Here is a 52,912-nt window from a genome sequence, read left to right on the forward strand (position 1 = left end):
GTTTGCGGGAAGCATGCCGTTATCCGCCAGTTCCTGGTTGTATTCCTTAAGCCCAAAGTATACCTGGCCCGCAACAGCCAGCAGGAAGAGCAGGAAAAATGCAAGTGACAGGGCGTTATTGCGCGCGAAGGCCTTCATATTTTTTTTACCATAAAGTTAGCCTCTGTACCTGAAGTTTCCATAGGATTTAGAAAAAAATTAGCTATCATGTACATCAGGTTCTTATAGCCGTACGTCTTTTGCGTGTTTTTTGCAACTTTTTGAACGAAATTGTAAATTTTCAGTTAGGCCCAATAATGTAACTTCACAGCCATAACACCTATAGCCATGAAAAAGTATTCGCTCGATCCTGACGGTATTTCAGCGTTCCACGACATGATAGGCGCCCTGGGGGACGAAGGGCTCGTCCGGCACGCACAGGCTGCCTCCACCGACTTCCTCAGCTGGGCCGCCGGCAACTTTGAACTGGACGTGAGTCTCTTGGAGGAACTTCGCGCGCTACCGGGGCGTTTCCTGCTGCAGGCGGGCTGGTGGGCCGGCGCATGCCTTGTAGGAAGGATGCCGCTGCATTTCCTGTTCAGCTGCCTGGTACGCAGGGCGTTTTAATAAAACTATAACAGTCAAACGCTGCCGTTATCGGGTGAAAAGCCCTATCTTTATCGCCAAAGACCAACGCTATGAGTAAAAGAGGGCCGATAATTGTCATTGATGACGATGAGGATGACAGGGAGATAATGAGGGAGATCTTAGAGAGCCTGGGCCAGGAGAATGCCGTAGTGACATTGCCTGACGGTGATACGGCGCTCGATTACCTCAGAAATACTGCCGTCAAGCCCTTTATGGTCATTTCCGATATCAATATGCCAAAGATGAACGGATATGAGCTTCGCGACCGCATATTGCGCGACGAGCTGCTGAGCCGGAAATGCGTACCCTATATCTTCTTTACGACGTCTGCGGCCGAAGAGACGGTCGAGAAAGCATACCAGCTTTCCGTGCAGGGGTTCTTTCATAAGGTCAATGATTATAACCATTACCGCTCGCTTTTGGAAAAAGTCCTTTCGTATTGGAAAGAGGCAGATATACCAAAATTAGGCATCGCATAAAAAAGAATTTAAAAATCCCTATTCATTTATCGTTGGTAAGGTGTTCAACGACACATGCCAGAGTGCCTGATTCCGTCAGATAACAGTATCCGTTGTCTGCCGGGGCTGAACAGGATAGCTTATGGATTGGAGACCTTGCTGGTTTTGTCGGAGGTAGGAGCAGTCCCGCGCCGCACAGAAACCCGCAAGACAGGGTTCTATGCGGTGTGGCGCGATTTTCAGACGGGCAGGGACGATGCCTTGAACTCCCCAAGGTTCAGGAAGCAGCCCCTATTGGCTGTATAGCCGTTCCGGAATAGCTGCCATAACAGCGAGCAGCCTGCCTGTGCAAGGGTGCTGTTGATGAATAAGTCCTGCCTCTCAAGGGCTTCGGCGAGGGAGCAGCTTGGCGCATTATCCGTGTCGGATTGTCGCAGCAACTCCCCAAATTCTTCCGTAATGAACGGCAGGCATTCCACCGTTTCAAACTTGTCCGAATTCGGCTGCTTTACCTTGCCGATAGTGGACAGGATAACCTGCCCCGTGTCCCTGCTGTTCCCGAAATCCATCCAGTACCTTGGGATATTGGCATAGTGCTTCCTGCCATCGTCCCGCAGCAATGCCTCGGCGATGGCAAAGCGTGCAGCTGCGCTGTCCACGCAGGATATATAAAGGGCAGCCCTTACGTTGGTATCTGCATCAAATCGCCTGTTCACGGCTTTCCACATCGTGCCGAAAAATCGGTTGCAGCGCGTTATCAATGCAGCAGATTTTGAAAGCCCGACCTCACACTCGGCGAACAGCTGCCTGCCACGGTTGGCTTCGGTCACTACATCATCGTCCCACAGGCTCACCTGAAACCCTGCATGCCCGAGGGCTTGCAGGCTATGGCTCATCCGTGCGAGGGCGGTCAGTACCTGTGAGCCTGTGCCGCCCGCCCCGATGAGGCAGACTTCGATGGCGTTGGTCGGGTTGAGCAGTTCGGGGGCTATAAAATGGGCTTTTGGTTTCATCAGAACAGGTCTTTAAGGGTTTTACCATTGGGCAGCGATACATCGACAGGGAAGGGGCTTCCCGTTTCCATAAGTTGTTTATACAGGCTTACGAGGTTGCCGTGGACGGGGGAGTTCCCGCCGATGAAGTGGCTGAAATAACTATCAAAGAAATATCCTTCCCATGCGGCGATGAATTCCTCAAGCGAGGCGGTCTTTGAAATTTTTACACTTACGTTTCCCATACACACGTTCCCGTTTTCATACAGGTTCATAAACGGGGCGTAGCAGAGCGGTGTATTTAGGCTTAACTTTCTCTTGCCTTTGCCTTTCAGGGCATAGAGGAACAGCCTGTTCCTGTCCGCTGCCCACACCAAGGCAGGCAGATGAAGCCGTCCTGACGGCAGCCCGAGGCTATCGGCAAAATGCAGGGTTTTCGCCTGCGGCTTGGTGTACCATACCACGCTCCCTTTTTCGCAGGGGTTGAGATGCAGCACACAGGGAGGCAGTAAACCCTCCGGTCGCAGGAAAGCTTTTTCAGCTTCCTTCCTGACATCGAGTGCCTTGGCAAGCCCACGCGCTTCCCGCAGGGTAAGCGGCCGCGGATTTAGAGGGCATCCGTTGTCGTCCATATCGTAATGCTCAATGTACAGTCTCTGCTCATTGCCGTCGGGCTTGAACAGCACGAGGGCGGCGGCGGGGTGGTACAGCGTTGGGCTATCGGTTTCCATACTCTTTGTTGTTTAGTATATCGCATAAGTCATCCATCAGGCGGAAGAGCCTGCATTCAAAATCAAGGCTATCGTTCTCGTGCGCCCGACCGTCAAAGATGCGGCGCAGTACAGGCTCTTGTATCTGCGTGTATTCGCCGAACTCGGCGTTCACGCATTCGGACAGGGTTTGGTACAGCCACCCTTTCGTATTGGCGCAGAAGCTGATGTATTTGTCCATCGTGATGCAATCCTCATCGCCATAGTCGTCGGGGTCGGGCAGTACGCTCCCGTCTGCATTGCGGTACAGGCTCTCCTGCGGGTAGTCCCGTATCAGTTGCAGGCAGTCGTGCGCCAAGGATAAGCAGTCCCAATCATAGGCATCGCGCGGGACAAGTTTTTCGGCATTGGCTTGCAGGTGCTCAAGGCTGTAGGTGTTCCACAGCCTGCGCTGCATCACCGCGCCGATATGCTGCGCCTCGTGCAGCTGCGAGCGTTGCTGCCAGTAGTGTTCCTGCTCCCATCCCTCGGGGTCGGCTTCGACCCACTCGGCTATCATATCATATTGCCAACAGAGGTAACTGCCCTCATCACGGTAATGCGGCATCCCTGCCCTGTGGAACAGGTAGCCGCACACCCCGAGCAGCAGGGCTGCCCCTTTGCGCCGACTGCGGTCTTTCATCAGGTAATGCAGGGGTACGAGCGGGATGTAATAGAGCGTATTGCCCGTGCAGTACGTTTCTGTGGCGGCAAGGCAGGCCGTATTATCCTGCTGCTGCACTTCAAGGGAGATACTTTCCTCCTTTACCTTTCGCAGCAGCTTATCCGCTTCCCACAGGACTAATGCCCTGCTGTAGGGATAGCCGAGGTGGTGGGTCGGTGTGAGGGAAATGCCGTAATGCGTTGTGAGCAGCCCGAGGGAGCGGAAGAAGGCTTCTTCTTCCTGTGGGGCTGCCACAGTTCCCTGCCCTGCAAGGTGGGGCAGGAAGCGGCATTTCAGAAAACCATAGGCAGCAGCCCCTGTGGGGCGGATTGCAGCCTGTCGCGCTGCACCTCCGCGGCATCCCTTCGGCGGGAGAGTTGCAGGATGAATTCCCCTGCGCCTTGGTGCAGCTGCTTTTGGCTTCTGTCTTGGGGCAGGCGAAGCTGCCCCGCTATAGTGTGTTGCATCGTCCATAATATATAGTTTATCCTTTAGTCCCCATCAGGCTCTCAAAGCGGTATTGCACCGCATCGTTATCAATCACGGGGCCGCTGACTTTAGCGGTCGTGAGCAGGGGGTAGGTGTTGGCATAGAAGTGCAAGACCGCATCCACGCTCCACGCGGGGTCGGGGTCAGCCAAGGTAATCTCTGCCTGCTGTTCCTTCATCGTGAACAGCCTCGGCATCAGGTGTGTTGTCATCATAATCTTGGGTATTAGATTCTACAAGTGTCTCGGGGGCGGCAGCCACGAACAGGTCGGGAGCGAACTGCTTCGACAGGCTTGCCCTGCGCGCGCGCAGCGTATCGGCTCGGTCAGGATAGTCGGAAGGCTGCGGCACTTTGCTCCACGCGTCCTTAAATTTTCCTTCTGCCTCGAGGGCATCCACCTGCGCTATCGCCTCAAGGTATTTCTTCTCCTTAGGATCTTGCGGTACAGCCTTTTCGGCTTTGTCCGCTTTATCGCTTTTCTCCGCCTTTTTCTTTCCCATTGCGGATTGCTTCTTCGCTTCTTCCTGCCCTTTGAGGAACTGCTCCATATTGAGAAGCAGCTGGGGTCCAGTTAGACTTCAAAGACGCAGACGACAAAGGCAACTTTGCGGTGAAGCAGTACCATGAGAATTATGGCTACGACCTTGAGGCCACTTTGGCAAAGCATCCCATTAAGGAACTGGAGAACAACTCCCACAGGGATGATCTTATTAATTCGCTAAAAAAAGGCAACCTGCAATCTGCTACTTTCATAAAGGACGGGCAGGAAGTGAAGCAGTACATCGAGGCTAACCCGCAGTTCAAAAGCCTGAACATTTATGATGACGCCCATAAGCGTGTCGATGTCAATCAGGCCAAAGCCCAAGGTGAATCACAGCATGAAGGCCAGCGCCAGAAGGAATCTCAGAAATCCAAAGCGGAAGAGGGCGACGAGGATGGCCCCGGTGAGCAAAAAGAGAAAAAGCAGCGTCGTAAATCCAGAAGCATATAATCATGAACTTACTTGAGCCCCTTACCGCCTTCTTTGAGCGAACGCGCAGCGACCAGCGTATAGGCAATACGCATATCGGCATTTACGCGGCACTCTTGCAGTACCGGCTGGAAAGGGGCTTTTGTAATCCTGTGGATGCCATCAGCACCGAAATTATGGACATTGCCAAAATTTCCGCGCATAAGACCTACTATCGCTGCCTTAAAGAAATGAATGAATATGGTTATCTGCGTTATGTGCCCTCCAAAAAAAAGAACAGGGCCAGCAAAATTTATTTTCAGGTTTGACGGTAAAACTTTAAAATGGACGAAATGGAAGATGGTGTTACCAAAGAAGATCTACGCCAGTTCGGGATGCTCCTGATCGGCACAATCCGAAAAATGATAGAAGGGTCGAAGCAGGCAGAAACTGGAGAAGTTGAGGTAGAATGGCTAAAAGCACGGGTTGTCAGGAAAATGCTGGATATTTCAGCTGCTTCACTCCAAAATTTAAGGATAACCGGTAAAGTAAGGTTTAAAAAAGTTTTAGGGTCGTACTACTATAATAAAAATGATCTACTACAATTATTCAACAATGAAAGCAAACCGGATCAACATTGAAAAGTTCTATACCAATTTGAAAATATTCGAACTGGATAAACGCTTAAATACATGGCATTTTTCATTGCTTGTAGCTCTTCTCATAATTGCGATAAAGCAGGGAAGGATTGTGAAGCTAAAGGTAAGCAGGCGCAAAATTATGTCCCTCTCTCATATAAAGACTCTACCAACCTATCATAAATACTTGAAAGACTTACAAGATTTTGGGTATTGTAGTTACAGGCCATCATACCATCCCGGGGTGAGGAGTGAAATTGATCTAAACAACCTGTACTTTTAGGTTGTTTTTTTTTATGATCTCATTGTTTGAGACCAGTTTTTAAGTTCGTATTTTCTTTGTAAATTTGTTAAAATCGATTTGGTATGACGCAAAACAAATCAGGGTCTCCTCTTAAAGTTATGGTGGCATCAACCATCTATGGTTTTGAGTATCCAATCAGTCAGGTTTGCACAATTCTTAAGGAATATGGTTACGATGTGCTTAACTCCCATATGAAAACCATTCCGGTTGACCCTCGTCTCTCTAATACAGATAATTGTTTAGCAGCAGTACGTAGTGCTGATATTGTGTTTGGAATTCTGAGGCCCCGCTATGGCGCGGCGCCGGGAGATGAATATTCTATTACCCATCTTGAAATGCTCGAAGCTATCGCTCTGAATAAACCAAAATGGTTTATAGCGCATCGGGACATATCTGTTGCCAGACAATTACTTAAACAGTATATGTATTTAGAAGATGGAAAAACTGCAAACCCCCATTTTAAATTTAATGGTATTCCTATACTTGATGATATTCGGCTCATCCATCAATATAATGATACTATCCGGAATGAAGTGAAACCTGCTGATCGCGTAGGTCATTGGGTGGACGAATTTTATGATGTTCCGGACATCATACAGTGTGTAAAGACTCAGTTCCATGATTTAGAGCGTGTAAGAAATATTGTTGAACAAATGAATCCCCAACCATGAGAGAAGAAGAACTTATTCGCGATTTAATAAATTCAGGTGAAGGGGAGCAGCTTGAATTTAAGCAGTCTGTACATCAGGAATCCATAGGCATGACTCTATGCAGTTTCCTAAATACAAATGGGGGGCGGATTATAATAGGTGTTAATGATGAGGGTGCTATAAAGGATATTCCTGATATTGATGCAGTGGTAGAGAGGCTCAAAAGATACTTGGTAGCTTCTATTGTTCCAGAGGTACCCATCACTATAAGTAAAGATTATTTTGAAGGGCACAGTCTAATCATGGTCAAAGTGTATAAGGGTTCAAATCCCCCCTACATATTTGATGGCAGTATTTATTACCGTAGAAAAGATTTAAGTGTAAAAGCAACTTCGCAAGAGATATCAGAATTAATACACGGAAGGAGACAATCAGATGTTCATTGGGAGAGAAAGCCTTCGTTGCCTGTTGAATTTGAGGATTTGGATGAAAAACTGATTAAGAAGACGATTGAAGAATCGAGAATTAACCATCGGAGTAATTTTAATTCAGAAAGTATTATTGATTTTCTATCTCACTTTGGATTATATCAAAATGGCTATTTTACTAATGCTTGTGTAGTTTTGTTTGCCAAATACCCGGCAAAATTTTTACCACAGGTTAGAGTGAGACTTACAGAATATGGAGACAGTAAAATTGGAGATTCGTTGATTAGGGATGAGGTATTTGAAGGCAATTTATTCGATACCAGGGATAAACTTGAAAATTATATCAACAATCTTGGTATACGTAGTGCCTTTTCAAATAACCAATGGAAGCGCATTGACTTTAAGTTTCCAACCAAAGCCTTGCAAGAAGGAATAATTAATGCCCTCATGCATAGAGATTACAGCAATGTGTCTAGTGGAGTAGCCATAAGTGTTTACCCAGATAAATTAATTATATCAAATAGTGGCCATTTGCCAAATAATATTAAAGTCAGTGAATTGCGAAAGAGCCATATCTCACATCCAGTGAATCCGGATATCGCTCATATTGTTTTCTTAAGAGGTTTAATTGATAAGTTAGGTCGAGGTACACTTAAAGTTATTGACGAATGTCAGAAGGAAGGTCTTAAAGATCCAATCTGGAAAGATGGTAGAGATGGAATCACCCTCACTTTTAATGGTCCTAAACTTGTAACTAAGCGTCCAATAATTAAAAACATTCATTTTAAAGATTCACTTCGTGATTTAAATGATGGTAATAATGATGGTAATAAGGTTATAGATAGTAAGGTATATAAAATTGTTGAAACAATAATTAATGATGCTGTAGATGATGGAGCTATCAGTCAAGTAGGACCGGTAATTATTGAGGAGCTATCTAACATTATACAATTGCTAATAGCACAAGGAGAAGTAACAACGACTGATATAACTAACTATATAGATAAGTCAAAGCCAACGGTCGAGCGTTATATAAGTTTAGCAAAGAAAGTAGGTCTGCTAAATTATAGGGGTACACGTAGACAAGGAATATATTATCTGACTGATAACGTTAAATCTAAATTAGATCAACTTTGATGAAATGATAACTGTGATATCCATCATGATAGTGTAGTACTAGTATAATGATGGTACTAATGACGGTAATGATGATGGTAATGATGAGGGTAATAATGATGGTAATGAAGATGGTAATGAAGATGGAATAATAATGTAAAATGATATATACAATTTGATGGAGTATCGCAACATCATAAATGACAATAGAATTTTTATGATATAAATTAAGTTTGCCTGTTCCTACGAATATGAAATCAATTATTGACAAGCATTTCAACGATGGAGCCCGATTACTATCTTCAAGATTTTAAGTCACATTACTTTACCTTCAGATTTACAAGATCTAATAATAAACTTGTAGCAAATCATGGCAACACTGACAACATTTTTATAAGCAGAAAACATTTGGTAGGTTATATTAAGGGTTCACTCTAAAACCCCTGTCGCACTACCTTTATATATGTTATTGCAAGTCTTGAATAGTTTGTAATTTTCGTATGGTGACAATTATAGTAAATTGCGATTGCGTATTTGTAAATTTTTATACTTTTACATTATGAACAAAGTAAGGCACATCTTAACCATTTTATTCTCAGTTTATCTGCTGAGCATGATGGTACTGCCATGCAGCGAGTCACATGCGCAGGAGGCTTCCTTACATAGGACCGCCTCACAAGAGCATGACGACCATGATCATGGTATGGAGATCTGCACGCCTTTTTGCGTGTGCGGGAGTTGTGTGGCTGCAATAGTGTTACATTCCCCTGTTGATTATGATTTTCTTGATATTGAAAATACAATCTTCAGGGAAATATCGAATTTCTACCAATCTGTAGATTCGCAATTTTTTGGTTCGATCTGGCAACCACCCCAATTAGTATAATGATGACCGGCGATGAGCCGGATTATGCCGCTTGCTTATAGGTGGCTTATAATACCTAAATCATTATACTAATGCATTATCAATGTTAGATAAAATTATTCATTTTAGCATCAACAATAAATTCATTGTTGGCTTGCTCACCTTCGCACTGGTTGTTGTAGGATCATACTCGTTGTACAACCTACCTATCGATGCGCTGCCTGACATTACTAATAATCAGGTACAAATAATCACAAGTTCTCCAACGCTGGCAACCCAGGAGGTTGAGCAGTTGATTTCATATCCAATAGAACAATCTGTAAAATCAATACCAAGGGTGGTAGAACTTCGGTCTATAAGCCGTTTCGGCCTTAGTGTGGTGACAGTTGTCTTTGAGGAAGATGTCGATATTTACTGGGCCAGGGCCCAGATATCGGAACGTATAAAAGAGGCCGAGGAAATAATTCCAAAAAGTTTGGGTACTCCTGAAATGTCGCCAATCAGCACAGGATTGGGAGAAATTTACCAGTATGTTGTTTTTCCCAAAAAAGGATATGAGGACAAGTATGATGCAACAGAGCTTCGGACCATACAGGACTGGATCATCAAGCCGCAGCTTACCGGCACTAAAGGCGTAGCGGAAGTCAATACCCTTGGAGGGATGCTAAAGCAATATGAAATTGCAGTACAGCCGGACCGCCTGAAGAGTATGAACACTACCGTTTCTGAAATTTTCGAGGCGCTTGAAGCCAATAATGAAAATACCGGGGGCGCTTACATAGATAAAAAGCCATACGCTTATTTTATCCGCGGGATTGGCATGGTCAGCAGTATTGACGATATCAACAAGATTGTAATTAAAAACGTCAATGGCATTCCTATCCTGATCAGGGACGTTGCAAAAGTACAGATCGGATCTAGTATCCGGTATGGCGCTGTTACAAAAGACGGCAAAGGCGAAGAGGTAAGCGGTTTTGTCATGATGCTAAAGGGCGAAAACAGCGGCCAGGTTGTGGAGCGTGTCAAGGAAAAGATGGAGCAGATCAAAAAGTCCCTTCCTGAAGGGGTTGCAATCGAACCGTTTATCGACAGGACCAAGATGGTAGATAACGCCATTGGTACTGTACAGACCAACCTTATTGAGGGTGCACTTATCGTTGTTTTCATATTGGTGCTGCTCCTAGGGAACTGGCGCGCAGGCCTGGTAGTGGCATCGGTTATCCCACTGGCACTTTTGTTCGCAATTACCATGATGAAACTTTTTGGCGTAAGCGGTAACCTGATGAGCCTTGGGGCAATTGACTTCGGTATTATTGTAGATGGAGCGGTAATTATCGTGGAAGCAATTATCCACAGGCTTGAAGTCAGGAAGAAAGAAAAGCTCTCCGCTGCGCAAATGAACGAAGAGGTGTATACTGCTGCATCTAAAATCCGCAGCAGTGCCGCATTCGGCGAAATTATTATCCTAATCGTATACCTTCCAATCCTGGCACTGGTAGGTGTTGAAGGTAAAATGTTCGGGCCAATGGCACAGACCGTATCCTTTGCTATTCTGGGTGCCTTCATACTTTCACTGACCTACGTGCCGATGATGAGCGCGCTCGTGCTTAAAAAGCAGACGGGGCATACCCCTAATTATAGTGATAAGATCATTTCATCCATCTACAAGGTATACCATCCACTGCTGGAGAAAGCTTTGCATGCAAAAGGGATAATAATTGGCGCATCGGTAGCCTTATTTGCCATGGCGCTGCTGGTGTTTAACTCGCTAGGAGGTGAATTTATCCCGACACTGGATGAAGGTGATGTAGCGACGCACCTCATTATAGCCTCAGGAAGTTCGCTTTCGCAGGAAATTGAGGCAACAACCAAGGCAGAAAAAATTCTGATGTCAAAGTTTCCGGAAATCAAGATGATTGTAACCAAGATAGGAAGTGCTGAAATTCCTACTGACCCGATGCCTATTGAAGCGGGGGACATGATCATTATACTTAAAGATAAAGACGAATGGACTTCAGCTGAAAGTAAAGAGGAGCTGATGGAAAAGATGGAGGAAGCCCTTGAGGAAATTCCCGGCGCAATTACAGAGTTTTCCCAGCCGGTACAAATGCGGATGAACGAGCTGATGACAGGTGTCAGGAGCGATGTTGCCATTAAAATTTTCGGGGAGGATATTGATATGCTGGTCAGCAAAGGGGACGAAGTTACGGAGTTGATTAAGGGTATATCTGGTGTTGCAGATGCGAAGGCTGAACGCGTTGCAGGGCTGCCGCAGATCACCATTCGTTACAACAAGGATAAGCTGGCATTGTACGGGCTTAATGTAGGTGACCTGAACAGGGTCATACGCATGGGTTTTGCAGGCGAAGCTGCCGGGATAGTGTATGAAGGCGAAAAGCGTTTCGATATGGTAGTCAGGTTGGAAGAAGAGAGCCGGCAGGACATCAATAACCTTAAGTCGCTTTATGTGACATTGCCATCAGGCAGCCAAATCCCTTTGGAACAGGTAGCTGATATTAAGTACGAAGACGGGCCGATGCAAATCAGCAGGGAGGACGGCAGGAGAAGAATTGTGGTGGGCTTTAACGTGCGGGGTGCGGATGTGGAATCTGTTGTCAATAAAATCCAGGATAAGCTTGGCGCTGAGCTGAAGTTGCCTTCAGGTTACTACGTAACCTATGGGGGGCAATTTGAAAATCTGGTGGAAGCCAATAAAAGGCTTATGATCGCAGTGCCTGCTGCGCTAGCGCTGATTTTTGTATTGCTTTATTTTACGTTTAAATCTGTTAAGCAGTCCCTACTAATCTTTACAGCAATTCCTCTTTCCGCCATTGGGGGCGTTTTTGCGCTTTGGATGCGTGATATGCCGTTCAGCATTTCCGCAGGTGTCGGCTTTATAGCACTCTTCGGGGTAGCGGTACTTAACGGCATTGTACTGATCGCTCATTTTAACCAACTTAAATCTGAAGGTATGCATGACATTTATAAACGCATCCATGAGGGTACTAGAGCCAGGCTGAGGCCGGTAATACTAACGGCAGCTGTAGCTTCACTCGGTTTCCTTCCAATGGCACTAAGCTCTGGAGCAGGTGCTGAAGTGCAGAAGCCGCTGGCAACTGTAGTTATCGGCGGTTTAATTACAGCAACACTATTGACGCTTGTAGTCCTGCCAATACTATACTACTATTTTGAAAAAGGATTTGGATATAAGCCAAAGCTTCATGAGGCAGTAATCGTTGCATTTCTATTTACAATTGCAGGAAATGCCCAGACTGCAAAAACATTGGACATAAATACCGCTATTAACACGGCGGTACAGAATAACAGGGGCGTACAGGCCTCAGTGCTTGAGAGCCGCATGCAGTCCCAGCTCAAAGGGACTGCTTTCGACCTGCCAAAAACAGAAGTTACAGGGACTTTCGGCCAGGTTAATACCGCGGCGCAGGATAAATATTTCAGCATTTCACAAACCTTCAGCCCTTTCGAGATAGGTGCCCGGCGGAAGTTACTGACCGAGAGCGCCACCGCAGCTGAGCTGCAGTTGGCAGTCACCAAACAGGAGATTGCCTTCAGGGTACGCCAGTCGTGGAACGCGATGCTATATTACTCTGAACTGAATAAGGTATTACAGGAACAGAACAGCTATATGCAAAAATTTGTCCGGGCTGCCGACCTGAAATTCAGGACAGGTGAGACCGGGTCGCTGGAGAATATTACAGCAGTGTCCAAGCAGCAGGAGCTTTTGCAGCAGATTAAGCAAAATGAAGCAATGATACGGGTTGAACGTTCAAAGATGAAAATCTTGCTGAACCTTGATAGCGATTTTGCTGTCTCCGATACAACCTTTACCCCTTTGTCTGCCATAGCGGCAAGGGATTCGGCACAGGTAAAACAGAATGCCAACGTAAAACTGGCCCAGCAGGAACTGGAAGTAGCTAAAGCAAGCATAAGGGTTGAACGTTCGGCACTTATGCCCGATGTTACTGCGGGATACTTTATTCAGTCAATGAGGGGAATGCAGGATGTTAATGGTACTCCGGTCAATTATGACAGCTCTTTGCAGTTCCAGGGATTCTCAGTAGGAATCGGTATTCCAATCTTTGCCGGGAGCGGGTCAGCGAGGATCAGGGCTGCCAAGACAAATGTAGAAGTGCAGCAGATGAATGCCGAATATTTGCAGGCGCAGCTGCAAAGCGAGTTCAAGCAGCAGTTGGAGCAGCTTACTACGTACGAATCGTTGGTGGCTTACTATCATGACACTGCGCTACCCAATGCCAAGATTATTGTAAACAACTCTACGAAAGCATATATGAATGGCGATATTTCCTATATTGAATATATGCAGGGACTTGAGACGGCATTAGATATCCGGACTAACTATATTAACGCCGTTAACAATCATAACCAGGCAGTGATCTACCTACAATACCTTTTGAACCAATAATTAATGACATGAAAAATATAAAGCTTAAACATGTATTATATATCATACTCGGGCTCGCCACAGTATTTGCCTTTGATTACTTCCTGCTCCGCAATACAGTCGAGGGCGATGCCCATGACCATGACCATGAGCAGGCAGAAGGTCTAAAAGCCGACGAACATAAAGAGACCGGCGCAATTAAGGAAGTTGAACTTAATGAAGCACAGTTTAACGCCTCATCAATAGAATTGGGCAGCTTCTCAATGAAAAATCTAAGTGAGGTTGTGAGCGCAAATGGCTACACTAAATTGCCCCCTCAGAACCAGGCTGACGTTTCCGTGCACATGACAGGCATTGTAAAGTCTATTAATGTCATTGAAGGGCAGTTTGTCAAAAAGGGACAGGTGCTTGCAACATTAGAAAGCCCTGAATTTGCCCAATTGCAGGAGGCTTACCTGACGTCCAAAAGCAACCTTGAGTTTCTGAGGCTGGAATTTGAGCGGCAGAAGATACTGAGTGAGGAAAATGTCAATTCAAAGAAGGTTTTCCAGCGCACCAAATCGGATTACGAAATTGAGAAATCCAGGCTTGCTTCACTCGACAGGCAGCTGACGGTGCTTAACCTGAGCAAGAAATCTGCCACTTCTGTTATGGCACTAACAAGCCCGCTGACAGGTTATATTACCGAAGTTAACGTCAAACTTGCCAGCAATGCGGAAGTAGGTAAGCCGTTGTTTACAGTTGTAGACAATTCTAAGTTGCACGTAGACCTTTTGGTCTATGAAAAAGATCTACAAAAAGTAAAGGAAGGCCAAAATATCCGTTTTGTGCTGACCAATCAGGACAATACTGAAATTGTAGGTAAAGTGTTTAATGTGAGTAAATCTTTTGAAAACGATACCAAGTCGGTAGCCGTCCATGCAGAGATACTAAACCCTACAAAATCACTAATTCCCGGAATGTATGTAAATGCGCTGATTGATGTTGGGACGCGACAGGTCCAGGCTTTGCCAACAGACGCAATTATCAGGGCAGACGGCAGAGAATATATTTTTGTTCTTGAAGAAGGACATGAAGAAACGTCGCATGATGAGCAGGAAGGTCACAGCCATGATGATGGGCACGACCATGGTCACGACCATGATGCTGAAGAGGGGCATTCACATGATGACGGACATGCTCATGAAGAAGGGAAGACCTATCATTTCCGCAGAATTGAGGTTAAGAGCGGTACCGCCCAACTTGGGTATGCGCAGGTAACAGTGCTCAAGGAAATTGATAAAGATGCCAAGATAGTACTTAAGGGGGCTTATTATATCCAAAGCCATTTAATCAAGAGTGAAGGCGGCGGAGGTCATGAACATTAAAAGTAAACTATGAAACTGCATACTTCCATGCCTACAGGCCTTACACAATACTATCAGCATGAGCTTTCGAGAGCAAGGTTTTTCAGCAGCAATGACATCGCAAATTGCTGGCACCATCTGGAACGGGCACATATAATCGGCCAAAAATATCCTTTCCCGCACACTGCCGTGCATTGGGAGATGCTGAAGTTCGGCTTTAGAATAAAAAGCCCTAAAGAAATTATAGGACAGCTGCCCCGCCTGCTGTTTGGTGGCGTAAAATCTTTTGTCGGGACAATACCGGTAGGAAATACGGGAGGAGCAAATGTACATCCCTTAAAGCCGATGCCGATTCCGGGTGATATACAGGAATTATTTAACAAATACGAGAAGTGATATGGAAGCATCAACAACAATAGAAGAAAGTAGCAATGGTTGGAAAAGCCATTGGGAACTGCTACTGGCAATAGCGATATTATTTGCCATGTTAACGCTGGAATATGGATTTGACTATGTCCCTGCGTTTCCGTTCAGCCTTATCATTTATGGTTCAGCCTATCTTTTGGCCGGATATAATGTATTGTACCTCGCTTGGCGAAAAGCTATTCGGGCAGACTTTTTCAATGAGTTCTTCCTGATGAGCGTTGCTACTATAGGTGCTTTTGCGATTGGGTCTTATAGCGAAGGCGTAGCGGTAATGGCTTTCTATTCCATAGGGGAGTGGTTTCAGGATGCTGCAGTGGATAAGGCAAAGCGAAGCATAAAAGCGTTGCTTGATATACGGCCTGACCAGGTTACAGTGCTTCGTGCCGATGGGGCGCAGACTGTTAATCCCAAAGAAGTTAAAACTGGCGAAACCATACAGGTAAAACCCGGGGAAAAGGTGGCACTTGATGGCGAATTGCTCAGCGAGAAAGCTTCTTTTAATACGGCCGCCTTAACTGGTGAGAGTAAACCGGATACCAAGGGTAAAGGCGAATCAATATACGCAGGTATGATAAATCTTAACACAGTAGCAGTAGTGCGGGTAACGAGCCTGTACCAAGACAGTAAACTAAGCAAAATTCTGGAAATGGTACAGGATGCCACAGCCCGAAAATCACAAACGCAGCTTTTTATAAGCCGTTTCGCAAAAGTTTACACGCCCATTGTGTTTGCCCTAGCCCTTTTAGTTTGTTTTGTTCCTTACTTCTTTGTGGAAACCTACGTATTTACGACATGGTTTTACCGTGCGTTAGTATTTCTTGTCATCAGCTGCCCGTGCGCCTTAGTTGTTTCAATACCGCTGGGCTACTTCGGAGGAATAGGCCTGGCCTCACGTAATGGCATACTATTCAAGGGGTCGAATTTCCTTGATGTTATGACCAATGTCAATGCCATCGTAATGGATAAAACAGGAACGCTTACCGAAGGCATCTTTAAGGTGGGGGAAGTAGTTGCTGAAGGTATAGATAAGCAAGAGTTACTCAGCCTTACAGCCGCACTTGAGAGCCAGTCAACGCACCCCATTGGTATTGCGGTCGTTGAACATGTGGGTAAGGATACTATAAAGGATGTGTCCGCTACTAATGTAGAGGAAATAACTGGCCACGGCCTTAAAGGGACTGTGCTGGGCAAACAGGTGCTGGCGGGCAATACCAAACTGATGAAAAAATTCAGTATCAGTTACCCACACGAAATCGATGCTATCGTATATTCTATTGTGGTGATAGCTGTAGATAAAAAATATGCAGGCCATATCATCGTAGCGGACAAAATTAAGGAAGATGCTGCACAAGCTATTGCCCAAATGCATACTATGGGTATTAAAACGGTTATGCTGTCCGGTGACAAGACAGCTGTCGTGAAAGAGGTTGCATCAACGTTAAGTATAGATGAAGCCTACGGCGACCTTCTCCCGGAAGGCAAAGTGGAAAAAGTGCAGGCACTTAAAGATAGCGGCATGAGAATTGCCTTTGTTGGCGACGGTGTCAATGATGCGCCGGTCGTAGCATTGGCTGATGCCGGAATTGCCATGGGAGGGCTTGGTAGCGATGCTACTATAGAGACTGCTGATATTGTCATCCAAAATGACCAGCCATCTAAAATTGTCACGGCAATAAAGGTTGGCAAACTAACAAAGAAAATAGTCTGGCAAAATATCATATTGGCCATGACCGTAAAAATACTTGTTTTGGGATTAGGTGCAGGAGGAATAGCCAACCTTTGGGAAGCTGTAATTGCCGACGTTGGCGTTGCACTCCTTGCCATCCTAAATGCGGTACGTATTCAGAGGATTAAATTGTAATACCTATATTTGAAAAATTAAAAATGACAAAAATGAAATCAATAGTAAAATTAATGCTGATAGTATCAGCTTTCTTCTTCGCAACGGGCGTAAATGCGCAGGAGAAAAAAACCATCCAGACAGCAACTATTAAGACTATTATTTATTGCAACCACTGCAAAGCCTGTGAGACATGCGGCCCTAAATTTAATCAGGCTCTTTTGAAAGAAAAAGGTGTTCAGATGGTTGTACTTGATGATAAAGCAATGACTATAAAAGTGACTTATAATACAAAGAAAACCGACCTTGCAAAAATTAAACAGGCGATAAGCAAGCTTGGTTATGACGCTGATGAGGTCAAGGCTGATGCCGCTGCCTATGAAGGTCTTGACGGCTGTTGTAAAAAGGCCTAGTTACTAGAATGACCGGTATTTTTTACTGCGCAGCAAAAAATTTATATTTTTTCACCGAAATTATATCGTTCTATAAATCACTTAGTATCATTGGAGAAGTTGTGGCAAAATCGTGGCACAACGGCCATAAGATTTGAAGCTCAGCAATAATACGGGTTTTACGGATGGGGTAGGACACCCATCTTCTCTTCCATAATGTACTTATTATAAAAACACAACCCTAGGGTTGTGTTTTTATTTAAGATATTCCAAATCGCTCCTTTAATTCTTGCAACTCCTTTTCCAATTTAGAAATTATCTCCATTCCTTCTGTAGGTATGGAAGTTTTACCGCCGCTAAGCTTACTTCCGAGTTCTTTCATCTCCCTGCCAATTGTTTGCTCAGCGGTAATAGCATATGATTCCGTTTGGCGTATAGACTGGTGGCCAAGCATTTCTTTAACCACATGTATGGGAATATCATTATTAAGAGTAACGGTACTGCCAAAAGTTCTCCGTGCCTTATGGGTGTTCAGTTCGCTATTAAAGCCACAAAGGTCAGCAATTTCCTTAAGGTAAGCATTCATCTTCTGATTGGATGCAACCGGCAGTACCGCATTCCTGGAAATGCAAAGAGGGTGGTCCTTATATTTTTCAACAATCTCCAAAGCTTTAGGTAGGAGTGGTACGTTCGTTACGGTACCGGTCTTCTGCCTTTCGGACATAATCCACTGTGCTCCATCAATACCTGTCCTAATATCTGTTTTTCTCAATTGGTAGGCGTCGATATATGCCAGGCCTGTATAGCACTGAAAAACGAAGATGTCGCGGACCGTCTCAAGCCTTGGGGTTGTAATAATTATATTTTCGAGGGTACGCAACTCGCTCGCTGTAAGTGGCCTTTTGACGGTTTTCGTCATTTTTCTTTTAAATGCCTTGAAAGGATCCTGAGCAATAATATTCTTATCAATCGCTCGGTTTATCACCTTTTTCATACAGGCAATATATTTTAATGTTGAATTGTTTACACAGTTCTTTATCGTTTTTAGATATAGCTCATAACTGATCACAAAATCGTAGTCGAGTTCACGAAATTCTATATCTTCGGCTGCATATTTATATTTTACAAATGCCATTGCATGAAATCTTGCCGTCTCATAGCGCTTGTGCGTCGCCAGTGCGTAGTCTTGAGGTACTAGTGCAAGCATCTCATCATTATGCTTCTTGAATTCTTCTAAAAGCATCGCCTTCGAAGTAACCCGTCCTAACACGAAATCAATAATACGCTGCGCGGAAATAGTTTTTTCGGTATACATCAGGTCGGTCTTGAAGTTATTAATTTTCATCACCATGGTGTCAAGAAAATGATTTAACGACCGTGCATCTTCCTTATTTCCAATAGCTCTCTCCGTTTTCGTATCCCACCTGCTACTATCCCACTTTCTTTTTGTTGAGGTTTCTTTTGGCACCCCGTCAACAATTACACGCAAATAAATAAACCGCGTAACTGACTTTTTTTGTGATGACTTCAAAAAGAAGCTTAATCCGAAACTTGATTCTAACATAATTCATTGTTTTTAAAATTAATAAATTTAGAATTATGACGTTCTCGTGTCAAGATGTAAATTAAATTTACATGTTAAACCTCAGCACATTAGCTCTTTACTATGGCAAATTCATGGCAATTTTTTCAGTTTTATAAACTGCCATGAAATTGCCACAGCAACTTTGGGCACTTTTGAAAAATTTGAAGGTAGCGGGCGGAAATAAAAAAGCCTGCAAATCAATAAATTTGCAGGCTTTAAAGGCTTTTCGAGACGTTTTGTGCGTTTTTGGCAACTTTGAAAAGTGTGCCGTAAACCGTCTTCGTGGAATCGCCGGGAATCGAACCCGGGTCCAAACAGGGGATAGAAGAGCTTTCTACACGCTTAGTTTCCGCTTGGATTTTCGTTAGTGTGCAAGGCCGGAAACTGCCACACACCACTTAGCTTCTGTTTTCTCAGAGCCTCCGCGAAGCGAAGCGGCCCCCAGGTCTATTTTTACGGTTCTCCTAATCGAAACGCCATAAACCAGGGCTTTTCAGGAGAATCCCGCCTCCCTGCCTTGCAGGGACGTGGCTTTATCTTACTTTATTCGGATTAAGCAGCAAGAGCGTAGTTATTTTCGCCGTTTAAATGTTTAAGGCAATGATGTACGGGAACAGCCTCATTTCCCGGCGTGCTTACTGTCCGGTCCGTCCTGCTGTCAAAACCAGTCGACCCCAGTAATCTATAGGTTTAGTATACAAATAATGTACCAAACAATATACTGCAAAGATAGGGAATTATTTTATATATAAAAGTTGCCTGAAAGCTTATTATCTGTTATATTTGGAGCATATTTTAGTCTGATAGTTATATTTTTATTGCATACGCGCCTAAAATTTGAATACTTAACAAACAAATTGCTTAAAATACACAACATGAAATTTGGGATTATAAGGGAAGGGAAAGTACCGCCGGATAAGAGGGCTGTTTTTTCTCCGAAAATGCTAAGGGCTTTTGCGGACAAATATCCCCAGGCGGAAATTGTAGTACAGCCATCTGATATTCGAATCTTTAAAGATGAAGAATATGTAGCGATGGGATTTGAGCTATGTGAGGATATGAGTACGTGTGATGTTCTCATTGGTGTAAAAGAAGTGCCTGTAAAGATGTTGATACCCGAAAAGAAATATTTCTTTTTTTCGCATACAATAAAAAAGCAGCCGCATAACCAAAAATTGCTACAGGCTATTATTGACAAGGATATTGAGATGTTTGATCACGAAACCATTGTAGATGCCGACAATAAGAGGCTTATCGGTTTTGGCAGGTATGCAGGTAATGTTGGGGCGTATAACGGCTTCAGGGCATTTGGACAAAAATTTGACCTTTTCAGCCTTCCAAAAGCAGAATCGCTGGCTGATAAAGATGCACTTGTAGCCAAATTGAAAAGGCTTACCCTTCCTCCAATAAAAATTGTGCTGACCGGCAAAGGTAAAGTGGGTATGGGGGCTAAAGAAATTCTTGATGATGTTAAGATAAAACAAGTAACTACAGAAGATTTCCTTAATAAGTCATATGATGTACCTGTATATGTACAGATAGATGTTTTGGACTATAACAAGCGAAAGGATGGGCGTCAGCTTGGAAATAAAGATTTTTATGATAATCCGTCAGAATATGTTTCCGATTTTGAACGCTTTACCAAAGTAGCCGATATCTTCATGGCCGGACATTTTTATGGAAACAGTGCACCGGTAATCCTGACACAGGAAATGCTGAAATCAAAAAATAATAAGGTAAAGGTTGTAGCTGATATTTCTTGCGATGTTGAAGGTCCAATAGCCTGTACGTTGAGGGCATCTACAATTGCTGAGCCTTTTTATGGCTATCATCCTTCTGAAAATAAAGAAGTAGACTTGCACCACCCGGCTGCTATCGTGGTGATGGCTGTAGACAATCTGCCATGTGAACTGCCTAAGGACGCTACCGAGGGATTTGGCGAAATGTTCCTTAATCATGTAATACCGGCATTCTACGACGGTGATAAAGATGGTATTTTGGAAAGGGCCAGGATAACCGAAAAAGGACAGCTTACAGACAGGTTCAGTTACCTCGAAGGATATGTCGAACAAAAAGAATCAGTGCCCCATTAATGGGGCATTTCATTTATCGTTTTTTTGATTTAGTTTGCTACATTTGAAAGTAAATTATTTCAAATGCCTTTTAAAAGATACTTTTTCATCGCGTTTTTACTGCTTCCCACTTTCATATACGCACAGGGACTGCTTCCCTTTGTAGAAAACTTTACCAAGTCGGAATATGCCGGTGATAATCAGGTGTGGAATGTTGCTCAGGGTACTGACAATGCCATGTATTTTGCAAACAACCATTTTTTTCTGAGGTATAATGGCGTTAAATGGGAAAAGTATGCATTACCAAACAAAACAATTATTCGATCGGTATTTGTAGATGGAGACAAGGTTTACTGTGGATCCTACAAGGAATTTGGTTATTGGCAGCGCAGGAGAGGGACTATGCAGTATACATCCCTATCAAAAGATAAAAATCTTTTTCTGGGTAATGCTGACAATGAGGAAATATGGAAAGTATTTAAGCATGATGGGAAAATTTATTTCCAATCGTTCAATGAAATCTACATCCATGACGGCAAGTCGGTTGACAAGATAAAATTTCCTTACCAAATATCATATTGCTATCTCATAGATAATCTGATATATGTGGCTTCTGTTCGCAATGGAATGTACATTATGGAGGGCCGAAAATTCCGCCCGGTTGATAGTTGGCCTGAATTAAAAGGGAATGTCATCCATGGTATGGAGAAAAACCGCGGTGATATCTACATATTTTCCAAGAACAATGGCGTATATATTGCTTCGGGCCAAAGGCTGATACCCTGGAAAAGCACAGTAAATAACCTGCTTAAGGATGATGTAATACTTGCAGCAAAATTCATCGATGAGAATACACTTGCCATCGGTACAGGGTTGAAGGGACTCTATATTATCAACCTTAATACAGGTGAATACCAAAATATTAACCGTGAAAATGCACTAAAAAATAATGCAGTCTTATCGATAACCCTCGACAGGGAAAAAGATATTTGGCTTGGATTAGATAATGGGATATCACATGTAGAGGTCAATTCCCCGGTCTCAGTTTTTTCTGATGGAGCCGGGATACTGGGCTCAGTATATTCACTTGCAACAACTGAAAAAGGTTACCTTTTTGTCACTAATCATGGTATTTTTACTTACGATAACAGAAAGCTTGTGGCTGTCCCGAACTCGCAAGGCCAGGTATGGGATATTTATAAAAATGGCAGCGAGTTCGTCATTGGGCACAATGACGGAACTTTCATTTACAATGGAAACGCCCTCAAATGGGTCAACCCTGTAAATGGCGGCTGGAAATTTCTGAAGAGCAGGTATGATAATGTATGGTTTCAGGCTAATTATTCTGGAATCGCTATATATAAAGACATTAATGACCTTACAAAATGGAAAGTCCTGGATAGCATTACCAAGCCAATACGGAATATCGAACAAAATAAGCCCGGCGAACTTTGGGCTGCTGATAATTATCGAAGTCTGTACCGTATTACTTACGATTCGGACTTTAATGTTGAAAAAGTTGAGAACATATCAGCTCTGAACGATATTAAAAGCGATTTTGGAGTTCGGATATTCAATTTCAGGAACCAAATATTATTCCTGATTAATAATACATGGTATTCTTATAACTCTATTTCGGCTAAACTTGAAAAACATAATTCATTTAATGAGAACTTCCGGAATATTTCTGATATTATCCCTATAGATGACAATAACTTTATGGTTATTAGGGAGGGACGCTTATATACTATTTCACAGGTAGATAATGATTTCATATGGAAGCTTTTGCCTGAGAAGTATTATGCAGGAAGACTTATAATGGGCAATACATTAGTAAATAAAGATAATAATCGACTTTTAGTCAACCTTGATGATGGATTTCTTTCCTTTGAGCCGGGAAGGGATAAGCCAAAAAAACATCACATAACTATTGAGGGCTTTTATCAGGGAGCTCCTATTTTTCATGATACAGAGATTAAATACAATCAACCTGTACTTATAAATGTTATATCAGGATATTTCGGATATAATCATCCTGATCTCTTTTATAGTTTGAATGGCGAAGATTTTATTCCTGTTGAAAAAGGCAGTATAATGCTCAATAATCTCAGCAGTGGGAAACAGGAATTAGAAGTTTTTTATAATAATGGCATTAAATATGTAAAACTTGCAGACTACGAATTTCGGGTTAGCAGGCCATGGTATTTTTCTTTAATGATGATATTCGTCTATGTTTTCGTTATTTCGGGTATTTTCTTCCTATACTATCGTTGGAATAAAGTACGATACAATCAGAAAATACGCCTTAATGAAGAAGAGCTTAAGCATCGAAGGGAAATCCTTGAGCTTGAAATGGAGGCCGAAAATAAGCAACGACAGCAAGAGTATGAAAAGCATATGTTGGAAATAGAAGTGCAAAGCAAGGCTTCCGAAGTAGCAGGTAAATCGTTATCTATCGCCAAGCATAGCGAGATGATAGAAAGCATTCAGGAAATATTAGAATCCGAGAATGAAGGAAGTCAAATTAAATCCCGCATAAAGAAAATATTAAAAACTAATGCCATTAACAAGAATGAATGGCTCAACTTTGAAAAAAACCTACTCAAAAGTCACGAAGAATTTGTGGAAAGACTGTCAAAAAAATATCCTGACCTTACTCCTAAAGATATCAAATTGTCAATATATCTTAAAATGAATTTATCTTCGAAAGAAATAGCGCCTATGATGAATATTTCTTTCAGAGGTGTGGAACTTCATCGTTACAGGCTTCGGAAAAAGCTCGGTATTTCCACAGAAGAGAGCCTCTATAAATTTATGATTAATGTATAAATTTCAACATATATATTTCTTTTTAGTATAAATGTTGCCTATAAATTAAAACGTTATAATACATCAACACTACATCATTAACATTTTTAATGATGTATTTAAAACTATTATAATATTTTGATAATTAATATTTTAATTGCTTTTTTTGTTAAAATGATGTAGTGTAGATAGGTAATTTGGTGTGCAACTATAACGTTTTAGTGCTTAAATTTGGGTACAATAAAAATTTCTAATTACCCATGAGGAAAGCATTACTCAATATTAGTTTCTTATTAACGGGGTATGCCGCATTTTCGCAAGTACCCCCTCCACCTGCCGCACCGGTATTGAATGACTCCGTATTTAATGATTCAATTTTCTTTGAAAATGAAATGGCCGAAGTCGTGGTTATCGGTTACGGTACCCGTAAGGCAGGTGCAATTACAGGATCTGTTGCACAGATAAAGGCTTCAGACATCGTGAGGACACCCGCCCAATCGGCTATCCAGGCCATTCAGGGAAAGGCTGCAGGTGTAAATATCGTAACTAATGATGAGCCCGGAGGATCACCCTCAATACGCATAAGGGGGCTTGGGACTGTTACCGGAGCACGCGATCCGCTGTATGTAATTGACGGGATTGAAACGTCGAATCTCAACGGTATTAATCCAAATGACATTGCCACCATTGATATACTAAAAGATGCATCTTCCCTGGCAATTTATGGCCAAAAAGGGTCAAATGGGGTGATCATCATAACGACAAAAAAGGGTAAGCAAGGTGAAATAAAGGTATCCTATGACGGATTTTATGGTCAAAAATTTATCCAGCGGGAAGTTGATATGGCCGACTCCTACCGTTTTGCCTATTATAATAATACCGCCCAGGGAAATCCGTCGCATTTCAGCTTCGACCAACCCTACAATACCAACTGGCTCGACGAGATTACCGACACCGGCGAAATGATGAGTAACTCCATCTCGATCTCCGGTGCATCGGAGCAGGCCACCTACTATTTTGGAGCCTCCAACTATAAAGAGAAGGGCATCCTTAACGGTACCCAGTTTGAAAGGACCAACGTTATCAGCAACAATACGTACAAACTTTTTGACGAAAGGCTCAAAATCAGCTCGTTTTTCAACTTGTCCACCACAAAGTCTACCCCTAAGCCTGTGAGCGCCTTTACCAATGCCTACAAGCAATCGCCCATAGTGCCGGTACGCTTTGAAAATGGCCGCTGGGGGGTGCCGCTTCGTAACCCGGCTACCGGCCTGATAGACATTGCCGGCAGCGACCGTTTTAATAACGTGGCCAATCCGGTGGCACAATTAGCCAATTTCCAAGAGGAAAACAGGGGCACCACGCTCATTGGGGCCATCAATGCCGAACTGAAAATAATGGACTGGCTCAAATTCAATTCCAATTTCGGGGCAACGGCATTTTGGGGTAAAGGCTACACATTCACACCCACACGTGAGTTGTATCTCACTGCAAACCCGACAAGGACCGTACAGGACTACATTAACCAGAATCCCGATAACCCCATTATCAATACCCTCCAGCAGCGAAGGGATAGCAACTACAGGTGGAACTGGGATAACTTCTTTACTTATACCAATACCTTTTCCGATGCCCATAATGTAACCGTGGTTGCCGGTATGTCGCGTTCGACAACTAATATTTCGGAATTCCTCAGGGCAACCAGGAACGACGTGCCTGAGCAATCAAATTACTGGAACCTTGACCTTTCCTCCAACAATATCGAGGTAGCTCCGGGTTCTGTAGCCCAAAATAACAGCAGTACACCTATTGTTTCTGTAGCCTACTTTGGAAGGGGAGAGTATGACTATAAAGGCAAATACCTGTTTTCTGCTTCCGTAAGGAGGGAGGGCATCAGCGCCTTTACCGAGGATAAGCGCTTCGAGGTATTCCCTTCGGTTTCGGCCGGATGGGTGCTTACAAGCGAGGAGTTCATGAGCGATGTAAAGTTCCTTAACAGCTTCAAGATACGCGGAGGCTATGGTGAGGTGGGTAATGCCAACGCGAGTACCATCAACACAATATTGTTCAATACAGGCACTAACTATGCCTTTGGCGCAGATCAGGTGATTTATCCCGGTAATAACGTACCCTTTCAGATAGATCCTAACCTTACGTGGGAAACCATGAAGGAAATCGACCTGGGCTTCGACTTTGCCGTGCTCGACGCGAGACTTACCGGAACGTTTGACTATTATAACCGCAAGACTGAAAATGTAATCCTTCCCGTTGCAGTGCCAACGGTGCTTTCGCCCGAGCCGGTGCTGCTGAACAGCGGTACGGTTAGCAACAAAGGGGTCGAATTTACTGCAAAATGGCAGGATTACATAGGCGAGGATTTCAGTTATTGGGTGGGTGGTAACGTATCACATAACAAAAATGAGCTGGAAGAAGTGACCAGCCCGTTCTTCGGGGATTACATTGGTGGCGGCCTTAGCAATGGGCAATATACCAAGCAGGTGCTTGAAGGCCAGCCCCTGGGCAGTTTTTATGTGTACGAAACACAGGGCTATAACTCTGATGGCGGCTTTAATCTGAGCGAAGACAGGGTAGTGGCGGGTAGCTATATACCCACCCTTACCTACGGTTTTAACTTTGGTGCAAGCTATAAAGGGTTCGACCTTTCGGTAGATGCGTATGGTGTAGGCGGCAACAAATTGTATAATGGCAAGAAAGCCCAGCGTACGGGTGGTGAAAATATTGAAAACGCCCTTTTGGAAAACTTCTGGCTGCCTTCCAACCCCAATGCCGCGAATCCCCGCCCTTCAAACGATGTTCCCCGCGCGTCCACGTATTATATTGAAAATGGCGACTTCCTGAGGATAAACAACATCACCCTGGGCTATACGCTGCCTCAGTTTTTTGATGGTATCGACAAGGTGCGGATGTATGTAACGGCCATTAACCCGTTCCTGTTTACCAACTACAGCGGCTTCTCGCCCGAGGTGGTAGGGAACGATAATGCCAACCCACTGGGAACTGCCGGTATAGAGCTGGATGCCTACCCTACGAACAAGACATTTTTATTCGGACTAAACATTGGTTTTTAAACAGCAGCTATGAAAAAAAATATATTTAAAATGAAAATGGGGCTACACGGTAAAATAGTATTGGGGGCATTCGTACTGTCAATTGCGGCATCTTCCTGCGATGGCGACCTCGATGTGGATCCGCAAAATGCCATTAACGAAAATGACTTCCTCAACAATCCTGACAATGCTGTACAGCTCGTTAATGGTGTGTACAACAAAATGCTGGATTTCGACATGTACTCTTTCTCATGGATTGGCATAACCAGCATTACATCCGATGATGCTGACAAAGGCTCGTCACCGGGCGATACGGGTACCGATAAGCATAAAATGGACGCATTAACATTTGATGCTTCCGACCTTTCATTTAATGAAGTGTGGAAAGGCCGCTATGCCGGAATATACAGGGCAAACAATGCGCTGTTTTACCTGGAGCAGCTTCAGGTAGATGAAGCCTTGAAAAACAGGCTCATAGGTGAAGTTAAATTTTTAAGGGCGTTGTTTTACTTTGATCTTGTACGGTGCTTTGGCGATGTGCCGCTGGTTGTTGGAAAAATTGACCTTAACGACACGGAGCTTATCAACCAGACAGTTTTTGTGAGAAGGCCAAAGGCCGAAGTGTACGACCAGATTGAAGCCGACCTTGCCGATGCCATTGTAAAGCTGCCTTTAAAGTCACAATATGCCGCAAGGGACCTGGGCAGGGCGAGCAAAGGCGCGGCACAGGCGCTGTTGGCAAAAGCACACCTGTACCAGCAGGAATGGGATGCGGCGTTTAACATGGCCGGCGAAGTAATAGGGTCTGGGCAGTATGGCCTGATGGACAACTACGCGGAAGTGTGGCGCGAAACGGGAGAAAACGGGGAGGAGTCAATATTTGAAGTGCAGGCAACCCTAACCAAAGGCCTGATACAGTATACCGGCGTACAGGGGCCAAGGGGCACACCTGATCTGGGATGGGGCTTTAATACACCCTCACTGAATCTTTCCAATTCGTACGAAACGGGCGACCCGCGTCGTGCGGCGACCATTATGGATGTGCCGGGTGTGCTTTGGGATGGTTTTGTTGCCCCGGCTACATGGGCCAACCCACGGTACAACTACAAAGCTTATCAAAGCAGCATCGCTGAATCGTGGAATAATAATAAGGATGAAACAGCGAAAAACCTCAGGATTTTAAAATACAGCGATATCCTGCTGATAAGGGCAGAAGCAGCATTCCGGATGGGCAATACTACCGAAGCCAGAGACAGGGTTAACGAGATACGCGGGAGGGTAGGGCTTGGAGAGCTTGCATCGGTAACACTGCAGCAGATCTATAACGAAAGGCGTTGGGAAATGGCCATGGAGCACGACAGGTGGTTCGACCTGGTGCGTACCGGGCAGGCACAGGCAGCCATGGCGGCAGACGGCAAAACGTTTATTGTGGGCAAGCATGAGGTATTTCCCATACCGGAAGCCCAGATAGCGTTGAGTGGTGGGATATTGACACAGAACAATTATTAATTAAACAACAATGCTAATACTAACTTAATTTTTTAATTTATTTACTATGAAAACAATCAAAATTTTTGCGTACGCCCTGGCGATCACTTCAGGGTTTGTATTCACTTCATGCGGCAGCGACGATTCAGGAGGAAATGACCTTCCGCCAATTGGTGGTTACAATAGCGCTGACGAAGTTGGACAGGCCAATCTTGTTGCCTACTGGTCTTTTGACGGGAATGGCAAGGAAGAGCTTTCCGGAACAAATCCAAGCACATCGGCAAACGTTACTTTCTCTGATGCGGATGCGGTAAAAGGAGATGCTGCATCGTTTAACCTGGGTTATCTTAATTATCCAACTATTGCTTCATTGTCAAACACTTTGGGAAGCTTTACTGTAAGTACTTGGGTTAAAGTAGCAAATAACGGAAGCAACGCTTCAGTATTTTTCTCTTTGGCCAGGGAAACCGACTGGTCGGGAAATATAAACTTTATGGCGGAAACAGGGTGGCAGCCTGCGACGTCGGATTCACTTACAGTTAAAGGCTGGATCAATTCAACAAGTGATTTGGGTGGTCAGGATACCCGAAACACAATCAAAGTTAGTGCAGAAGATGCAGCAACAGGTCATGTAGCGTTTCCAAACAAAGTTGGCGGGCAATGGGCTCATGCTGTACTTACATATGACGGAACTACAAGGATGTTCAGGGTGTATGTTAACGGTGTAAAAATTTCGAACCCGAAATGGGAAGAAAGAGGCGCTGCCGGTCAGATGCTTACCTTTAACAACCCGGTACACCCTGTGATTGGTGCTTTTGGATCCACTGCCAGCGGAAGCCCTATCGATACATGGGATAAAGGCCTTATTGGCAAACTGGATGAAATGAGGGTATGGAAAGTAGCCCTTAGTCAGGCTGACATAGGTTTCCTTTACCAGCTTGAGTCTGCAGGTAGGTAGTTTTTAATGCTATAATTTCTTTCCCCGGCAGGTTAGCCTGCCGGGTATTTTTTCCCGCAGTATGTCCCCAACTATACTGTAATTTCCAAAAATATGTATCCAAAAAATCATCATCAAAATTCAACAATGAAAATATTCCAGCTGTTCATTATCCTCACCTTTTGCATTTCATGCTCATCATGCGACAAGAGCGATGGGGATACGGGAGAGGACGATAACCCACCGGTAGTGGTGGACCCCATGACCGACGAGGAGATACTGAACCGTGTGCAAAAAGATGCCCTTAAATATTTTTGGGACTATGCGCACCCGGCTTCAAAACTCGCCCGCGAAAGGTACCATACCGATGATCCGGGCAACGATGCCAACATTGTAACCACGGGCGGCTCGGGTTTTGGCCTTATGACCATCGTGGCAGGCGTAGAACGTGGCTTCGTGCCGCGTAGCGAGGCGGTGGCCCGTCTTCAGACCGCACTTGACTTTTTAGAGAATGCCGACCGTTTTCATGGCGCATGGCCGCACTGGATGGATGGCAACACAGGTAATGTAATACCCTTTGGCACCGTAGACAACGGTGGCGATCTTGTAGAGACCGCCTTCCTGTGCCAGGGATTGATTTGCATACGTGAATATTTTAAAACAGGCAACGATGCCGAGCAGGCGCTCGCGCAGCAGGCCGATGAGCTTTGGAAGGGCGTAGAGTGGGACTGGTACACCCGCGGCGAGAATGCCCTGTACTGGCACTGGTCGCCGGAGTACGAGTGGCAGCTCAACTTTAAGCTGGAAGGCTATAACGAGTGCCTCATTACTTATGTGATGGCTGCTGCATCGCCAACGCACCCAATCAGTGCCGAGGCCTATCACCAGGCATGGGCGAGGAACGGCAACATTGTACATCCCGGCCAGCGCTACAACATACCTGTTGTATTTAATTACAACGGGGCAACCGGCAATGTAGGGCCTTTATTTTGGGCACATTATTCTTATTTAGGAATGGACCCCCGCGGCCTTACCGACCAGTATGCCAACTACTGGACGCTGGTGCAGAACCATGCCAGGATTCACCATGCCTATAGCGTAGCCAATCCGTACCAGTACACAGGCTACAGCGACAAGGTGTGGGGCCTGACGGCGAGCTACACCCGCAATGCCAACGGCTCAACGGGCTACAGTGCACATTCCCCGGTAAACGACAGGGGCGTGATTTCGCCTACGGCAGCGCTTTCGTCGTTCCCGTATACGCCTGAAGAATCAATGAAATTGCTTCGCTTTGTATATGAGGATGCCGACTGGAAGAGCAGGCTGACAGGTGTTGCCGGGCCATATGATGCCTTTAGTATACACCACAATTGGGTTACGCCGCGCTACCTGGCCATCGACCAGGGTACGATAGTGCCCATGATAGAAAACCACCGCACAGGTTTGCTGTGGAACCTGTTCATGCAGGCGCCGGAAGTGAGGCAGGGATTGCTTGATCTTGGCTTCCACTCCACCCAGCATGGATTTTAATAAACAGAATGATTAGGATTTTTTCATAGCAATTCTTTTTCAGTACCGTCTTTTGCCCTGGCGGAAGACGGTATTTTTTTAAAACATCTAAAATTCGAATTACATTACAATGAGATTTACAACAACCCTTTTCCTTTTAATGGCCTGTACTTTATCCCTGCACGCGCAGAAAAAGAAAGGCGATAACAAGATAAAGCCCCGCGATGAGTTTGTGGCAGAGCTTATGGTAAAAATGACAATTGATGAAAAAATTGCGCAAACCGTGCAATTTACTGCCGACGGTACCGTAACCGGGCCAAAGGGGGGCGATAATTTTATTGAGGAGATAAAAAAAGGAAATGTTGGGTCGATACTGAATGCAACGGGCGTGAAATATACCCGTGAGCTTCAGGAGCTCAACCTGAAGCACTCAAGGCTAAAGATACCGTTGCTGTTTGGTTATGATGTTATCCACGGTTACAGGACTATTTTTCCCATTACGCTGGGTGAAACCGCCAGCTGGGACCTTGAGGCCGCGGAACTTTCATCAAAAATAGCCGCTGACGAAGCCGCGGCATCCGGCGTGCACTGGACGTTTGCCCCAATGGTAGATATTGCCCGCGACCCGCGTTGGGGCCGTGTTTCCGAAGGTTCGGGTGAAGATACTTACCTGGGGTCTAAAATGGCATACGCCCGTGTGAAAGGCTTCCAGGGCACCGACCTGAAATCACTCAACACCATACTGGCCTGTGCCAAGCACTTTGCCGCTTATGGCGCTGCCGAGGCCGGGCGTGATTATAATACAGTGGATATGAGCGAGCGTACGCTGCGCGAAATTTACCTGCCGCCATTTAAGGCTACGGTAGATGCGGGCGTAGGGACATTCATGGCGTCGTTCAATGAGATTTCGGGGGTGCCTGCCACGGGAAGCAAATTCCTGATGCGGGACATCCTGAAAGGGGAGTGGGACTTTAAAGGCTTTGTAGTGACCGACTATACCGGGATGAACGAAATGATACCGCATGGCTATGCGAAAGATTCCCTGCAGGCAGGCGAGCTATCGATGAATGCCGGTATCGACATGGACATGGTGGGCGGCATCTACATGAAAAACCTGAAAAAGCTCCTTAACGATGGCCGTGTGACCGAAGCACAGATAAATGATGCCTGCCGCAGGATACTGGAAGCCAAATACGACCTTGGCCTTTTCGAAGACCCATTCCGTTACAATGATGCCAAAAGGGAAGCCGCCACGATTACCAAAAAAGAATATCTTGATGCTGCAACACGCATCGCCAACAAATCGATGGTATTGCTGAAGAACAGCAACAATGTGCTGCCGCTTCGCAAAGAGCAGAAGGTGGCCTATGTAGGGCCATTGGTGAGCGACGACTGGAACATCATCGGCTCGTGGGCAGCTACGGGCGACCGCCAGGGATTTGCCGTGAGCGTACAGGAAGGCGTAAACAAGATCATTACGGATAAGAGTAAAGTTACATTCGATAAGGGTGTTGAGATCGTAGACCAGCGCCGCGACATGATGCAAAAAGCTCTTGACAATGCCCGCAAAGCTGACGTAATTGTAGCTGTAATGGGTGAGTTTGAAAACATGACGGGTGAGGCAGCTTCGCGCACCAACATCGACCTGCCTGGCATCCAGAAGGACTTCCTCGCAGAGCTGAAAAAACTGGGCAAGCCAATCATTTTGGTATTGATGAATGGCAGGCCGCTTACGCTTAGCTGGGAAAATGACAACATGGACGCTATATTGGAGGCCTGGTATCCGGGTACCATGGGCGGCGATGCCATTGCGCAAACGCTGTACGGCTTAAACAACCCAAGCGGTAAGTTGCCGATAACGTTCCCAAGGAGCGTAGGCCAGGTGCCCATTTATTACAACCACAAGAACACAGGAAGGCCGTACCTTGGCACTTCTGACAAAGAACAGAAATACAAGTCCCGTTATATCGATTCGGATAACAGTCCCCTTTATCCCTTTGGTTACGGGCTTAGTTATACTAAGTTTGAATATTCCAACCTGAAGCTGTCGTCAAAAAGCATCAGCATGGGCGGAAAGATCAGGGTTAGCGTTGATGTCGCCAACACCGGCAATTATGACGGTGAAGAAGTGGTACAGCTTTACGTGAAGGACGAGTTCGGGTCAGTAACGCGTCCGGTTAAGGAACTGAAGGGCTTCAGGAAACTGCTGCTGAAGAAGGGCGAGCGGAAGACGGTAGAATTTGAACTTTCTACCGATGACCTGAGATTTTACAACATAGATATGAAATTCGTTGCAGAGCCGGGCGATTTTGAAGTGTCGGTAGGCGGCAGCTCGGATGCAAACCTTAAAGATAAGTTTGTGTTAGTTAAGTGAGTTTAATTTTGTTGATCTTTGTGTGTAAAAGGCTGTCTAAAGGGGACAGCCTTTTTTTACGGATAAGGGTATTTTTGGGTCTTTTGAGGATGATTTATGGCCTTTGCAGGATGATTTTAGGGTAGTAGATAGGGAATTTAAGAGGCAGCTGTTGGGGGATTTTATGGTATCCGCACTTTAAAAGTTATATCGGGTTACTATTTTAAACAAAATCCGAAATTCAACTCATTTTTTTGCCATATCTGTTTATGACAAAATCACACTATGTAAGTATATTTATGAAATTTTTGAAAATGAAATGTTATATAATGGCCATGGCACTGTTCTGTTTCACTTTTGCAACGGGACAAACCATACAATCGCCTTCCAAAGAGATTACCCTTACTTTTGCCATCGACGGTTCGGGCCGTCCCAACTACTCGGTAGCCTATAAGGGCAAACCCGTAATCCTGCAAAGCTACATGGGGCTGGAGGCAAAGCACCTCCCTGCCCTCAACAGCGGCTTTAAGGCAATAGAGACAGCACAATCGACCGTTGATACCAAATGGAAACCCGTGCTGGGCGAAGTAGAAGAGATACGCGATAACCACAACCAGCTTGCCGTTGCCCTGGAACAAAAGGAAACCGGCAGGAGGATGAACATCGTCTTCCGGGTGTTTGACGAGGGCGTGGGCTTTTATTACGACTTCCCGAAGCAGCCCAACCTGAACTATTTTATCGTTTCGGGTGAAAGTACCGAATTCAACCTTGCAGGCGACCATAAAGCTTTCTGGATCCCCGGCGATTTTGACAGCCAGGAGTACGCCTATAACGAAACACTTCTTTCGGAAGTAGACAACCAGAAAGTGGACATGAACAACGGCATCGGCGTCAAATCCATTCCCGGAAGGTATGCCGTGCAGTCGCCGCTGATGATGAACAGCAAAGACGGCCTGTACATCAACATATTTGAGGCGGCCGTGATCAACTATCCTGTAATGCACCTGCAGCTGGATCCCGCAAAGCATACGCTTAAATCATTGCTGGTACCTAATGCCATGGGCGACATGGCATTCCTGCAGGCACCTGCCCGCACGCCGTGGCGCACCATAATGGTGAGCGATGATGCCCGCGAGATTGTGGGGCAGAAAATGATCCTCAACCTGAACGAGCCTTCTAAAATTGACGATACATCCTGGATAAAGCCGATGAAATACATTGGTATCTGGTGGGAAATGCATGCCGGAAAATCGACCTGGGATATGAGCGGGACACAGGATGCCGCACAAAAAACAACCGCTATGCCAAGGCCGCACGGCGCTACTACGGCCAATGCCAAAAAATACATCGACTTTGCCAAAAAGCACGGCTTCGACGGCCTGCTGATAGAAGGCTGGAATGTTGGCTGGGAAGACTGGTTCAACAACTGGAAGGAAGAAGTGTTCGACTTTACCACGCCATATCCCGACTTCAACGTGAAGGAAGTGACGGACTATGCCAAAAAGCAGGGCGTTACGATGATCATGCACCACGAGACATCGGGTTCGGTATCCAACTACGAACGCAGGATGGACAGGGCGTTTAAGCACATGAAGGACTATGGCTACCCGGCAGTGAAAACAGGCTATGTGGGCAAAATAATACCCCGTGGCGAGTTCCACGACGGGCAAACGATGGTCAACCACTTCAATTATGTGCCGCAGCGCGCCGCCGAGTATAAGATCATGGTCAACTCGCACGAGTCGTCAAGGCCAACAGGCGTGCACCGTACCTGGCCCAACTACATTGCTGCCGAGGCCGCAAGGGGCAACGAATTCAACGCGTGGAGCAATGGCAACCCACCGGAGCATGAAACGATACTGCCCTTCACAAGGCTGTTGGGAGGGCCGATGGACTACACGCCGGGCATCTTTGAAATAAAAATGAGCGCCTACGACCCGTCCAAAACAGAACAGGTACATACCACACTGGCCAAGCAGCTGGCGCTGTACATCACCATCTACAGTCCGCTGCAAATGGCGGCCGACCTTCCTGAAAATTACGAAAAGCACCCTGATGCCTTCCAGTTCATCAAAGATGTGGAAACCGACTGGCAGGATACCCAAATACTTGAGGCCGAGCCGGGTGACTACATTACCATTGCCCGAAAAACAAAAGGTAAGGAAAGCTGGTTCCTGGGCGCGATAACCGACGGGAATGCCCGCAGTACTGAAATTTCCTTAAAATTCCTTACGCCGGGAAGGAAATACAAAGCCATCATTTACCGCGACGGGAAAGATGCGCACTGGAAAACCAACCCGATGAGCTATGAGGTCATCACCCGGGAAGTAACTTCTAAGACCAAACTGAAGCTGAACCTTGCCGCAGGCGGGGGCACGGCCATCAGCTTTATTCCAATCAGCAAATAAGGATGAAAAGGATAGCCATCATATTGTTGCTTATTTCGTTTGCTACGGCCCACAGCCAGCAGAAAACGTACTGTAACCCTATTAATATTGATTACGGCTATTGCCCGATACCCAATTTTGTAACCCAGGGCAAGCACCGCGCTACCGCCGACCCTGTAATCACTTTCTTCAAAGGCAGGTACTATCTTTTTTCAACCAACCAGTGGGGCTACTGGCACAGCGACGACATGCTGGACTGGAAGTTCATCCCACGCAAGTTCCTAAGGGCGGAGCATAAGGTGTATGACGAGCTTTGCGCGCCATCGGTATCTTTTGTAAACGATACCATGCTGGTTGTGGGTTCGACGCATTCAAAAGATTTCCCGATATGGATGAGCACAAAACCGGAAGGCGACAACTGGAAAGAGCTGGTGCACAAATTTGAGGCCGGGGCATGGGACCCGCAGATATTCTGGGATAAGGAAAAGGATGAGGTGTACCTGTACTACGGTTCGAGCAACCTGTACCCGTTGTATGGCGTAAAGCTCAACCGCAAAACCTTCCAGCCTGAGGGCGAAGTGATTCCCGTATTGGCGCTGAATGACGACGAGCATGGGTGGGAGCGCTTTGGCGAGCATAACGACAATACCTTTTTACAGCCTTTTACCGAAGGCGCTTTCATGACAAAATATAACGGTAAGTATTACCTGCAGTATGGCGCGCCGGGCACCGAGTTTTCGGGGTATGCCGACGGTGTTTATGTGGGCAGCAACCCGCTTGGCCCGTTTGAATACCAGCCCCACAACCCGTTTTCGTACAAGCCGGGCGGATTTGCGCGTGGTGCCGGGCATGGCGCTACCTACCAGGATGCCAACGAAGCCTACTGGCACATCTCCACAGTAGTACTATCGGTTAAGAATAACTTTGAACGAAGGCTCGGCATATGGCCGGCCGGTTTTGACAAAGACGGTGTGATGTACAGCAATACGGCTTATGGCGATTACCCAACGTACCTTCCCGCGCAGAAAAAAGGGCATACCGGCATGGCATCATTTGCCGGCTGGATGCTGCTCAACTACAACAAGCCGGTGCAGGTATCGTCGACACTTGGCGGCTTCCAGCCGAATTTTGCAGTGGACGAGGATATAAAAACCTATTGGAGCGCCAAAACGGCAAACAGGGGCGAGTACCTTATAACCGATCTGGGAGAAAAAAGCACCATCAATGCAATACAGGTCAACTATGCTGACCAGGATGCCGAACTTATGGGCAAACCTGCTGCCACAACGGGGCATAAGTACATGATTTATGCGTCAAACGACGGCAAAGAATGGGAAATCCTGGTAGACAAAAGCAGGAATGCGAAGGATGTTCCGCACGACTACATCGAGCTGGCCCAACCGACTACTGCCCGCTACCTCAAACTGGAGAACATAGCCATGCCAACGGGGAAGTTCGCATTGTGCGGATTCAGGGTTTTTGGCAAAGGCAATGTCGAAAAGCCGGGCGAAGTGAAAAATTTCGTTCCTTTACGCGCTGAGCCGAAAAAGAAGGGTGAGCGCCGCAATGTATGGTTCAAATGGCAGCAGGAGCCCAATGCCGATGGCTATGTTATATATTTTGGCAAATCTGCTGATAAATTATATGGCTCAATTATGGTATATGGCAAAAATGAGTATTATTTTAGCGGACTGGACAGGAGTGATGCTTACTACTTCCAGATAGAGGCTTTTAATGCCGGCGGTATCGGCCCGCGAACAGCAATTATAAAATCAGAGTAATCCAAATTCTAAAAACCAAATATTCACATTAACCCTTTAAACATCTATGAGTTCAGAGCAAACTAAAACAAATTATCCTGCGCTGTATACGTTGGTATCGGTATTCTTCTTTTGGGGATTTATCGGCGCTTCCAATGGCGTATTTATTCCTTTCTGCAAGGAAAGGTTCGGGCTTGACCAGTTCCAAAGCCAGCTGATAGATTTTGCATTTTACGGTGCGTATTATCTTGGTGCGCTTTTACTGTTCATCTTCAGTTCTTCAGTCAAAAGAGACATTCTCAATTCCTGGGGATTCAAAAAAGGCATTATCTATGGACTGCTTGTAAGTACGCTGGGTGCAGGTGCAATGATTCTTGCCGTACAGGCCGGTAATTACGGCATGATATTGGGAGCACTCTTTATTGTTGCACTGGGCTTTTCCCTGCAACAAACAGCTGCGCAGCCTTTTGCGGCCTCATTGGGTGAACCTCACACCGCCTCGAACCGCCTTAACCTTACGGGAGGTATTAATTCTTTCGGTACTACCATCGGGCCGATAGTGGTTACTATGGCCCTGTTTGGCGTTATCCTTACCGGCGATGACCTTAAAGAGTATATCAAGACAGTTGAGCTTGACAAGATGGAAATACTTTATGCCTGCGTTGGTGCGCTGTTCCTTATAGCTGCCGGGCTTTTTGCATTTTCTAAAAAATTGCCTTCAGGTAAGATGGATTCAACTTTCGAACCGGCAAAAAAGGCTTTGGCTACACTTGTTACCATCACGCTTATACTTGTCGGCATCTTCGGATACATCTTTTCGCGTTACGAAGACCCTGAGTACATCAGGCGTTTTACAGGCGAGGACAGGGAACAGGATTTCCTTGGCCTTGGCCTTACCATAGCAACGCTACTTGTTATTGTGTTCGGATTGCTTTATGCCAATGTAGCTGCGAAAAGCAAGCCGGAAGGCTGGGGCGCTATGCGTTACCCTCAGTTGGTACTGGGAATGCTTGCCATTTTTACATATGTTGGTGTTGAGGTAACCATCCAGAGTAACCTTGGTGAGCTTTTGGGCACACCTGAATTTGGCAGCTTAACGGGTGCAGCAATCGCACCCTATATCTCAATGTATTGGGGAAGCTTAATGATTGGCCGTTGGGCGGGTGCAATTTCGGTATTCAACCCATCAAACTCTATGAAAAAAGTATTGCTCATTGTAGTACCGTACGTTGCATTTGGTGTGGTACTTGGGGTTAATGCCATTACAGGACAGGATGTAGGCCCGCTTTACGCTTATGCAGGCGTAGTGCTGGTACAGATTATAGGCTTCTTCCTGGGGCAGGACCGCCCGGCTAAAACGCTTATGATTTTTGGGTTATTTGGTATCATAGCCATGCTTATCGGATTATTCTCTACCGGCCAGGTGGCAATTTACGCCTTTATGAGCGGTGGATTATTCTGCAGTATCATGTGGCCTTCGATCTTTGCCTTGGCTATTGCCGGCATTGGCAAATATACTTCACAGGGGTCTGCTTTCCTTGTAATGATGATTCTTGGAGGTGGTATCATACCGCCGCTTCAGGGTAAAATCGCCGACATCATCGGTATTCACCATTCCTATTTTATACCTGTACTTTGCTTTGGGTATTTGGCCTTTTACGGCTGGAAAGTATTTGACATACTGAAAAAACAAGGCATTGCACATGAGGTAGAAGTAGGTTCAGGCCACTAATAGTTTTTGCAAATCATACAAAACCGCTCCCGTAATGGAGCGGTTTTTTGTTTTTGATAACATCCGCCTTGTGCGAAAAGGGCTATCTTTACAGCAAAATAATTATCATGAAAAACAGGAGTATCGCCATGGCATGCATTGCCGCTTTGGCATTTGCATGCAACGAAAAGAAAGAAACCGAAAATGCTGAGGAAATACCTGCCGCACAGGAGGTGGTAGACAACACAGCTACCGATGTGGACAGCATTACACCCGAAGCAGAAGCGCCGTCGGACAAAAGCGCAGAGCTTGCCGAGGGTACCCAGATAACCGTTAAAGGCGAGATTACGGAGATAAACAACGGCAAGGACGGCTATACCGCCAAAATCAAAATGGCCGACGGTACGGTATACTTTGCTACCATCAGCATCCCCAACCTGAAGGACCCGAAGCAGTATAGAAAGTTCAATGTAGGCGATGTCATCAAGGTAAAGGGCAAGACCTTTAAGATAGAGGAAGACACGCTGATAAAGGTGGAGGAGTTGAATTGATTCAATGCCTTGTCGGTTAACATTAAAATCATCACTTGATTTTTGGAATTAAAAAACCCGCGGGTGTCCTGAAACATCCCGCGGGTAACCAAAAAACTAAAAACGGATTTTTAAATAACTGTCTAAAATTTATTTAACCACATAGAAACATAAGCTTTATAGTTCTTTATCATCCTGAAGGGAATATAGAGAAGCATAGTGAAGCGAAGTTTCAGGCTTTGTGCTGCTTAATTAAAACTTCATGCCCGCTATCTAAAAGCTATGTACCTGTGTGGTTAATTTTTAATTCCGGCAAAAGTTACACAGTTACTAAGTGGATTCTGCTATTTGCTCCAGTCGATCTTGCGTGAAAAGTACATCACAGCGCCAAGTATCAGGAAGAGCCCGATGCTTCCGGCCAGCAGGGCGTAGTTTTCCAACTGGATGATCACATAGATGAAGGCATACAGCCCACTGAGCGCCGCCCCGATGAACATCGGGAATTTTCGGTTCTTCAGTATCGAAATCGAGTAGAGCGTTATCATCGCCACTACAGATATTCCCGCAATCAGGTAGGCTGTGCGGAAGCTGCTGTGCTCGGTTATCGAGATGAGCAGCGTGTAGAACATTACCAGCGCGAGGCCTATCATGGTATACTGGAAGATATGGATGCTGATCTTGCTGATACTCTGTATCAGGAAAAAGATAAGGAACGTAAGCCCTATTACCAGGAAGCCGTACTTTGAGGCACGCATGTTCTGCTGGTATTCATCTACAGGTATGAGGAAATCCACGTAAAAACTGTAGGGCCTCAGTTCGGGCAGCCTGCCGAAATGCTGCTGTGCAAACGGCCTGTTGAGCTGTGATATTTTCCAGCTTGCCGAAAACCCGTTATCAGTAACGGCCTGCTTATCCGGCTGCAGGTATCCCCCAAACTTCGGCGAATGCCAGTTGGACGTCATTTTGGCTTCGGTGACCTTGCCTATGGGGGCAATGCCCAGGCGCTTGGAGCCGCTATAGGCAACATCGAGGCTAAAGGACATCTGCCCGCTATGTGAACCGCTCAGGTTGATGGGCCGCGTTTCAAGCGACAGTAAAGAGTCTGCGGCATTTTCGCCGGCAACAGGTTCCATGGTATATTTGGTCCCGTTGAAGGTTACAGTTACCGCTTCACGGATGCTTTTGAGCCCATTGGTGTTGAGGAGCAGGGTAGCCCTGTCCCATTGCAGGCTCTCCGGCGATACCGCCGACTTGCTCATGTCGGGGTTGACAAAAGTACCCGTAAACTTCACTTTCGCATTGAATATCGATGCCTCATACATGCTTTGCCTGCGGGATTCCGACTGTACATCGGCATCGGTGGCCAGTTTTTCGGGGAACAGGTAGGCGTATTCTGTTGAAGATGATGTCTGGTACGGCACCTTCAGGACCGGGCCGTAAATGTACACGTTATCGCCCCATTGGCGGGTAATGGTCTCCTCGGTTTTCTTTTGGTTTTCCGAGCGTTCTTCTATGAGGCTTTTTACATACTGCAGCGGGATGAGCAGTATGAGCGTAAGCACGCCCACCATGATGATCTTGGCGGTGGTAGACTGCATGAAATTGAGATTCGGTTCCCTGTGGGAGTTGTCGTTGGGGTTGTGGTTGGAGATTTCCATAGTTATTGGTTTTTAGATTATTTAAATTCCTAATTCAGTAAGTATATAGAGGTAGAGTATTGCGATGGGAATGTTTATCAGCATTAATAAAGTATAAGCCAATAGCGGCAGTCGGTATTCCCTGTGAAGGCAGATGAAGATGATGTTGTTTAAAAACACAACCAGGTTAAAAAGTACCACGGCTATCAGGAAAAAGAACGCTATCAACGGAATGCCAAGCCATCCGGTGATGATGAACGCCAGCTCAAATGCCGTCCCTATGCCCAGCGACCATGAGAAAGCCCATTGCGCCATGTATATGTTGTCGAGGGCAGTTGTTTCGGTTGGTGTTTTCATCTAGCCGATGGTACATTTAACTACGATTATAAAATACAGGTAAGCTACTGGGATGTTGATGAGCATAAGCCCCGCCCGCCCGATAATATTCCATTGGTATGCCTTATGCCTAAAGCTGAATGCTATGAATATGAGGAATGCTATCGAATTGATTGCGAGCGCTATTATTACATATGCAATACCTGTCGATATCACGGGATCCTTGTCAGGTGCCACAAAAAACAGCAGCAGCAGAAACGTGCCTATGGCAAGAGAGGTTAACGCTATTTTCAGAGGGAGTTTCAGGAGGTTGATCACTGCGTCGGGCATGTTTTCATATTTATCGTTTTCCATGGCCTATCGAATTAAAAATGCGTCCTTGATTCGTTCCAGCGGCAGGTGCAGCATCCTGTAGTGGTCGAGGTCGAAAAAGCGGAGGGCCTTCCTGCCGTCGCGGTACCTTTTGCAGAAATACACCAGCCTGTGCGGGTAGCAAAGGGCCCCAACACCCATAATCATCAGCCTGCGAAGGCCGGTGTCGCCGTTACCGGAGAGGTAGTAGTGCATCCCGATTTCTTCCTTATTAGAAGCATCGGTCGTAAGCAGAAGGCGGAATACATCCTCAACATCGGGTGCCGGGCCGGTTTTATAGTTCTTGCGCAGGTATTTCCCGAGGTGGAAACCCAGGCTGCCCTGCGGGTAGTGGTTGAGCGCCGCTGTTGCAACAGGAGCTTCTTTGGTTTTAAAAAGTGTTTTCATTTTAGTTTATGGTTTTATGTGTTTATCTGTTGATTCTACTTTGAAATTCAAAGTGTGGCTATAAATTTTTTTGTATCGAAATGTTCCGGCTGATAAGGTAAAGCAGGTACATCAGTGTGCCGAAGCCAAGCGTAATGCCCCATGCCGTGCGGTAAGTGTCGGCAGATACAAGGCTCATGACGGTGTCGCCCAAAAGGGCAAACGGGCTGTGCAGCACGTCCCAGCTGTTATAGCGCAATTCGCGGCCCAGGTATACCCCGAACCCGCTCAGGAAACACGCAAGGGTCATGGCTGTATTGGCAAAGGAGGTGGCAAAACGTGCCGATAGCATCCGGTGCATGGCCTTCATCGATGCCAGGCCCAGCAGCAGCCCGGTTATCGAAAAGGAAATCAGCAGCAGCACATCGAACCACACCGGCATATTGGGACGCTGGCCCAGATGCACAAAGTCGGTGATGAGGTACGGCGCGTTAGGCAGCAGTAACAGCCAGGCAAAGCAGGCAGGGTAGAAGAGGATGGCCTTCCTCTGTATCTCCACACGGTCGAGCATTATTGTGGTGATGGCGAAGGGTGTCCAGGCAAGGAACAGGTTCCATACCAGGAAGAAGTAAAACAGGGAGTGGGTAAAGGTAGCCCTCACCATGAGCATGCCGAAGCAAAAAGCGGTGAACAGCAGCATCATGGTGTGCTGGCGGAACATTTGCGTGAGCGGTAATCTGATCGTTTTCATAGTTTAATGGTTTTTAAAGTACTTTGAATTTCAAAGTTTATGGATAAAAAAATAGCGCTAACTCTTTTGTATCAGTTTTTCGAGGGCATCGAGGTGGTCACGGAATGCCTTGCGGCCTTCTTTAGTGGCAATGTAGCGCGTGTTGGGCTTTTTGCCGATGAACTGCTTTTCGATAGTGATGTAATTCTCCGCCTCCAACGCTTTGGCATGGCTGGCCAGGTTGCCGTCGGTCACGCCCAGCAATTCCTTGAGGGTGTTGAAGTCGGCATGCTCATTCACCATCAGGATGCTCATGATCCCGAGGCGTATGCGATGGTCGAAAGCCTTGTTGATATGTTGGAGGATATTTTTCAAACCTATTCTTTGCGGTCGTATTTATAGTACATTATGGATCCGTACAATATGTGGCATACGCCAAAGCCCAATGCCCAGAACTCCAGCCCGTAGCCTGAAAATTCGGTGGCTACCAGTCCTATCAGGATTACCGTAAGCCCCAGGTAACGCACGTCGCGCATGGTGTATTTGCTGGCATTCACACAGGCAAGCCCGTAAAAGATGAGCGTTACCGGCGCGATGAGCCCGTAATACCCGTTACGCAATAGCAGCAGGCAAAAGACACCGCCCGTGGCCAAAGGTATCAAAAAGTTTACAGCCAGCCTTTTTGAGGTGGAGTTCCACATAGTTTCACCGCTCCTCCTGGCTTTGCGTGAGGTAAGCAGGAATGCTGTCACTACCGACATGACCAGTACCGCAAGCGCTATCCCGACAATGGCCTTGAACGAATTGCTTTCCAGCGTAATGTAATTGCCGTAGTTCATATCATACACCTGCTTTGCTGCATAGGCACCAAGCAGCGCATAAACACCGGCCAATATGCCCGCCAGCCCGCTAAGGGAGAGGAACTGTGTGGAGCGGTCCATCATCTTCCTGATGTCCTGTATGTCCCGTAAGTAGTTTTCCATATAAAAGTACTTTGAGTTGCAAAGTAAAATAGAAAATTCGGAATGGCAATGAAGTTTTGAGTTTTTTTGTTTCAAGGTTTGAAGTTTTAATGTTGAATTAGGACGTGCGGAGAATATTGATATTATTCTCCGCATAATTTGCGGAGAATAAGTTGTATATTTACCGTAAAAATATTTCTATGGCTGTTTATATCCATCAACTCAAAAGCTGGCCTCATTTTCAATGGGACCCTGAGGCAATTATCTCATTGTTACCCGAGGTAAGAAACCTCCAGGGAAAACTCATGGGTAAAGTTGAATTACTGGGTTTTAGCTTAAAAGATCAAGCCAATTTAGAAACATTGATTCAGGATGTGGTTAAATCTTCGGAAATTGAGGGTGAAGTACTGAATCCGGAACAGGTCCGTTCGTCAATAGCCACAAGGTTAGGTTTAGAAAACTCTGGGATGCTGCATTTTGACAGGAATATTGATGGCATTGTGGAAATGATGCTGGATGCAACGCAAACTAACGATAAAACGTTGAATAATGAAAGGCTTTATGGCTGGCATGCTGCTTTGTTCCCAACAGGCAGAAGCGGAATGCATAAAATTGAAGTAGGCGGGTGGCGCACGGGAGACATGCAGGTTGTTTCTGGAGGCATGGGTAGGGAAATTGTATATTTTGAAGCTCCTAAAGCGTCACTTTTAGAGGAGGAAATGAAGCAGTTTATGGATTGGTTCAATACGGATTCAGATATGGACCCGATATTGAAAGCTGCTGTCGCTCACTTATGGTTTATAACCATTCACCCTTTTGATGACGGAAACGGGCGTATTGCAAGAGCCATAACCGATATGCAGCTTTCTAAGGCCGACGGGGTAAACCAGCGCTTTTACAGCATGTCTGCCCAAATTAAAAATGACAGGAAGTCTTATTACAAAATATTGGAGCAAACACAAAAAGATGATATGGACATAACAAAATGGATTATTTGGTTCCTTGAATGTTTGAAGAAAGCAATACTTTCATCCGGCACCATCATCGATAAAGTTATAGACAAGCATAACTTTTGGGCGAAGAATGCCGCATTGATCAGTAATGAACGCCAGCAAAAAATGCTTGGTAAGCTACTGGAAGGCTTTGCAGGTAACCTGACAACTTCAAAATGGTCAAAGATGACCAAATCCTCACAGGATACGGCTTTGAGGGACATTACCGATTTGATCAACAAGGGAATTTTAATCAAAGCAAATTCAGGAGGAAGGAGTACGTATTATGAATTGAAAACAGATAGGTAATTTACCATTCTATTCATGAAGAGTCCCGGAGGGACGGCATGTTTATAGCAAAAATATTGGTAAACTCTTCTTGAGCTCGAGCGGAGCGCCATGTAAAACTACCTAAAAATCTCAATCACAGCACCTTCCTCAACCGCGCCATACAATTCATCCATTTCGTCATTGGTTACGGCAATGCATCCCGCGGTCCAGTCCTTCCAGCGGTGGAATTTACCGATATACCCCCTGCCATTGCGAAGGCCGTGTATCTTGATGTCGCCGCCGGGTGGCTTGCCCAGTTTTTTAGCATTGGCGATATCATTGGCATTAGGGTAGGAGACACCCAGGTTTTTGTGATAGCCACTGTTCGGGTTGCGGGCATTAATATGATAAATGCCTTCAGGTGTTTTGCAATCCCCTTCAAATTGCTTGTGCCCAACGGGATCTTTGCCCAATGATATGGTGTAGGTTTTCAGCAGTTCGTCACCGTACCATGCTTCCATTTTCCGTTTGGATTTGTAAACAACCAAACGATCGATGGCCTTCCCCGCCGGAAGTTTTTTCCCGGGGAAGAAGTAGTAAAATGTGAAGGCCAAAAAAAGGAATCCCAAGCCGGGGAATATTGCTGCCATAGTACAAATATCAAAAAAATGCCTGTCGAAATTAATGTTTCAGCAGGCATATTTGGAATATTTTTTAATGTAAAATTCTGAATAAGGAAGGATTGCTTCGTCGTTCCTCCTCGCAATGACCAACAGAACGTTCGAGTGAAGCTCAATCTAAAATCTAAAATCTAAAATCTAAAATCTAAAATCTAAAATCTAAAATCTAAAATCTGAAATCTGAAATCTGAATTGGAACTACCACTTTATGATAGCGCTTCCCCATGTGAAGCCGCTGCCGAAAGCCGCAAGCACCACTGTGTCGCCGGCCTTTATCTTGCCCTGTTCCCACGCTTCAGTAAGCGCGATAGGCACCGATGCTGCCGTGGTGTTGCCGTATTTCATGATGTTGTTGTACACCTGCTCGTCGCGCAGGCCAAACTTCTGCTGTATGAACTGCGATATCCTCAGGTTGGCCTGGTGCGGTATCAGCATGTCGATATCGCTTACCTGCAGGTTGTTGGCCTTAAGCCCTTCCATGATCACTTCGCTGAAACGAACCACCGCATTTTTGAAAACGAACTGGCCGTTCATGTAGGGGTAGTAGCTTTCATCATTCGGGTCGTTGTCGGCAATGATATCGTTTACCCAGCGCTTGCCCATGCCCGGCGCGATAAGCGAAAGCTCTTCGGCGTGCTGTCCTTCGGAATGCAGGTGTGTCGACAGGATGCCTTTAGTTGTATCTTCTTCACGCGAAAGCACCGCTGCTCCTGCGCCGTCGCCAAATATCACCGATACGCCGCGCCCCCTTGTGGTCATGTCCAACCCTTTGGAGTGCAGCTCGGAACCGATGATGAGGATGTTTTTGTACATGCCTGTCTTTATGAACTGGTCGGCTACCGAAAGCGCGTAAATGAATCCCGAACACTGGTTGCGTACGTCCAGTGCGCCAACCGTGCGTTTCATGCCCAAATCGCGCTGGACCAATACACCCGGCCCCGGAAAGTAGTAATCAGGGCTAAGAGTTGCAAATATGATGAAGTCGATGTCTTCTTTGTCAATGCCGGCACGGTCAATGGCTATTTTGGCGGCTTTTACACCCATGGCGGTAGTGGTATCTTCGCCACCGGGAACCACGTGGCGCCTTTCTTTAATGCCGGTACGTTCCTGGATCCATTCGTCGTTGGTTTCCATTATTTTGGCAAGGTCGTCATTGGTTACCACATTATCGGGCACATAGTACCCAAGGCCGGTTATTTTTGAGTGATACATTGGATATTAATTATTTAGTAGAAACGAAGCTGTAAAAATAAACATTCCTTAAAAAAGAAACCCATAGTTTGGGATTTTTTAAGTTGTGGCATTTTTATAGCGAAAAGCATTCCACAATTGTAACAAGATATCCCTATCTTAGACCTATTTTGAAAAACGAACCCAATGATAAGATCAATTTTTACAATTGCAGCATTTGTCCTGACCACGCTTACTGCCGTTGCACAGGAGAACCTGACCTACCAGAAGCCGCCTAAAGAGATACTCGAACTCGTGGATATCGAAAGGGCACCGTCCGTTTCGATGGACAGCAGGAAAACCTTCATGCTGCTGATGTACCGCAATGCCTATAAAACGCTCGAAGACCTTTCTGAAGACGAGCTGAAGCTCGGGGGCCTGCGCATCAACCCGAAAACCAACATTTCCAGCACGATCACTTATGTGAATAACCTGAAGTTCAAAAAACTGAAGGACAAAGAGCCAACACAAATAAATGGCCTTCCGCAAACCCCGAAGATGGCCAACTTTGCATGGTCGCCGGATGAAACTAAAATGGCGTTTACCAATACTACTGCTACCGGCGTTGAGGTTTGGCTTTTGGACATAAAAACGTTGCAGGTTAAAAAACTGACGGATGCTACAGCCAATGCCAATATGGGCAATCCGGTAAGCTGGTTCCGCGACAGCAATGCGCTGTTGGTAAAAATGCTGCCTGCCAACAGGCCTGCACTCATTAATACGGCCAGCGCCATTCCGGCCGGGCCGACCGTAACGGTGAGCGATGGTACCAAGGCGCAGAACCGCACCTACCAGGATTTGCTTAAGAACAAGAACGATGAGGCCAACTTTGAGAACCTTACCACATCGGAACTTTATAAAGTTACCCTCGATGGCAAAGCGACGAAGTGGAAAGACGCGGCCATGTACGGCGGCATCAGCTTTTCGCCCGACGGCAATTATGTTATGGTAACTACGCTGCACAAGCCGTTCTCGTATATTGTAACGCTTGACCGTTTCCCTACCAAAAGCATTTTGTATGATGCCAATGGAAAGATGGTGCAGACCTTCAACGAAAAACCGTTGATCGAGGATATGCCGAAAGGCTTCATGTCGACAGAGAAAGGCAAGCGCAGCATCGGGTGGAGAGCCGACAAGCCTGCCACACTGGTTTGGGCCGAAGCGCTCGATGGGGGTGACCCGGCTGTAGAAGTGCCTTTCCGCGACGAGGTGTTTGAATTGCCTGCGCCATTTACAGCAACCCCTAAGAGCCTGGTAAAAACCATCAATCGTTTTGCCGGCATTACATGGGGAACTGATAATCTTGCGCTTATTTATGACCGCTGGTGGAATACCCGAAATACCAAAACTTACATTTTCAACCCGTCGGATGCGTCGCAAAAGCCGGAAGTGATCTTCGACAGGAATTACCAGGATACCTACAGCGACCCGGGTTCGTTCGATACCCGCCGCAACGAGTGGGGCCGCTATGTGCTTAACATTGAGAATAACAATGCCTACCTTATGGGTGATGGTTTTACCGATAAAGGGCAGTTCCCGTTCATCGACCAGTATAACCTTGCCTCCAAGAAGGCAACAAGGCTGTATCAATCGAAATATACAGATAAGAAAGAATCATTGGTTTCGATAATCGATGCCAAAAAAGGAGAGGTGCTGGTGCAGTTGGAATCGAAAAACCAGTACCCGAATTATTACCTTATCAACATCAAAAAGAAAAGCGCCCCGGTGGCGGTGAGCTTCTTCCAGAACCCGTTTAAGAAAATCGAGAACGTTAGCAAGGAAGTGATTAAATACAAGCGAGCTGACGGACTGGACCTTTCGGGAACGCTATACCTCCCGGCCGGCTACGACAAAAAGAAGAAGGAGAAGCTGCCGCTCATCATCTGGGCCTACCCGGCAGAATTCAAGGATAAGAACAGCGCCTCGCAAACCACTTCAAACGCTAATGATTTTACGTACCCGAACTACGGTTCGCCGGTATACTGGGTTACGCGTGGCTATGCCGTGTTGGATGATGCTTCGTTCCCGATCATCGGCGAAGGCAAGGAAGAACCGAACGACACCTTCATTACCCAACTGGTTGCCGATGCGAAAGCGGCCATCGATGCGGTTGATGCGCTGGGTTACATCGACCGTACCCGGGTAGCAGTGGGTGGCCACTCGTATGGCGCGTTCATGACAGCCAACCTGCTCACGCACTCCGACCTTTTTGCTGCCGGTATTGCACGCAGCGGAGCGTATAACAGGACACTTACGCCATTCGGTTTCCAGAGCGAGGAGCGCAACTACTGGGAAGCACCGGAAATTTACAACACCATGTCGCCATTCATGCATGCCGACAAAATGAAGACACCGTTATTGCTGATACACGGCGAGGCGGATAATAACAGCGGTACCTTCCCCATGCAGAGCGAGCGCTACTTCAATGCCCTGAAAGGCTTTGGAGCACCGGCACGATTGGTATTGCTGCCAAAAGAGAGCCACGGCTACGCTGCCATCGAAAGCATACTGCACCTGCTGTGGGAACAGGACCAGTGGTTAGAGAAATACGTGAAGAATAAAGGAAAATAGATTGTTAGATATTGGATTGTTAGATTTTTGGAAAGACAAAAAGATAACAGATGAGAGATAATAGACAGGCCCGTACAATTGTGCGGGTTTTGTTTTTCTATCCAAAAGCATTCCTGTCTACCGCCAGTGTAACTTCCGAATTTACTTCGAGTTCCTTGTAGTGTTCAAAGAAAATTACCTGCCTGTTGAGGGCTCCTTTTACCAGGTAGCGATTGCCTTTAAAGTAACATTGTTTAACGACTACGTTCAATGGGCCGCCTTCGGTTATTTTCAATTGATGGGGATAGATAAGTACGGTCTCCTCCGGGTTTTGGGTAAGGGTGAGCAACTCAAGCTTTATCTCGTTGACCTCCCCGAACAATGACGCGGTGTATTTGTCCTTAGGATTGTAATAAATTTCTTTTGAAGGTGCTTTATCTAATATGTGTCCGCCTTTCAGGACAATAGTTTCATCGGCAAAGGAAAGCGCATCGGTACTGTCATGCGTGGCAACGATAACCGTAATGCCTTTCTGCTTCAGGTAAGCGAACAGGTTGCGGCGAAGGGCATTCTTCCTGAAGTTATCAATATGGCTAAAGGGCTCGTCGAGCAAAAGAATCTCCGGTTCCAAAGCAAGCACTTTTGCCAGGGCAATGCGCTGCTGCTGGCCGCCGCTCAGGAATTTGGCCTTTACATCGGCAAAAGCTCCCATCTCTACAATATCGAGCAATTCGCGGATGCGCTGCTGCTTTTCTTCAGGATAAAAATTCGAAAGGAAGCTGCCCACATTTTCGGCAGCGGTTACAAACGGCATCAGGTCGAAATCCTGTGCGAGGTATTTCATGTAGGGCATCCCTGGAATGAGGTTGTGCTTAGGCCCGGTAACGGGTTCACCTTTATAGGTAATCCCGCCCTCATTCAGGTCATACAACCCGTAGATAGTTTTGAGGAGTGTACTTTTGCCGCAGCCGCTTTCGCCGATGATGGCAATATTCTGGCCTGTTTTAGCATTAAAACTGATGTTGTGTAATATGGTGGTATCGGTATAACCGAATGAAATATTCTTAACTGCGAGCATTTTGCGCGAAACGGTATTTTGTTTTTGCAAAAGTATTCAATTCATCCCATTGCAGTGACAGCTTAACAAAAAATAAGGGCACATTATTCATGTACCCTTACCAATCTAACCAATAAAAATAAACACATTACGAGGATTTCATAGCAATTCATCCGTCTTCATCAATCCATCATATATACGGAGAAATAATGGTTAGGGTTTTTGCAGAGTGGTATGTTATATCAATATATTTAGTTTGTAAATTATCTGTAAATTGCCGGTTTATAATTCAGTCTATATGAAAGTTTTCTTTTTTGCGCTTGCATTGCTTATCTCCACTATTGCGTGGAGCCAAAAGTCAAATGACCAATATTCATTGGAAGCCGCTTATGGTTTTGGCGCATCCCCGGATCCGGGTATTTCCGATTTTGGCCACTATGAATTTGCATTTCGATACATGATTGATGAATACTGGGGCATAAAATTTGATTTTGGCTCCGACCGGTTCCGTACAGGAAACGATACCGAACCCGGTTCAGATTATAAAAGGTATTCGGTACAGGGGGTATACAATTTGGGGCGTGCATTGAATCTAACGAACAGGTCGGTAAAGACATTCAATTTTCTTGCCCATGGGGGATTGGGGATTTCAACGCTAAATTCGCCCGCTATAAAAGGTACCGATAAGATAGGTAACATTATTATAGGTATCACCCCGCAATTTCATCTGTCCGATTCGTTTGCCCTTATGGCAGATACTTCATTAGCATTGAATTTTGCTCAGCAAAACCATTTTGGAGGAGTGAGGCCTCCGGGCAATAAGTCATCCGATGAAATTACCGGAAAGCTTTTTACATTTTCCTTAGGCATTACATATTATTTTGGACGGAATAAATCAAATGCGGATTGGAGATAAAAAAAAGCTACCTGTTTAGGGTAGCCTTTTTTGCTTAACGTGTATATCTTATTTTGAAAGCAGCATGTCAGTAAGCTTTAAGTTCCCTTTATTTACAAGGTCGGCAATGTAAACACTAATGCCAAAACGTGAACCATCTACACTGGTGCAAAATTTAGCGGTTGGTGCCTGTTTTTGCTGTTTTACTTCTTCCTTTGGTTTTTCAGCCCTTGCCGCAGGGATTTTTTTAGCTTCCGGAGTAACATTCGTGGCCTTTTCTATAACCGGAGGCCCTATATGGTCGTTATTAATATTGGCCATTGCTGTTGCGCCGCAAGCCAGGAGAAAAGTAGTGAATAAAAGCTTTTTCATAAATCAGGAGTTTTATTGCTAATAGTAATTGGTTCAAATACAGGTGATAAAGATAGTGAAAAGTTATTGCTTACTTAATACATCTCAATCATTTTTAGATATTTAGGAAAATAAAAACATGATGAATTTATTCATTTTTCCGGTTTGTTATACATATAAGTAGAATAAACCATGATTTTGTTACAGGAAAACATGAAGTTTTAACAAAAATATTTTTAAGCTCGTTATGAGATTCTGTTATGTAGTATCTATATATTATTAAGAGGAGTTTCAAATAGCTATTTATAGTGGCTCGCCACTTTTTATCCTCTTTGGAGTTCACTGAATCACATTTTTAAAAACCTTTAAAAAACTTTCATTCCCAAAGTTCACCGTTTCAGTATGTTAAGAAAAAGTAAACAAGAAAGATTAAAAAAGGGTTTATAAAAGTTTGGAAAAGCGGAAAAGGTTACTACTTTTGCACCCGCATTCAAGCAACGCTCTTAGACAAAATGACACCGCAACAACCCCTGACAAGAAAAGGATTTTCGCTATTATATGGTGAGATGAGGATTTGGAAAAAGGATTGAAAAAAAAGTAAAAAAAGATTTGGATTGTGTTGGGAAAAGAAATTATCTTTGCCCTCCCTAACCGATAGGAAAGGGAAGCAGGTTCACTTCAAGATTTACTGAAAACGGCGCGAGAAAATAATTTCAAAAAAAGTTTTCGAAACGCTTGCGGGTTTAAAAAGAAGTTGTACTTTTGCACCCGCTAACACAGGGAGCCGCTACGGCGAACGGTGTTAGTGAGAAAATAAAGAATGATACGTTCATAGACATATTGGATTGACAGCATAAGAGAGAGTAAGAAACTCTTAGCGATTATTGAAAAAGACCTGAATAAAGATCGTAAAAATATAA

45 protein-coding genes and 1 other RNA gene (1 of these 46 cut by a window edge) are annotated in these 52,912 nt (G+C 45.4%); 27 read left to right on the forward strand and 19 right to left on the reverse strand.

Annotated elements, in window-relative coordinates; translation table 11 throughout:
• Nucleotides 1-138: the beginning of a DUF6766 family protein gene (locus tag OGH69_RS01645; protein ID WP_265172693.1), read on the reverse strand. The gene continues 519 nt to the left of window position 1, outside the view; 138 of the gene's 657 nt are visible here — the first part of the coding sequence; it begins with the start codon at nt 136-138; the stop codon falls past the left edge of the window.
• Between the two features lie 189 nt (nt 139-327).
• Here OGH69_RS01645 and OGH69_RS01650 point away from each other — a divergent pair, with 189 nt between their 5' ends.
• Together OGH69_RS01650 and OGH69_RS01655 are read left to right on the forward strand one after the other, a co-directional pair.
• A complete protein-coding gene (locus OGH69_RS01650) occupies nt 328-606 on the forward strand; it encodes a hypothetical protein (RefSeq protein ID WP_265172694.1) in 279 nt (92 codons plus the stop codon).
• A 71-nt stretch (nt 607-677) separates the two neighbouring features.
• Entirely contained in the window at nt 678-1,106 is a 429-nt protein-coding gene (locus OGH69_RS01655) for a response regulator (protein WP_265172695.1), read from the forward strand.
• 218 nt (nt 1,107-1,324) lie between these two features.
• Here OGH69_RS01655 and OGH69_RS01660 read toward each other — a convergent pair whose 3' ends face one another.
• From OGH69_RS01660 to OGH69_RS01680, 5 genes are read right to left on the reverse strand one after another with little or no spacing between them, the layout of a single operon-like run.
• Nucleotides 1,325-2,098: a PRTRC system ThiF family protein gene (locus OGH69_RS01660; RefSeq protein ID WP_265172696.1), complete on the reverse strand. Its 774-nt coding sequence runs from the start codon at nt 2,096-2,098 to the stop codon at nt 1,325-1,327.
• Nucleotides 2,098-2,808: a PRTRC system protein B gene (locus OGH69_RS01665; protein WP_265172697.1), complete on the reverse strand. Its 711-nt coding sequence runs from the start codon at nt 2,806-2,808 to the stop codon at nt 2,098-2,100. Before OGH69_RS01665 ends, OGH69_RS01660 begins: the two co-directional genes overlap by 1 nt.
• Nucleotides 2,795-3,964, reverse strand: a complete 1,170-nt coding sequence (locus tag OGH69_RS01670; protein ID WP_265172698.1) for a hypothetical protein — start codon at nt 3,962-3,964, stop codon at nt 2,795-2,797. Before OGH69_RS01670 ends, OGH69_RS01665 begins: the two co-directional genes overlap by 14 nt.
• Before the next feature lie 10 nt (nt 3,965-3,974).
• Nucleotides 3,975-4,190 (reverse strand): PRTRC system protein C, encoded by a 216-nt coding sequence (locus OGH69_RS01675; RefSeq protein ID WP_372339325.1) that lies wholly within the window; start codon nt 4,188-4,190, stop codon nt 3,975-3,977.
• Nucleotides 4,123-4,527, reverse strand: coding sequence for a hypothetical protein (locus tag OGH69_RS01680; RefSeq protein WP_372339320.1), 405 nt, complete (start codon nt 4,525-4,527; stop codon nt 4,123-4,125). The genes OGH69_RS01675 and OGH69_RS01680 overlap by 68 nt, the downstream gene beginning before the upstream one ends.
• Nucleotides 4,528-4,589: 62 nt before the next feature.
• Between OGH69_RS01680 and OGH69_RS01685 the strand changes: the two genes are divergently transcribed.
• The 11 genes from OGH69_RS01685 to OGH69_RS01730 all read left to right on the forward strand — a co-directional run bounded on the left by OGH69_RS01685 (nt 4,590) and on the right by OGH69_RS01730 (nt 17,377).
• A complete protein-coding gene (locus OGH69_RS01685; protein ID WP_265172700.1) occupies nt 4,590-4,970 on the forward strand; it encodes a hypothetical protein in 381 nt (126 codons plus the stop codon).
• Nucleotides 4,971-4,972: 2 nt separating this feature from the next.
• A complete protein-coding gene (locus OGH69_RS01690; RefSeq protein WP_265172701.1) occupies nt 4,973-5,257 on the forward strand; it encodes a hypothetical protein in 285 nt (94 codons plus the stop codon).
• Between the two features lie 15 nt (nt 5,258-5,272).
• A complete protein-coding gene (locus tag OGH69_RS01695) occupies nt 5,273-5,569 on the forward strand; it encodes a DNA-binding protein (RefSeq protein WP_306354340.1) in 297 nt (98 codons plus the stop codon).
• Between the two features lie 363 nt (nt 5,570-5,932).
• The gene (locus OGH69_RS01700; protein ID WP_265172703.1) at nt 5,933-6,541 is read left to right on the forward strand and encodes a DUF4062 domain-containing protein; all 609 of its coding nucleotides are present in this window, start codon (nt 5,933-5,935) and stop codon (nt 6,539-6,541) included.
• Entirely contained in the window at nt 6,538-8,085 is a 1,548-nt protein-coding gene (locus OGH69_RS01705; RefSeq protein WP_265172704.1) for an RNA-binding domain-containing protein, read from the forward strand. The genes OGH69_RS01700 and OGH69_RS01705 overlap by 4 nt, the downstream gene beginning before the upstream one ends.
• Nucleotides 8,086-8,623: 538 nt before the next feature.
• Complete coding sequence (locus tag OGH69_RS18240; RefSeq protein ID WP_372339321.1) at nt 8,624-8,950, forward strand: DUF6660 family protein; 327 nt, start codon at nt 8,624-8,626, stop codon at nt 8,948-8,950.
• An 82-nt stretch (nt 8,951-9,032) separates the two neighbouring features.
• Nucleotides 9,033-13,373, forward strand: coding sequence for a CusA/CzcA family heavy metal efflux RND transporter (locus OGH69_RS01710; RefSeq protein ID WP_265172705.1), 4,341 nt, complete (start codon nt 9,033-9,035; stop codon nt 13,371-13,373).
• Between the two features lie 8 nt (nt 13,374-13,381).
• Nucleotides 13,382-14,719, forward strand: a complete 1,338-nt coding sequence (locus OGH69_RS01715; RefSeq protein ID WP_265172706.1) for an efflux RND transporter periplasmic adaptor subunit — start codon at nt 13,382-13,384, stop codon at nt 14,717-14,719.
• A gap of 9 nt (nt 14,720-14,728) precedes the next feature.
• On the forward strand, nt 14,729-15,094 hold the full coding sequence (locus tag OGH69_RS01720; protein WP_265172707.1) for a DUF3703 domain-containing protein: 366 nt from the start codon (nt 14,729-14,731) through the stop codon (nt 15,092-15,094).
• A 1-nt stretch (nt 15,095) separates the two neighbouring features.
• A complete protein-coding gene (locus OGH69_RS01725) occupies nt 15,096-16,985 on the forward strand; it encodes a heavy metal translocating P-type ATPase (protein ID WP_265172708.1) in 1,890 nt (629 codons plus the stop codon).
• 32 nt (nt 16,986-17,017) lie between these two features.
• On the forward strand, nt 17,018-17,377 hold the full coding sequence (locus tag OGH69_RS01730) for a cation transporter (RefSeq protein ID WP_265172709.1): 360 nt from the start codon (nt 17,018-17,020) through the stop codon (nt 17,375-17,377).
• A 238-nt stretch (nt 17,378-17,615) separates the two neighbouring features.
• Here OGH69_RS01730 and OGH69_RS01735 read toward each other — a convergent pair whose 3' ends face one another.
• Nucleotides 17,616-18,920, reverse strand: coding sequence for a site-specific integrase (locus OGH69_RS01735; protein ID WP_265172710.1), 1,305 nt, complete (start codon nt 18,918-18,920; stop codon nt 17,616-17,618).
• A gap of 301 nt (nt 18,921-19,221) precedes the next feature.
• Nucleotides 19,222-19,617: a transfer-messenger RNA gene (gene ssrA / locus OGH69_RS01740) on the reverse strand.
• A 199-nt stretch (nt 19,618-19,816) separates the two neighbouring features.
• Here ssrA and OGH69_RS01745 point away from each other — a divergent pair.
• The 11 genes from OGH69_RS01745 to OGH69_RS01795 all read left to right on the forward strand — a co-directional run bounded on the left by OGH69_RS01745 (nt 19,817) and on the right by OGH69_RS01795 (nt 39,585).
• Nucleotides 19,817-21,034, forward strand: a complete 1,218-nt coding sequence (locus tag OGH69_RS01745; RefSeq protein WP_265172711.1) for an NAD(P)-dependent oxidoreductase — start codon at nt 19,817-19,819, stop codon at nt 21,032-21,034.
• Nucleotides 21,035-21,097: 63 nt separating this feature from the next.
• On the forward strand, nt 21,098-23,842 hold the full coding sequence (locus tag OGH69_RS01750; protein WP_265172712.1) for a histidine kinase: 2,745 nt from the start codon (nt 21,098-21,100) through the stop codon (nt 23,840-23,842).
• A 239-nt stretch (nt 23,843-24,081) separates the two neighbouring features.
• The gene (locus OGH69_RS01755) at nt 24,082-26,910 is read left to right on the forward strand and encodes a SusC/RagA family TonB-linked outer membrane protein (RefSeq protein WP_265172713.1); all 2,829 of its coding nucleotides are present in this window, start codon (nt 24,082-24,084) and stop codon (nt 26,908-26,910) included.
• A gap of 9 nt (nt 26,911-26,919) precedes the next feature.
• Nucleotides 26,920-28,398 carry a RagB/SusD family nutrient uptake outer membrane protein gene (locus tag OGH69_RS01760; protein WP_265172714.1) on the forward strand — a complete coding sequence of 493 codons (1,479 nt, stop codon included), beginning with the start codon at nt 26,920-26,922 and terminating at the stop codon, nt 28,396-28,398.
• Nucleotides 28,399-28,444: 46 nt separating this feature from the next.
• The gene (locus OGH69_RS01765) at nt 28,445-29,335 is read left to right on the forward strand and encodes a LamG domain-containing protein (protein WP_265172715.1); all 891 of its coding nucleotides are present in this window, start codon (nt 28,445-28,447) and stop codon (nt 29,333-29,335) included.
• Nucleotides 29,336-29,461: 126 nt separating this feature from the next.
• Complete coding sequence (locus OGH69_RS01770; protein WP_265172716.1) at nt 29,462-30,844, forward strand: glucoamylase family protein; 1,383 nt, start codon at nt 29,462-29,464, stop codon at nt 30,842-30,844.
• A 109-nt stretch (nt 30,845-30,953) separates the two neighbouring features.
• Nucleotides 30,954-33,197, forward strand: coding sequence for a beta-glucosidase BglX (gene bglX / locus OGH69_RS01775; RefSeq protein ID WP_265172717.1), 2,244 nt, complete (start codon nt 30,954-30,956; stop codon nt 33,195-33,197).
• Nucleotides 33,198-33,490: 293 nt separating this feature from the next.
• Nucleotides 33,491-35,584 (forward strand): glycoside hydrolase family 97 protein, encoded by a 2,094-nt coding sequence (locus OGH69_RS01780; protein WP_265172718.1) that lies wholly within the window; start codon nt 33,491-33,493, stop codon nt 35,582-35,584.
• 2 nt (nt 35,585-35,586) lie between these two features.
• On the forward strand, nt 35,587-37,344 hold the full coding sequence (locus OGH69_RS01785) for a family 43 glycosylhydrolase (RefSeq protein WP_265172719.1): 1,758 nt from the start codon (nt 35,587-35,589) through the stop codon (nt 37,342-37,344).
• Nucleotides 37,345-37,390: 46 nt separating this feature from the next.
• Nucleotides 37,391-39,055: an MFS transporter gene (locus OGH69_RS01790; RefSeq protein WP_265172720.1), complete on the forward strand. Its 1,665-nt coding sequence runs from the start codon at nt 37,391-37,393 to the stop codon at nt 39,053-39,055.
• Between the two features lie 107 nt (nt 39,056-39,162).
• A complete protein-coding gene (locus OGH69_RS01795; RefSeq protein WP_265172721.1) occupies nt 39,163-39,585 on the forward strand; it encodes an OB-fold nucleic acid binding domain-containing protein in 423 nt (140 codons plus the stop codon).
• 323 nt (nt 39,586-39,908) lie between these two features.
• On the opposite strand, the gene creD is transcribed toward OGH69_RS01795, so the two are convergent.
• The 7 genes from creD to OGH69_RS01830 are packed head-to-tail and all read right to left on the reverse strand — an operon-like array spanning nt 39,909 to nt 43,988.
• Nucleotides 39,909-41,222 (reverse strand): cell envelope integrity protein CreD, encoded by a 1,314-nt coding sequence (gene creD, locus OGH69_RS01800; protein ID WP_372339322.1) that lies wholly within the window; start codon nt 41,220-41,222, stop codon nt 39,909-39,911.
• Nucleotides 41,223-41,243: 21 nt separating this feature from the next.
• Nucleotides 41,244-41,558 carry a hypothetical protein gene (locus OGH69_RS01805; RefSeq protein WP_265172722.1) on the reverse strand — a complete coding sequence of 105 codons (315 nt, stop codon included), beginning with the start codon at nt 41,556-41,558 and terminating at the stop codon, nt 41,244-41,246.
• Nucleotides 41,559-41,891 carry a hypothetical protein gene (locus OGH69_RS01810; RefSeq protein ID WP_265172723.1) on the reverse strand — a complete coding sequence of 111 codons (333 nt, stop codon included), beginning with the start codon at nt 41,889-41,891 and terminating at the stop codon, nt 41,559-41,561.
• Between the two features lie 3 nt (nt 41,892-41,894).
• Nucleotides 41,895-42,296: a hypothetical protein gene (locus tag OGH69_RS01815; protein ID WP_265172724.1), complete on the reverse strand. Its 402-nt coding sequence runs from the start codon at nt 42,294-42,296 to the stop codon at nt 41,895-41,897.
• Between the two features lie 58 nt (nt 42,297-42,354).
• Entirely contained in the window at nt 42,355-43,026 is a 672-nt protein-coding gene (locus tag OGH69_RS01820) for a DUF1361 domain-containing protein (protein ID WP_265172725.1), read from the reverse strand.
• A 57-nt stretch (nt 43,027-43,083) separates the two neighbouring features.
• Nucleotides 43,084-43,380 carry a winged helix-turn-helix domain-containing protein gene (locus OGH69_RS01825; protein ID WP_265172726.1) on the reverse strand — a complete coding sequence of 99 codons (297 nt, stop codon included), beginning with the start codon at nt 43,378-43,380 and terminating at the stop codon, nt 43,084-43,086.
• 2 nt (nt 43,381-43,382) lie between these two features.
• A complete protein-coding gene (locus OGH69_RS01830; protein ID WP_265172727.1) occupies nt 43,383-43,988 on the reverse strand; it encodes a hypothetical protein in 606 nt (201 codons plus the stop codon).
• Nucleotides 43,989-44,167: 179 nt separating this feature from the next.
• On the opposite strand from OGH69_RS01830, the gene OGH69_RS01835 reads away from it, so the two are divergent.
• Nucleotides 44,168-45,268 carry a Fic family protein gene (locus tag OGH69_RS01835; protein WP_265172728.1) on the forward strand — a complete coding sequence of 367 codons (1,101 nt, stop codon included), beginning with the start codon at nt 44,168-44,170 and terminating at the stop codon, nt 45,266-45,268.
• A 98-nt stretch (nt 45,269-45,366) separates the two neighbouring features.
• Here the strand turns inward: OGH69_RS01835 and OGH69_RS01840 are convergent, their stop codons facing one another.
• The gene (locus OGH69_RS01840; RefSeq protein ID WP_265172729.1) at nt 45,367-45,879 is read right to left on the reverse strand and encodes a L,D-transpeptidase family protein; all 513 of its coding nucleotides are present in this window, start codon (nt 45,877-45,879) and stop codon (nt 45,367-45,369) included.
• A gap of 228 nt (nt 45,880-46,107) precedes the next feature.
• Nucleotides 46,108-47,121: a 3-oxoacyl-ACP synthase III family protein gene (locus tag OGH69_RS01845; protein ID WP_265172730.1), complete on the reverse strand. Its 1,014-nt coding sequence runs from the start codon at nt 47,119-47,121 to the stop codon at nt 46,108-46,110.
• Nucleotides 47,122-47,286: 165 nt separating this feature from the next.
• Here OGH69_RS01845 and OGH69_RS01850 point away from each other — a divergent pair, with 165 nt between their 5' ends.
• The gene (locus OGH69_RS01850; RefSeq protein WP_265172731.1) at nt 47,287-49,710 is read left to right on the forward strand and encodes an alpha/beta hydrolase family protein; all 2,424 of its coding nucleotides are present in this window, start codon (nt 47,287-47,289) and stop codon (nt 49,708-49,710) included.
• Between the two features lie 97 nt (nt 49,711-49,807).
• On the opposite strand, the gene OGH69_RS01855 is transcribed toward OGH69_RS01850, so the two are convergent.
• Nucleotides 49,808-50,767, reverse strand: a complete 960-nt coding sequence (locus OGH69_RS01855) for an ABC transporter ATP-binding protein (RefSeq protein WP_265172732.1) — start codon at nt 50,765-50,767, stop codon at nt 49,808-49,810.
• Between the two features lie 277 nt (nt 50,768-51,044).
• Between OGH69_RS01855 and OGH69_RS01860 the strand changes: the two genes are divergently transcribed.
• Nucleotides 51,045-51,662: a hypothetical protein gene (locus tag OGH69_RS01860; RefSeq protein ID WP_265172733.1), complete on the forward strand. Its 618-nt coding sequence runs from the start codon at nt 51,045-51,047 to the stop codon at nt 51,660-51,662.
• Between the two features lie 48 nt (nt 51,663-51,710).
• On the opposite strand, the gene OGH69_RS01865 is transcribed toward OGH69_RS01860, so the two are convergent.
• A complete protein-coding gene (locus OGH69_RS01865) occupies nt 51,711-52,013 on the reverse strand; it encodes a hypothetical protein (RefSeq protein WP_265172734.1) in 303 nt (100 codons plus the stop codon).
• Nucleotides 52,014-52,912: the final 899 nt, after the last annotated feature.

Source organism: Flavobacterium sp. MFBS3-15, from assembly GCF_026107645.2.
In the GTDB taxonomy this organism is placed as follows: Bacteria; Bacteroidota; Bacteroidia; order Flavobacteriales; family Flavobacteriaceae; genus Flavobacterium.

Excerpts from the sequence above, each read along its gene's own strand:
- OGH69_RS01680 (WP_372339320.1), bottom strand. The coding sequence starts at position 4,527 with ATGGAGCAGTTCCTCAAAGGGCAGGAAGAAGCGAAGAAGCAATCCGCA.
- OGH69_RS01705 (WP_265172704.1), top strand. The coding sequence starts at position 6,538 with ATGAGAGAAGAAGAACTTATTCGCGATTTAATAAATTCAGGTGAAGGG.
- OGH69_RS01865 (WP_265172734.1), bottom strand. The coding sequence starts at position 52,013 with ATGAAAAAGCTTTTATTCACTACTTTTCTCCTGGCTTGCGGCGCAACA.
- OGH69_RS01695 (WP_306354340.1), top strand. The coding sequence starts at position 5,273 with ATGGACGAAATGGAAGATGGTGTTACCAAAGAAGATCTACGCCAGTTC.
- OGH69_RS01790 (WP_265172720.1), top strand. The coding sequence starts at position 37,391 with ATGAGTTCAGAGCAAACTAAAACAAATTATCCTGCGCTGTATACGTTG.
- OGH69_RS01760 (WP_265172714.1), top strand. The coding sequence starts at position 26,920 with ATGAAAAAAAATATATTTAAAATGAAAATGGGGCTACACGGTAAAATA.
- OGH69_RS01675 (WP_372339325.1), bottom strand. The coding sequence starts at position 4,190 with ATGACAACACACCTGATGCCGAGGCTGTTCACGATGAAGGAACAGCAG.
- OGH69_RS01745 (WP_265172711.1), top strand. The coding sequence starts at position 19,817 with ATGAAATTTGGGATTATAAGGGAAGGGAAAGTACCGCCGGATAAGAGG.
- OGH69_RS01855 (WP_265172732.1), bottom strand. The coding sequence starts at position 50,767 with ATGCTCGCAGTTAAGAATATTTCATTCGGTTATACCGATACCACCATA.
- OGH69_RS01830 (WP_265172727.1), bottom strand. The coding sequence starts at position 43,988 with ATGGAAAACTACTTACGGGACATACAGGACATCAGGAAGATGATGGAC.
- OGH69_RS01810 (WP_265172723.1), bottom strand. The coding sequence starts at position 41,891 with ATGGAAAACGATAAATATGAAAACATGCCCGACGCAGTGATCAACCTC.
- OGH69_RS18240 (WP_372339321.1), top strand. The coding sequence starts at position 8,624 with ATGAACAAAGTAAGGCACATCTTAACCATTTTATTCTCAGTTTATCTG.
- OGH69_RS01735 (WP_265172710.1), bottom strand. The coding sequence starts at position 18,920 with ATGTTAGAATCAAGTTTCGGATTAAGCTTCTTTTTGAAGTCATCACAA.
- OGH69_RS01690 (WP_265172701.1), top strand. The coding sequence starts at position 4,973 with ATGAACTTACTTGAGCCCCTTACCGCCTTCTTTGAGCGAACGCGCAGC.
- OGH69_RS01815 (WP_265172724.1), bottom strand. The coding sequence starts at position 42,296 with ATGAAAACACTTTTTAAAACCAAAGAAGCTCCTGTTGCAACAGCGGCG.
- OGH69_RS01850 (WP_265172731.1), top strand. The coding sequence starts at position 47,287 with ATGATAAGATCAATTTTTACAATTGCAGCATTTGTCCTGACCACGCTT.
- bglX (WP_265172717.1), top strand. The coding sequence starts at position 30,954 with ATGAGATTTACAACAACCCTTTTCCTTTTAATGGCCTGTACTTTATCC.
- OGH69_RS01700 (WP_265172703.1), top strand. The coding sequence starts at position 5,933 with ATGACGCAAAACAAATCAGGGTCTCCTCTTAAAGTTATGGTGGCATCA.
- OGH69_RS01670 (WP_265172698.1), bottom strand. The coding sequence starts at position 3,964 with ATGGACGATGCAACACACTATAGCGGGGCAGCTTCGCCTGCCCCAAGA.
- OGH69_RS01755 (WP_265172713.1), top strand. The coding sequence starts at position 24,082 with ATGAGGAAAGCATTACTCAATATTAGTTTCTTATTAACGGGGTATGCC.
- creD (WP_372339322.1), bottom strand. The coding sequence starts at position 41,222 with ATGGAAATCTCCAACCACAACCCCAACGACAACTCCCACAGGGAACCG.
- OGH69_RS01860 (WP_265172733.1), top strand. The coding sequence starts at position 51,045 with ATGAAAGTTTTCTTTTTTGCGCTTGCATTGCTTATCTCCACTATTGCG.
- OGH69_RS01845 (WP_265172730.1), bottom strand. The coding sequence starts at position 47,121 with ATGTATCACTCAAAAATAACCGGCCTTGGGTACTATGTGCCCGATAAT.
- OGH69_RS01805 (WP_265172722.1), bottom strand. The coding sequence starts at position 41,558 with ATGAAAACACCAACCGAAACAACTGCCCTCGACAACATATACATGGCG.
- OGH69_RS01730 (WP_265172709.1), top strand. The coding sequence starts at position 17,018 with ATGAAATCAATAGTAAAATTAATGCTGATAGTATCAGCTTTCTTCTTC.
- OGH69_RS01835 (WP_265172728.1), top strand. The coding sequence starts at position 44,168 with ATGGCTGTTTATATCCATCAACTCAAAAGCTGGCCTCATTTTCAATGG.
- OGH69_RS01770 (WP_265172716.1), top strand. The coding sequence starts at position 29,462 with ATGAAAATATTCCAGCTGTTCATTATCCTCACCTTTTGCATTTCATGC.
- OGH69_RS01780 (WP_265172718.1), top strand. The coding sequence starts at position 33,491 with ATGAAATGTTATATAATGGCCATGGCACTGTTCTGTTTCACTTTTGCA.
- OGH69_RS01665 (WP_265172697.1), bottom strand. The coding sequence starts at position 2,808 with ATGGAAACCGATAGCCCAACGCTGTACCACCCCGCCGCCGCCCTCGTG.
- OGH69_RS01840 (WP_265172729.1), bottom strand. The coding sequence starts at position 45,879 with ATGGCAGCAATATTCCCCGGCTTGGGATTCCTTTTTTTGGCCTTCACA.
- OGH69_RS01715 (WP_265172706.1), top strand. The coding sequence starts at position 13,382 with ATGAAAAATATAAAGCTTAAACATGTATTATATATCATACTCGGGCTC.
- OGH69_RS01820 (WP_265172725.1), bottom strand. The coding sequence starts at position 43,026 with ATGAAAACGATCAGATTACCGCTCACGCAAATGTTCCGCCAGCACACC.
- OGH69_RS01655 (WP_265172695.1), top strand. The coding sequence starts at position 678 with ATGAGTAAAAGAGGGCCGATAATTGTCATTGATGACGATGAGGATGAC.
- OGH69_RS01720 (WP_265172707.1), top strand. The coding sequence starts at position 14,729 with ATGAAACTGCATACTTCCATGCCTACAGGCCTTACACAATACTATCAG.
- OGH69_RS01795 (WP_265172721.1), top strand. The coding sequence starts at position 39,163 with ATGAAAAACAGGAGTATCGCCATGGCATGCATTGCCGCTTTGGCATTT.
- OGH69_RS01725 (WP_265172708.1), top strand. The coding sequence starts at position 15,096 with ATGGAAGCATCAACAACAATAGAAGAAAGTAGCAATGGTTGGAAAAGC.
- OGH69_RS01765 (WP_265172715.1), top strand. The coding sequence starts at position 28,445 with ATGAAAACAATCAAAATTTTTGCGTACGCCCTGGCGATCACTTCAGGG.
- OGH69_RS01710 (WP_265172705.1), top strand. The coding sequence starts at position 9,033 with ATGTTAGATAAAATTATTCATTTTAGCATCAACAATAAATTCATTGTT.
- OGH69_RS01660 (WP_265172696.1), bottom strand. The coding sequence starts at position 2,098 with ATGAAACCAAAAGCCCATTTTATAGCCCCCGAACTGCTCAACCCGACC.
- OGH69_RS01785 (WP_265172719.1), top strand. The coding sequence starts at position 35,587 with ATGAAAAGGATAGCCATCATATTGTTGCTTATTTCGTTTGCTACGGCC.
- OGH69_RS01650 (WP_265172694.1), top strand. The coding sequence starts at position 328 with ATGAAAAAGTATTCGCTCGATCCTGACGGTATTTCAGCGTTCCACGAC.
- OGH69_RS01750 (WP_265172712.1), top strand. The coding sequence starts at position 21,098 with ATGCCTTTTAAAAGATACTTTTTCATCGCGTTTTTACTGCTTCCCACT.